This is a genomic window from Methylobacterium sp. GC_Met_3 (assembly GCF_026540775.1).
Lineage (GTDB): Bacteria > Pseudomonadota > Alphaproteobacteria > Rhizobiales > Beijerinckiaceae > Methylobacterium.
Map to the genome: position 1 here is coordinate 1 of NZ_JALNUL010000021.1, position 54,322 is coordinate 54,322.

The window sequence follows — 54,322 nt, forward strand, 5'->3', positions numbered from 1 at the left end:
GTAGGCCGCTGACCTAGGCTGCTAGCCCGCGGTGCCGCGCTCAAGCGAACCATGATCGCCCTGCCCGAACCGCAGTGGGCGTCCGTGAGCTTGAGGTGGATTGGCCGCCAAGTCCTTGCAGATGAAGCAGGGCAGCCGCCGTGCCACGCAACTCCATGGCACGGATGCGCTGACTGCGGGCCAGTACGCGCAAGGTCGGAACGTGCACGTCCCCGGGCCAGCGTACCGCCAGGTCCGCCAGGGCATTGGCATGGATCTCGCGCCCGACGGCCTCGTCCAGCAGGCGGCGCGTCAAACCGTGTGTCCCGTCGCGCATCCCGTTCCGCGTCGCTTCGTTGCCCGAGGGCTTGGGCCCGCCGGAGTGGAGATGTCGGCGCAACAACGGCCAGTCAATTCGATCACTCCTTGGCAGGCCTTGCCGTCGCCGCTTTGTCATCACATTGCGCGCCCGACGTATCCCGGCGCGGGTGGCCGGCATCATCCCCCCTACCGCCATAGACGAAGGAGAGCATGCGTGGAGCGAGCCGCGAACCTGACGGCGGACGACTTCCGCGCGCTCGCGGACGCGCTCCCGCAGATGGCCTGGGTCGCCGAGCCGAGCGGCGACATCATCTGGTACAACCGGCGCTGGTACGACTACACCGGCACCACCATCGAGCAGATGCGCGGGTGGGGCTGGCGCGACGTCCACCACCCGGACCACGTCGAGCGCGTCGTGGAGCGCATCAGCGAGGCGTTCCGAACCGGCGAGCCGTGGAAGGATACCTTCCCGCTCCGCGGCGCCGACGGCGAGTACCGCTGGTTCCTGTCGCTGGCGCAACCGCATCGCGGGCCGGACGGACGCATCCTGCGTTGGTTCGGGACCAACACGGACATCACCGAGCGCAAGGGCATGGAGCGCAGACTCGCGCGCCACGCCATTGACCTGCGCCGCTCGAACGAGGAACTGGAGCAGTTCGCCTACGTCGCCTCGCACGACCTGAAGGCGCCCCTGCGAGGGATCGAGAACCTCGTCGGATGGATCGAGGAGGACCTGGAAGGCTCGCTGACCGGCGACGTCCTCACGAACATGGAGCTGCTCAAGAGCCGGGTGCGCCGGCTCGACAGCCTGCTCGACGACCTCCTGGCCTACTCGCGGGCGGGCCGTGGCGAGTCTGCCGTCGACCGGATCGACACCAGGTCGCTCGTCGAGGAGCTCGCCGACCTGGTCAGCCCGCCCGAAGGGTTCACCATTACGGCGGATAACTCTCTGCCGACGCTCCAGGCCGCCCGGGCACCGCTGACCCAAGCCTTGCAGAACCTGATCGGCAACGCCATCAAGCACCACGACCGGCCGGCCGAGGGTCATATCTCGGTCGAGGCGAGGCCGGCGGGGACCGCCGTCGAGTTCGTGGTGACGGACGACGGGCCGGGCATCCCCGAGCAGTTCCGCGAGCGCGTCTTCGGCATGTTCCAGACGCTTAAGCCCCGCGACGAGGTCGAGGGCAGCGGCATGGGGCTCGCCATCGTGCGAAAGCTGGTCGACCGCCAGGGCGGCAAGGTCTGGCTCGCGGACGGGCCGGACGGTCGCGGGTTGGCGGTGCATTTCACGTGGCCGCTCGACAGCGGGAAGGGACAGGCGGATGGGCTCGACGGTTAACATCCTGCTGGTCGACGACGACGAGGTCGACGTCCAGGGGCTCAAGCGCGCCTTCAAGAAGAGCAAGATCGGCAACCCGATCACGGTGGCCCGAGACGGCATCGAAGCGCTGGAGACCCTGCGCGGCGAGAACGGCCGCGAGCGGTTGCCCAAGCCGCACCTGATCCTGCTCGACCTGAACATGCCGCGCATGAACGGCATCGAGTTCCTGGAGGCGGTGCGCGCCGACGAAGACCTGCGCTCGGCGGTGGTGTTCATGATCACCACGTCGAAGGCCGACGAGGACCGGATGCGCGCCTATGGGCACAACGTCGCCGGCTACATCGTCAAGCGCGATCCGGCCAACACCTTCATGGAGGCGGTGGCGCTGCTGGAGCACTACTGGAAGGTCGTCGAGTTCCCGGCATAGCCACCCCGGTGACGACCCCGACCCGCATCCTGCTGATCGACGACGACGCGGTAGACCGGGCCGCCGTCCGGCGGGCGCTCGCCAAGTCCGGCCTCGCGCACACCCTGGCCGAGGCGTCCGGGGGCGAAGAGGGCCTGCACCTCGCCGCGGCGGAAACCTTCGACTGCGTGCTGCTCGACTACCGGCTGCCGGGCATCGATACCTTCGCGCTGCTCAGGACCCTGCTGGCGGCCGAGGGGCAAGCGCGGGCGGTGCTGATGCTGACCGGCGAGGCCGACCCCGACCTCGCGACCCGGCTGATGCGGGCCGGCGCGCTGGATTACCTGGACAAGGCGGAGGTCACGCCTTCCGGCCTGGCCCGTGCGATCCGCTACGCGGAGGCCAGGCAGGCCTTCCAGGCGGAGCTCGCCGCGGCGCGCCGCGAGGCGGAGGCGAAGTCCCTCGAACTGGACACGTTGAACCGGCAGAAGTCGCTGCTGTTCTCCATCATCGCCCACGACCTGCGCAACCCGTTCCAGGCGCTGCTCGGCCTGTCCGAGGTGCTCGGCAAGGCCGTCGCGGCGCGCGACCCGACATCCATCGAGCGCCGGGCGAAGGGCATCCACGCGGCGGCGACGCAGGCCTACGCCCTGCTTGAAAGCCTGTTCTCCTGGGCGAGCCTGCAGATGGACACGATGGCGGTCACCCTGACCGACGTCGACCTCGCCGCCGTGGCCGCCGAGGTTGTGCACGGCGCCGCGGAAGCCGCCGCCGACAAGGGATTGAAGCTCGAAGCCTCCTGCGGCGGGATCGTCGTCCTCGCCCAGCGGGACATGCTCACCACGGTGCTGCGCAACCTCGTCGGCAACGCCGTCAAGTTCACGCTGCCCGGCGGGACCATCTCCGTCTCGGGCCACCGCGACGGGGACGAAGTCGAGATCTCGGTCATTGACACGGGAGTCGGCATGCCGCCCGGGAAGGTCGACGACCTGTTCCGGCTGGACCGGCGGACAACGACGAACGGCACGGCGGGGGAGCGTGGAAGCGGGCTCGGGCTGTTGCTGTGTCGCGACCTCGTCGAGCGACAGGGCGGCGTGCTCACCGTGACCAGCGCCATCGACCGCGGCACGACCTTCCGATTCCGGCTGCCGACACCCCTCCTGCCCGGACAGGTTCACGCCGACTGCGTTCCGGCATCCTGACCGCCCGGAAGGGGTCGCTCCTACGCTTACGCGATTGACGCCGTCGGCCCGCTTAAAAAAATCGAAGCTCGCCCCGGGGCTTCGGCGCGAGTTGTCAGGTATCGGACAGCTTTGCGCCAGGAAGTCCGCTACTGGACAACCCGACCGCCGCCTCTGCGACCATCCCCGTGAACATCCGCCCTTCGTCCACTATCGACGGCAACCTGCTGCTCGAAGCACTCGATGCTGACGACCGTGGCCTGCTCGCGCCTCACACGGAACGCCGCGAGGTCCGTCGCGGCGACGTGTTGTTTCGCGCCGGCGACGACGTCAGCCACGTCACCTTCCCCGCGCACCATTGCGTCGTCACCCTGGTCGTCCCGCTTATGGACGGGAAGTCGGTCGAGACGGCCACGATCGGCCGCGAGGGCGCCATGGGCGGCGTCGTCAGCCAGGGCTACCTGCCGGCTTTCGGTCAGGCGGTCGTTCAGGTCGGCGGCTCGGTCATCCGAATCGACGCCGCCCGCTTGTCCGAGGCAAAGCAGGCGTCGAAGAGCCTGCGCGACCTTTTCGTGCGCTACGCCGACTGCCTGCTCGCGCAGGTGCTGCAATCGGTCGCCTGCAACGCCGCCCATACCATCGAGCGGCGCTGTTTACGCTGGCTTCTGACCCTGCAGGACCGGATCGGCACGCCAGAACTCCCGGTGACCCACGAACTTCTCGCCGACATGCTTGGGGTGCGCCGCGCCTACCTGACCGAGGTGCTCGGGCGCATGCAACGGGACGGCCTGATCACCATCGGCCACGGGCGCATCACCCTCCCGGATCGGGCCCGCGCGGAGGCCGGCTCGTGCGAGTGCCACGCCGCGGTCCGGCGACACTTCGAGGAGGTGATGGGCGCCGTCTACGCACCCGGCGGACGCATCGTCGCCGTCGACGTCGGCGAGCCGGAAAGACTGAGGTCCCCATCGGCGCTTGTGAAGGACGCAAGCCCGTGAACCAAGTCATGCGGCCCGCCCGGATCGACGAGGACGCGCGGCTGAGCGCGCTCGCAGCGTTCGACGTCCTCGACACCCCGCCCGAGCGCGGCTTCGACGACATCGTCAACCTCGCGCGGCGCCTCTGCGCCGCGCCGGTGGCGCTGGTCAGCCTGGTCGACCGCGATCGCCAGTGGTTCAAGGCGCGTGTCGGCTTCCCAGCGTGCGAGACAGACCTCGACCGCTCGGTGTGCAAGTTCGTCCTGACGGAACCGGCCGTCCTGCAGATCCCGGACCTGACGAGGGACCCGCGCACCCACGCCAACCCGCTGGTGACGGGCGAGTCTCACCTGCGCTTCTACGCCGGCGCCCCGCTGCGTACGCCCGAGGGGCAGGTGCTCGGCAGCCTGTGCGTGATCGACCACGTTCCGCGCCCGGGCGGCCTCGCCGCGGAGCAGGTCGAGGACCTGGAGGCGCTCGCCCGAAAGGTCATAGACCAACTTCTTCTGCGCCGGTCTCTCTCGGACCGCGACCGCGCCGGTCGCCAGGGCGAGGCGGTCGCGGTGACCCTAGCTGGGGTCGCTGCGGCGGGCGGCGACCTCGAGGCGAGCTTTCGAGCCGTGCTCAACGGCGCGATGCGCGCCGTTCCCGCCGCCGAAGCCGGCGCCGTCGAGATCCGCGAGGGCGAGGACCTCGTCTACCGCGCCGTAACGGACGGCCTCGCGCCGCAACTCGGCCTGCGCCTTTCGATCCAGGGAAGCCTCGCAGGCGCCTGCTACCGGGACGACGTCCCGCTTCGCGTGCCGGACGTGCTGCGCGACCACCGGGTCGAGCGCGATCTCGCCGAGAAACTGCGACTGCGTTCCTGCCTGATGGTGCCGGTGCGCAGGGGCGGCGTCGTCGTCGGCGTCCTGAAGCTGCAGTCCAGCCGTCCCGACGCCTTCGCCGAGGATGACCTACAGGTTCTGGGCGTCTTTGCGGGCTCGGCCGCGTCCGGCCTCGCCGAGGCGGGCGAACGCGAGGCGACCCGGGCCGCCGCGCTCACCGAGTACCGGCGCCGCGCCGTGTTCGACAGCGCGCAGGACTACGCCATCATCCTGCTGGACCTCGACGGGCGGGTCACGGACTGGAACGCTGGCGCCACCCGCATCCTCGGGTGGCGCCCCGAGGAGATGTGCGGCCAGACCGCCGACGCCTTCTTCACCCCCGAGGACCGGCGCGACGGCATCCCGGCGCAGGAGATGCACTCGGCCTTGGAGAAGGGCACCGGCATCGACGAGCGCTGGCACCTGCGCCGGGACGGCGAGCGCTTCTGGGCCAACGGCGAGATGATGGTGCTGCGCGACGAGGCTGGCACGGCCATCGGCTTCGTGAAGATCCTGCGCGACCGGACGGAGCAGAAGGAAGCCGCCGCCCGCCTGCAGGAGAGCCAGGACCGCTACAGGCTTGCGGCCCAGGCGACCAACGACGCGATCCGGGATTGGAACCTCGTCAGCGACCACGTGCTCTGGAATGGGGCCCTCTCCGACGCCTACGGTCACGCGCCGGGGGCCATGGAGCCGACCGGCGCCTGGTGGATCGCGCAGGTCCATCCTGAGGACCGCGACCGCGTCGACGCCTCGATCCACGCGGTCATTGACGGCAACGGCACGACCTGGACGGAGGAGTATCGCTTCCGGCGCGCCGACGGCTCCTACGCGCACGTGCTCGACCGGGGTTACGTCATGCGCGGCGAGGACGAGCGCGCCTGCCGCCTGATCGGGGCGATGCTCGACCTGACCGAGCGCAAGCGGGGCGAAGACGCCCTGCGCGCGAGCGAGCGCCGCCTCGGGCTTGAGCGCGGCTTGTTGGAGGCAATCTTCCGCCAAGCCCCCGTCGGCATCTCCATCGCCGGGGTCGAGGCCGGCATGCCGTCGTCGCTGAACGCCAAGGCCGAGGAGATCCTGGGCCACGGACTCGGCACGGAGGGCGACGCCCGCTACGTCTCCTACGGCGCCCTGCACCCGGACGGTCGCCGGTATGTGCCGGCCGAGTACCCGACCCTTCGCGCCCTGCGGAGGGGCGAGACGGTGCGCTGCGAGGAGATGCGCTACCGCATTCCCGGGACGGGCGAGGTGCGTCTCCTGGAGGTGTCGAGCGGTCCCGTGCGCGACGGCGACGGCACGATCCAGGCCGCGGTGACGGTGCTGGTCGACGTGGATGACCAGCGTCGGGCCGACGCCGAGGCCCGCCGTCTCGCCGCCTTGGTCGAGCAGAGCCAGGACTTCATCGGACTGGCGGGCCCAGATGGGAGCGTCGACTTCGTCAACGAGGCTGGCCGGCGCCTCATCGGCCTGTCCGATCTCGCCGCGGCTAGGGTCATCCCCATCGTGGACTATTTCGTGCCGGAGGAGCGTGCGCGCGTCCTCGACGAGGTGCTGCCGGCGGTCGAGCGGGACGGCTTCTGGGAAGGCGAGCTGAACTTCCGGCACGTGGTGACCGGGGCGGCGGTCCCGGTCCTCTACAACCTCTTCCCCGTGCGGGGCGCCGACGGGCGCAGGCTCGGCTACGGCACCGTCACCCGCGACCTCACGGAGCAGAAGCGGGCGCGTCAGGCATTGCAGGCGAGCGAGGCGTCGCTTCGGGCGGTCCTCGACACCGTGCCGGTCGGTATCCTGTTCGCGGAGGCGCCGTCCGGTCGCATCGTCGGCGGCAACCGGCGGCTGGAGGAGATCTTCCGCCACCCTGTCCTGCCCTCGCCCGACGCCGAGAGCTACGGCGAGTGGGTCGCCTTCCATGAAGACGGCCGCCGGGTCGAGCCTCAGGAGTACCCGCTCAGCCGCATCATCCGCGAGGGTCTGGGACACGCCGAGCTGCGGTGCGAGTACCAGCGCGGCGACGGCAGCCGCGTCTGGATCGAGGTCGTCGGCGTCCCGATGCGCGACGAGGCCGGCTCGACGGTCGGCGCGGTCGTGGCGGTTTCGGACATCGACATCCGCCGGCGGGCCGAGGAACGGCAGGAACTGCTCAACCAGGAACTCTCGCACCGCATGAAGAACCTGCTGGCGATGGTGCAGGCCATCGCCGCCTCGACGCTGCGCGGCGCCACCGACATGGACGCGGCGCGCGAGGTCCTGGGCAGCCGCCTGGTCGCGCTCGGCAAGGCGCACGACGTGCTACTCGGCGGCGCCGCCGAGAGCGCATCCTTGGCGGCGGTGGTCCGCGAAGGTGTCGGGGTGCAGGAATCGGCGGGGCGGCGCGTCGCCTTCGAGGGGCCGGACGTCGAGATCGGCGGCAAGGCCGCGCTGTCCCTGGCCCTGACCCTGCACGAGCTGACCACGAACGCGGTCAAGTACGGCTCGCTCTCGGTGCCGGACGGAACGGTGGCGGTGACGGCGTCGCTGGTCGGGCCGGACGACGCGCCGCGCCTGCGCATCGCCTGGACCGAGCGGGGCGGTCCACCGGTCGTGCCGCCATCGCGAAAGGGGTTCGGGTCGCGGCTGATCGAGCGTGGGCTGACGGCGCAGGTCAACGCCGACCTCTCCCTCGACTACCGCCCGGAGGGAGTGGCGTGTTTCGTCGAGGCGTCTTTGGCCGACTTCCAGGCGGTCGCTTGACGCCGCGACGCAACGAAGGGTCGGGCGGACCGTTGCCGCTCGCCATGACCGATGCCCCGAACGCGAAGACCGCCCTAGTGGTCGAGGACGAGATGCTCTTCCGCCTGGAGGTCCGCGACCTCCTCGAAGCGGAGGGCTACGCCGTGGTCGAGGCCGGCAACGCCGCCCAGGCGCTGGAACGGCTCGACGAGGGGGTCGTGCTGGTGGTGACCGACGTGCGCATGCCGGGGTCGATGGACGGCTTGGCGCTCGCGCGCGAGGTCACGCGTCGCCGGACGGACGTGGCCGTTGTCGTCGTATCGGCGCAGATCACGCCGCGGCCCGGCGACCTGCCAGACCACGTGCCCTTCGTCGAACGCCCGTTCCTGGAAAAAGGCTTCCGCGCCGCCCTCGACAGGGCCGAGGCGGCCAGGACCACGCGCCGATGATGTCCACCGGTCAGCTTGCCCCCTGCCGGCACCGGGCACCGTCCAGACCAAAGGACGCACCCGACTTCCGGCCAAGCGCCCCGGAAGGCGTTGGTCCCAGTACGGATGCCGGGTAGAGACCGAGCCCATGGACATCGAGGATCTTCGGGGGGAGGTCGAGCGGCTGCGTCGGAGCGAGACCGCGCTTCTGGCGGAGGTCGCCCGCCTGCGTGCCGGCCGGACCCCGGACGCACCGTCGACCGCGGCGGAGGCCGGCGTCGGCACCGCCCGGTCCGACCTGCTGTTCACCGCGGCGGACAAGACCCGGATGGCGATGATCGTCACCGACCCGAACCTGCCCGACAACCCCATCGTCTTCGCCAACCGCGCCTTCCTGGAACTCTCCGGCTACGCGGCGGAGGAACTCGTCGGGCGCAACTGCCGCTTCCTCCAGGGGCCGGAGACCGATCCGGCTCACGTGGCGCGCATCCGGGACGCGGTCGCAGCCCGGCGCGACGTCGTCGTGGAGTTGCTGAACTACCGGCGCGATGGCAGCCCCTTCGTCAACGAGCTCTACGTCAGCCCAGTCTTCGGCCCGCACGGCGAGCTCCTGTTCTTCTTCGGCAGCCAGCTCGACCTGACGCGCTTCCGCGAGCAGGAGGGCAACGCCGTCCGGCGGGGCGCCTCGTTCCGCAGCCTGCTGGAGGACGGCGAGGCCGGGTTCTGCATCGTCGAGATGCGCTTCGACGCGCGGGGCCGGGCCGAGGACTACCGCTTCGTCGAGGTCAACGCCGCCTTCAAGCGCCAGTCCGGGCTCGCGGGCGCCGAGGGCCGCTGGATGCGCGAGATCGAACCCGAGCTTGAGCAGCACTGGTTCGATACTTACGGCGAGGTCGCACGCACCGGACGCGACGCGCGGTTCAGGGGCACGGCGTCACGGCTGGGTCGCATCTTCGACGTCCACGCGGTGCGCATCGGCAGCCAGGCGCAGAACCGGGTGGCGGTACTGTTCGAGGACGCCACAGCCAGGCAGGAAGGCGAGGAGCGGCGGGTATCGCGGGACCGCGACCACTTGGTCGAGCGCGACCTGGTCTGGCGGACGAGCCGAGACCTGCTCGTGGTCTGCGGCCTCGACGGGACGATCCGCGCGGTCAGTTCGGCCTGGACGGAGCTGCTCGGTTGGCCGGCGGGGAGCCTCGTCGGCACCCGCATCGAGGACTTGGTGCATTCGGACGACCTGGAGGCGGCGACGCAGGCGTTCGAGCCCCTGCGGGTTGGACGGTCCCTCTCCGATCTGGACGTCCGCTTCAGGACCGCGGACGGCGGCCATCGCTGGATCTCGTGGAACGCCATCCCGCAGGGGGACCGTTTCCATGCCACCGGCCGCGACGTGACGGAGCGTCGGACGCTGGAAGAGCAGCTGCGGCAATCGCAGAAGATGGAGGCGGTCGGGCAGCTCACCGGCGGCGTGGCGCATGATTTCAACAACCTGCTGACCGTCATCAAGTCCTCGACCGACCTGCTGAAGCGACCGAACCTCGCCGAGGAGCGGCGGGTCCGTTACGTCGACGCCATCTCCGACACGGTCGACCGCGCCGCCAGGTTGACCAGCCAGTTGCTGTCCTTCGCGCGCCGGCAGGCGTTGCGCCCCGCGGTGTTCGACGTCACCCAGTCGGTGGCGGCCATCGCCGACATGGTGGGCACGCTGACCGGCGCGCGCATCCGCGTCGAGACGGATACCGATGCCGGGATGGACGGGCTCGGCCACCGGCTGCCCTGCCACGTCGATGCCGATCCGAGCCAGTTCGACACGGCGCTCGTGAACCTCGTGGTGAACGCCCGCGACGCGATGAAGGGCGAGGGGCGGTTGCGCATCGCGGTCAGGCGCGCCGACCGCATCCCGGCCTTGCGCGCGCACCCGGCCGTGCCGGGCGATTTCGTGGCGGTGTCGGTCTCGGACACCGGCGCGGGCATCGAGGCGGACCTGCTGGAGCGCATCTTCGAGCCGTTCTTCACGACCAAGGGCGTCGGCCACGGCACCGGGCTCGGCCTCAGCCAGGTGTTCGGCTTTGCCAAGCAGTCGGGGGGCGACGTCGCGGTGGAGAGCGTCGTCGGCGTCGGGACCACCTTCACCCTGTTCCTTCCGCGCTCCGCCGACATCGAGGCGCGTGAGGTCGTGCGGGACGATCCGGGACCGCTCACCGAGGGACACGGCACGCCCGTCCTGGTCGTCGAGGACAACCTGGAGGTCGGCGCCTTCGCGACCCAGGCCCTGATGGAACTCGGGTACAACGCCGCCTGGGTGAAGGACGCGCAGTCCGCCCTCGCCGAGATCGAGGCGTCGGGCCAACGGTTCGAGGTCGTGTTCTCGGACGTGGTGATGCCGGGCATGAACGGGGTCGACCTCGCCCGTGAGATCCGGCGCCGATGGCCCTACCTCCCCGTCGTACTGACCTCGGGGTACAGTCACGTCCTGGCCTCGGAGGGCACCGACGGCTTCCCGCTGCTGGGCAAACCCTACTCGGTCGCCGACCTCAGCCGGGCCCTGCGCAAGGCCCTGAGGGAGCGGTCCGCCCTGACCTTCGGCTGAGCGGGAACCGAGCGGTGGAAAGCATGGGCCGGCAGCGCACCCGCGGCGGCCCGCGCGCGTTGACGTGCGTCGCCAGGTCGGCGGACAAGGGGGACAGCCATGCAGTCGGATACGCCACGCCCGGGTGAGGACCCGTTGCCGCCCATCGGGGATCCGCCGACCGAGCCGCCAGCGCCGCAGCCGCCCGGCCCGATCAGCGCGTCCTGACGGGACGCGTCTGCGGACCGCGACGCCATGGTTGCGACGCCGCGGCCCGATGAACGTGGTTCCCTGGCGGCCGGACATCCGGCAAGTCGTCGGACGCTTCGGCCCGTAGCCGTTTCCCGCCCCCGGGTGTAGCCGACGACCGGGCGCATCGTCCGACCGCCGGACTACGACCCTATGGCGACGGCGTCGTCACCTCCCGGGGAACCTTTCAGCGGTACTTCACCCCAGCCGAGCTCAAGGACATGGTTCGCGAAGCCCTTGGCGTCGAAGGGTTCGCCGTCGGGCTCGGCGTCGTCTTCGCATTCCGGGATGCGGCGGACGAACGGGAGTTCCTCTTCCGGAGGCAGGTGCGCCGATCCGAGCGGGCCGTCTCGTTCCGCCCGCCGCGCGAACGGTCGGTCCCGCTTCGGGAGCCGCTCGTCGAGCGAATCAAGCCAGCCCTCGAAACGCTATGGCGTTCCCTCCTCGACTACGGAATGGCGCCCGTCTCGGACGAGGTTCCGTCCGACGTCGCCAAGGTGCTCAGACAGTCCAACGTATCGCTGTCTCGAGCCATCGCTTGGTGCGAGGGCATCTACGACCGCGACGATTTCATCAAAGCAGCGAAAGCGCGGAAGGAGGATCTGCTTTAATACTTCGCCCTCGTCGCTTTCTCGAAATCCGTCGCCCTGAGCGACCTCGCTTCCGGCCTGCAGCGCGATGCCCGCGTTTTCTTCGGGGGCGTGGCCAAGGCTAAGGACGCAGCCTTGGCCTACCTGTTCACGCTTCGAGACGAGGTGCGCATCCGGGAAGCTTGCGGACAAGCGGTTGAGGCGGGCATCGCACATCGCGACGGTGACAGGGCGATACATTTCCGGCGGGACGACAAGGACGACCTGCCACTCCACCTGCGCGGCTTCGTCGGGTGTGCAAGCGTCCTGTACGGCGACCTAGATGACGTTGACGTCATACACATAGATACCGACAAGATGCTGGTCTCAATGTTCTACATCGAGAATTTTGACGCTAAGTTGCCAATCATTCTTAGGATGGCACGTGTCGACTTGAAGCGGCAGACTATAAGAGACCAAAACTTCGATGCCTCGGATCGGCGTGTATTTCTCGCTCGCTCCGCCTACGCGACGGACCCTGGCGACAGGGCGGATCGGACGATGATCGAGGCGCGTATTCGTAGTTTGATTAACCTCGGGCAGCACGTCTCATCAGTTAAGTACACTGAATTAGTTCAAGTCCTCAGCGAGGCAGCAAAGAGAATGTAGGGCACTTCACCAATCAAAGGTATCGATCGTCCTGACGTACGTCAAACGTAATCAATTACCGTACATTAGGGCGTATTTTACAAATTTATCCATCGCTTTCAAAGATAATATTGATCGGTTTTTCCGATATCTATTAGGACCGGCCGGAAGCTCGGCGAGTGTTAGGATGGCAAGACCTATGAGGCCACGGGGCGAGCAGGTTTTGCAACGGACAACCCCCAAGGGGATGGGGCTACGCGGGAGGGTTGTGCTGGAGTTCCCAGGCGAACCTTTCGCCTATCTCCAGCAGTTGGCGGCGCAGGTGCGGTACGGTCACGACGCTGCCTGCGGTGGCGTTGATGCGTGCCACGACCGCGTTGGCGAATGGGAGGCCCCAACTGCCGTACCGACCCAGGACCGTCTGAGCGGCCATGAGCGAACCGCGGATGCAGCCCTTTAGCTCGCCATCGAGCTCAGCCAGGATGGCCATACCGGGCTGCCCGAAGGCGGCCAGCAGCGCCTCGATGCCGGCCTGTGCGCCCTCGACGGTGGAGGGCCACGGGATCTCGGATGGGAATCCGTCGAAGTCGCTGCTCATACTTGCATACGTCAGCCTGAGCAGCCGCAGGGCGGCCGGCATGCGGCTGACGCTGCGATGGCTGATGATCTCGTCCATCAGATCGAAACACGGGACCATGTCCGGATAGTAGGACGGCTGGAACGTGGCGACCAGATCTGGCGCCGGCGACGTGACGGCGGGCATGGCGGGCTCCGGCATGGCTACGGTGGGCGGGGGCGCAGGGACGGGCGCGACGGCGTAGGGACGGCCTGGACGGTATCCAACGACATCGGCGAGGACCGCGGCCTCCCAGGCGGCAGGCGTAGGTGCCGTGCACAGGGCCGCGGCGATGCGCAGGACGCGCTGACGGGCCGGCGCGGGCGCGGCCCCGGAGAGGCGCTTGCGGTACGTGTCCGTGGCCGTGACGTCGGACCATGCTTGGCCGAGGTCGTACGTCGTCGCGGTGTCTATCAGGCCCGACACGAACGTCGCCGCGGCCTCCACGGCCGGGTCGCCACCACCGGACAGGAATGCGAGGTCGCCACTCTGCCGGCCGCGGACCTTCGCAATCCATTGCACCGTGTTCCGGTGCATGCGGTCCGAGTAGAGCGTCGTGACGGCCAGGAAGGCGTCGCTGGCCTGGCCGTGCCCGGTGACGTGCAGCACGCGGGCCATGTCCTCATCGCCACCGTGCGAGGCGATGAGGCGGCACGTGGCCTGTGCATCGAGGCCCTCCTCGGTCCCCCACGGACCCTGACGCATGTGCATCATCCCGCGAGAAAGATGCCGGACCCTTCCCTTGGCGACGGCGCTAGCGACTACGGCATCCGGATCGACCGGCATCCGGCACTGACGGGCGACGACGACATGGTCCGCGAGCACGGCCACGTGCAGCCCGATGCCAGCGGCCTCGATGGCGGCCGCGGCCTCCCGGAGCCGGCGCCGGTGCTGGCGCAGGGCCGCGGGATTCCGTGACGGAGCCCACAGTTTCTGTGCCAGGGCAGCCAGCGTGACGACGCTGACGCGCTTGCCCGGCATGCCCTCGTTCTCCAGGAAGTGCACGACGTCGCGCGCCGTCGGCGCGAGGGCGTCGATTGCGGCCTCGCGCTCGGGCTGCCCCCGGAGCCGCTGCAGGGCGCCGCGGACGGCTCCGAACGTGACGGCCACCGGGACGAGGGACAGGGTGCCGTCCGCATCCCGCTGCCGGGCGTAGCGTGTCCGCAGGCCCTCGATCCGGTCCCGCACCGCCTTCGTGCTCAGGTCCTCGCCTGACACGGCATCGCCGTGCACGATGCACCAGGCTGCAAAGTCGAGCTCGGACCTGGCAGCGTCGGTCGCACCCGGCTTCGTCGTCTCCGGAGCCACCGCGGTCATCTGCCCGTAGAACGCGACCAGCCGGTCCACGAGGCCCGTGTGGTCGTCGTCCGCGAGGGCGTGGCCAGGCATGGCACGGTGGGCCGCGACATCCGCCTCTATGCCCGTGCGCAGGGCCACACGGTCAACCGGGCCACGCTGGGTACGACGCAGGACCTTGGCCCGTTCCCGGGCAAGCGGGCGGACCGCATCACACAGCCGCTGGTTCGAGACGCTGAACCGCGAGACCCTAAGACGCTCGGTGCAGAACCGGATGACCGAAGCCTTCACGTCTCGGACCGTCCCCTCGGTCAGGTCCGAGACGCCGCCGCTCTCCCGGTACCGGGATACGGTCTCGTCGAGAAAATGGTTGAGGGCGATGGGGTCGACGGCGCGACGCGTGTCACGGACCTGACGCCGGGTGAAGGCGTAGGCGGCCGGGCGGATGGCGTCGAAGAGTTCGGGATTGGCTGACACGCCGGGGACAGATCCTGAGGGGCCGAATCCCCTGTCCGATTACGATAGCCCCCGGTGAACATAGGCACCAGACCATCTGCACGATTTCTCCTGTTAAAACTGTATTTTCGGACCCGTTTGGGATTGTCACGCACCATGGATCTCTGAGACCGAGGGGCGGTTCTCGAAACCCGGTCGGGTCGAACCGCGCCACCGACACATGTCCTTCCACGATCACGATAGGGCCCGGTGAACCCGGCACGAACCAACCCACGGCAAGTGCTGGATAAACGTCGGAACGGGTTGTCACGCCACGCTTGAGCTTTGCGCGTCGCAGCTAGATACATGGCCCGCGGAACAAAGAGCGATTCGCAGGGCCGGGGGTTTCCAGGATGAGTGGCGGGCAGGTTCGGGCATGTCGCGCGGACAGCTATCTCAACATGCGAGACGCGGCGGTCGACGCCGCCCACGACCTCATCCGGGCGCGGGGATACACTCCGGCCCAACTGACAACGCTTCTCAACAAGTCGTTCGCCGACAACGACGGTGCCGCCCCCAAGCACGTCGAACTCGTGGAGGCCGTCCGCGACCGGATCGAGGCCAAGGGCTACGCGCTGAGCGAGCTCGCGACCAAGATGCCGTCGGTGCGCCGCGACTTCGTGAAGCGGTTCATGTCGGGGCGCGAGCTCGTCAGCCTCGACCGGTCGATCAGCATCGCCGAGGCCGTAGGGCTCAAGGCGCGCATCGTTTGGGAGGTTGACGAAAGCATCGCGCCGCGCCGTCGTACGGACACGCCCCGTGCCGTCTACGAACGCTGCAGGCCAGATCCCGTGTCACCGCCTCCGACCCATCAGCGCCGCGGCATCTATCGGGCCCGGCGCGCCGTGCACTCGCTGAAGGCGAAGGTCCTGAACGGATGGGCCGAAGGCCTGAGCAGGCAGGCGTGTGCGGACCGCTGCGGCATCGAGCTCGGCTACGTCGACCGCATCATCAGCGTGGCCCGGCAGCAGGGCGACCCGCGGGCCCATCGGCGCCGGGCTCCGAACGCGAACTCGAACGTGCCGGCTGCAGAGCGGGGGTTGTCCGTTGCAGACGCTGGCCGCCCCCTCAGCGACACGGCATCGTCGGGCTGAGGGCCGGTCCCCCCGTCCAAACGCGCAAGCGTGTCCCCGCGTCCGGCGGTGCCGACCACTGACGGGGAACATCATGAAACTGGATCCGAGATACGTCGCGGCCGTCGTCGCGGCGGCGCCGCAGCAGGGCATCGAGCCCGCCGCGCTCCTCGCCGTCGTCGAGACGGAGACCAACGGCCGGCCGTTCGAATCCGCCGACCTCGACCCGAGCGACGGCATCGAGCCGGCGATGCTCTACGAGCGCCACGTGGCCTACCGGGGCTTCGCAGCCAAGGGTGCCGACATCCTGGCCGAGGCAAAGCGCCAGGGCCTTGTGGTGCCGAAGTGGCAGGGCCCGCGCAGCGCGCAGTACGCCGACCAGGGAACGTCCGCTGGCCGTCTTGCCCTGATCGCCCGCGCGGCTGCGCTCGATCCCGAGGTGGCGTACGCCTCCTGCTCGATGGGTTGGTTCCAGGTCCTGGGCGAGAACCACAAGCATGCCGGGTTCGACAGCGCTGTCGAGATGCACTCCGCCTTGACGCGCGGCGGCATCGAGGCCCACCTCGCTTGCGGCGTCGCCTTCATGCGGTCGACCGGGCTCATCCGGCACTTGGCCGCGCATGACTGGGCAGCTTTCGCCCGGGGCTACAACGGCAAGCAGTTCAAGAAGAACGGCTACGACACGAAGCTGGCCGCGGCCTACGCCGAGTGGACCACGAAGCTCCCGGCGGCACCGGCGCCGGCAGCGACGCTGGCCGACGCCTCGACCCTGAAACTCGGCGACCGCGGCCCCCGCGTCCGGGCCCTGCAGGAGTCCCTCGCGGCCTTCGGCACGCCGGTCAAGGCGGACAGCATCTACGGGCCGGCCACCAGGCGCGCCGTCGGCGCCGCACAGGTCGAGCTCGGCCTCACCGGCGACGGCGTAGCGACGTCGGACTTCGTGGCGAAGCTGGAGGCGGCGCCGGCGCTGGCCAAGGGCGAGCGCGAGGTGGCGCCGAAGTCCGAGGTCAAGGAAGTCAGTTCGCTGCGCGCGCCGGCGACAACCTCAAGAAGGTCGGTGGGGTCGGTCTCGCTACCGTCTCAGCCTACCAGGGCTATCTGACCCAGGCGCAGAGCGGCGTCGACCAGCTCAAAGCCGCACGTGACAGCGTCAAGGGTCTGGTCGGCGACGGCATGCAGGCGACCGCTACCGCCTGGTTCGTCGAGCACTGGCAGGCCGTGTTGCTCGCGGGCGGATTCGCGACAGCGATGGTGCTCGGCGGGTCGCTCGTCGAATCCGCCGTCCGCGCCTACCGGTCCGGGAGGCTCGTCGCCTGATGGGCACGTTCTGGGTCTGGCTCATCCTGACCGCAGGCCTGCCCGCGGTCGTGGCCCTCGTCGTCGTCGTGCTCGGCTTCGGCCCGGCGTTGGCGACCTTACTCGCCAACAGCAAGATCGCCCGCGGCGCCGGCATGCTGGCTGCGTTCGTGTGGGCCCTGCTCGTGGCCGCGGCGCGCATCCGCTCGTCGGCCCGCGACGAGGCCCTCGAATCCGTCCAGCGCGCCAACGCCGCCGCCCGGGAAGACCGGGAGCGGATCGAGAAAGACGTCTCCCAACTCGACGACAGGGAGCTGACCCGTGAACTTCAGAGGTGGTCTCGATGACAAGGCTTCACAGGGCGCTGCTCGCCGCGCCGATCCTGACATCAATGCCCATGGCCGGGCAGTGCTCCACGCTATCCGGGGGGCGGGAACGGGCGGAGCCTACTGCGACATCGCTACTCCGATGCTACCGTCCCAGTCTCAGATCGCGACAATGTCAGTCGCGGAAAAGAAGCAGGTCCTGACGCAGCTTCGCTACGGGCAGCGTCACTGCGGCTGGCGCCAGGGCCAGTGAACGTCGTCACGGTCAAGCCGAAACTCACCGTCTATACGCCCTCCCGGGCGATGGAATGGCAGGGCGCAGCCGTAAGCCTGGTGTTCGCGGTAATCCTTGTCCTCGGACCCGTGTTCGACACGGGCACGCAGTGGAATCGGTTTGCCGAGATCGGGACGGAGCGTGAGTGGGGCTTCGGCATCGGCTGCGTCGCTGCGCTGCGACTCCTCGCCCTGATGATCAATGGAAGGGACCGTCGGACGCCCGCCCTCAGGGCAGCTACGGCGCTCCTTGGAGCGGGCCTCTGGGCTTTCGTTGCGGCGCTCTTCATCGTACCGGGCGAGCCGTTGACGACCGGGGTTGGCGTCTACGCCGTGCTGTCCTGCAGCGACCTTGTGAGCGCGTGGCGAGCCGCGAAGGACGCGGCCATCGCCAAATGGATCTGGGGCAAGGCAATGGCGCAGAATCCGCCGGCGCCATCGTATTGGGAGCCGGCGCCCTGATGTCCGTTGCTGTTGATCTGGGTAATGCGTTTCTGGCAGGGGCCGATGCGACTTGGACGGCAGTCAGGCCGTACAAGGAGGCGGTGTTCGGCCTCATGACCATTATCGGGGGCGCCCTGGCCGCGTTTTTCGGCGCCTATAAGAAGCAGGGCCGGCGACCTGAGGAGGCCCTGGACGAGGCCGCAGCGACGCGGCGGATCACGACTGTCACTGTCACACAGCTTCACCTGGATGACCGAAAGATCGTCGGCGAGCTGCAGGAGGCCGTGGTCGACATGACGAGGGCGGTGAAGAAGCTCACGACCACCCTCATCGACGAGGCCGACGAGCGGGAGCGGCACGCCCGTCACCGGGGCGAGCCGGCGACCTGACAGCCCTCAGGGCTTGAACGCCGGCTCGGGCTCCTCGGCCGGCGCGAGGAGGACGGGCCCGCGCTGGCCCTTCATCCTGCGCTCTCGCTTATGCTCTCGGTCCTCTCGGCCGAGGACGTAGAGCGAGCCAGTCTGCGTCCGCGCGTACGATTCCGTCATCTCGACGATGCGGCTCGTCGTCATGATGGTGTCCCCGACCGTGCTGCCCCAGCACAAGCCGTTCAGGCGGAAACCTCCGCCCTGGTGCGGGCGCGTGATCCAGTCGGTCAACAGCGGAGCAGTGGCGGCCTCGTCGCCGTGCGTCTGCCGGAGATGGTCGCGGAGGGCGGTCATCTCAGCGACCTCCGCAGGTGTCTGGTCTCGCAATCTCATGTCGGTCCCCCCTGGATGTCCAAGGCTAGCCCCGGGGAACGCCAGGCACGAGACGGCTCGCCGTGACGTCATTCCGCGCAGAATCGCCATTTGTGACGTGGTTCTGCGCACCCGTGACGTCATTCCGCGCGATCAGTGGTCCAGATACCCAATGGGTTCGTCCGCGCCGTCCGGAGGGCCCATCGCTTGCTCGCAGGTTCCGGAGGCGCTCGACAGGGCCTCCTCGATGCGTGACACGGCCGTCTGTATTCGCCGGAGCTCATGCCTTGTCGCATGGGATTCGTTCGTGCGGAAATCAGCGGCGAGGTTCTCGATGCGCAGAGCAAGCGCCTCGGTCGCCTCAGCCGGGAAGTATTTCTTCCGCGATCTGCGAAGGTAAAAAAACCAGTGCTCTCTCTTCCTTGCCATCTCAGTCCCCTGTGTTGATGTCGCCGGTGCCGTTCGGGCAATTATTGTCCTCGCCCGGTGCGGCGAAGACGATGTGCTGATCGAGGATGCCGTCCCGCTGCTGTGACATCGTCCAGCCCAGGGTCGGGTAACCGGTCGCCGTCATCGTCCCGCCGAGCAACCCACCGCGGGATCGACCGCCCGATCCGGTGCCACGGTACGTCACGGCCTCCCGCCCGGTCGTGAGGCTGACGCGGCCGCACGTCACGGCCACGGTCCAGCCGCCACGCCGGTCCGGGACGGCATCGAGCCGGGCGAATCGCGCCTCGCCGCCGCGGGCCGGGGCGCGCCCCTCGTAGTGCCAGGGCTCGCTCGTGGTCGGGTACCTGTCGGCCAAGGCCGGCGCCGACGCGAGCAGGACTAAGGCGAGTGCCTTCATGACAGGATCCCCCACGCGGCGCCGTCGGCCGAGAAATGAACCAGGTGCGCGGTGGCGACGGGAGCGCCCTCCTCGTCGACAAAAGCGGGCCCGCTGAAGGGGCAGAACCGGATGCGGACCGCCGAGGGCCACTGGCGCGCCTCGGTGATCGTACCCCGGGCGTGCGCCATGACGCTTCGTTGCCCGAGGCGGATGACCCGCTGCCGGCCCGCCTCGCTGACTTGGAAAGTCACGTCCATCAGCGTGACGGCGTCGCGATGGGCGACGAGGCGGCCGCCCTGCCGAACGCTCCAGCAACGCCGCGTCAGGTTCCGGTAGACGTCAACGTGCGACACGGCGGGCCTCCTCAAGCGGGGCCAGCCGGCCGGCGGCGGTGACGGCGGCCTGAGCCAGAACGAGGCCCTCGGCCAGGGTCAGGCCGCGGTCGCGCACGAGGCGGCCGGTATGCCCGACATACTCCTCTAAGATCGGGCCGAGGCGAGCGTCGACGGTACCGGCTAGCCGGTATCCGCGGATGATGCCGGCGAGGTAGTCCCACACGGGGGCGAGAGTCGGATCGATCATGATGGCCTCCCCTCACATCCGTGTCGCGCGGGATTCGCGCATGCTGATCATGGTCTCGACGACGCGCTTGAGCAGGCGGACTGAACCACCCGTCCATACGGCCTGGACGAGCTCGATCTCATCGGGAGAGCAGTCCGGCACCCACACGTCGTCCGTGCCCCGTTCCGCCCGGATCTCGTCAAGCACGCCGCCGATCAAGGCCGGGAGATGCTCGGCCTTGGGCTCGGGCATCTGCACGATGCGGAACCGGTCGAGGAGCGCCTCACCCAACCCGGTTAGAGTATTGGCGGTGGCGATGTGCGAGATGCCCGATAAGTCGACCGCTGTCTCAATCATCGGGTCGAAGAAGCGCGCAGCATCCGGCAGATTCAGGAGGGGCAAGATCGCGTCCTGGAGCCGGCCGTTGTGCTGGGACGAGCCCGCCTTCTCAAGCTCGTCCCACACGAACAGGGCGGACGCCGTCGAGAGCCGCTTCAGGAGTTGCAAGGGCAGGCAGGCCCGGGCTGTGCTCCACTGCCGGCTTGTCCCGAGAGCGGCTGCGTCCGCGACACCCGCACAGGGATAGATCTGCACACCCAGTCCCAGGATCTCGCCCAAGCGGCGGGCGAAGCGCGTCTTCCCGCATCCCGCCGGGCCGACGATCAAAATAGGCTTCAGGTACACGTGGGGGCGGCCGACCAGATCGCGCAAAATGGTGTCGATGATCCGCTCGGCATGCGGGAACTCGGAGACCAGGGCATCCCGAGCCTCGGCAAGGTCGCCAACGGGCTGGAGAGGCCATCTCTTGCCCGCGAAGGGCGCCCACTCCGTTCTCGGTGTCGAGCCCGTCGAGCGACCGGCCCTGGCCCCGTCCTCCGCGCCGCCCGGCAGATGCTGTGTGGTCGCCAGGACGAGTAGGGACGGCCCCGAGAAGTCCGGCAACGCCGTCGGCTCGGTCTGGCTGGACGCCAAGTCGCGCAGGCGGGACGCCGCGAGCTTTTCACGGAGGAATCGCGCAGTCCTGCTGTCCTCCTCCAGGACCGCCGGCACCGCCCCCAGCAGGATCTGCTGACCTTCCTTCCTGGCGTCGGTGAGCGCGCCCAAGGCTCCCTGGCCCGCCCGCCAAGGCTCGCCAGGATCTCCCGACAGCCCCAGAAGCACCCGGGCGTAGGCGGCGACGTGCGGTCCGTCCATCTCATCTAGGTTTTCTGCCGCGCACTCACGGACGTCACGGCGGCCAACGGCGTCGCCGAGCTCCATGAGGCTCAGGGCGAGGATGCCGGTGAGCAACCGGTATTCCTGCAGCAGCTTAGCAAACTCGCCGTCCTGCTCGTCCCAGGGCAGGACGCACGACGAGAGCGACTCGGCGCGGCCGGTGCAGTGCTCGTGCAGTGCCCGCAGGCGCACCAGGGCGGTCTGCTCGTCGTACGACCGGCGGCCCGGCTTGCCGCGTTCGAATTCGGCAACGATGGAGCACGCGCAGGCCCACGCCCAGGCAAGCGAAGGGTCGTCCACGAGGCTGTTACGGAGCAGCTCGCGGGCGCTGCAGTACAGCCCGCCCAAGCGTTCGATCACGACGAAGCGGAGCGTGGCGACGACGGGTTCACCGGGCTCCGGGGCGGCGACGTCGCCGCGCAGCCAGGCGCTCAGGTCGTGGCAGTGCTGGGGTCCCAGCTTGGGGGTCGTGCGCATCGGACATCTCCGGTGCTCCCGGGCGGCCAATGCCGTCCCTTGAGCGGAAGTGCCCCTTATACGTCGGCAGGTCCTAACGGAACGTTGCGCTCAGTCTTCCTGCACAGGTCTCAGCGGTTTTTCCCGTCTCACGGCCCTTAGGACCGCTATCGCGTTGGCGGCCGCACGCTCGGCATCATCCAGGTCCTGGGCCACTCCGACGTGCTCGCCGTACTCGTCGGCGTAGCGGGCCAGGGCCGACAGGACCCAGCCCATACCTTCGGCGTCGGGGAATGCACCCGACATTGCCAGGGCCCGCAGGATCGCCGGGCCCAGCCCATTCTTGGCGATCCGATCAGGCTGGCACGTGCGCCGGTTGAGGCCGAAAGCCAGGGGGAGCGCATGCGTCCAGCCGCCTGGCCACAGGGCGCTCGCCACGGCGTCTACGGCAGGTGCCAGGGCCGCATTGACCTGTCCGACGTCTAGCGCCTCGGGCTCGCCGTCGCCGATCAGGTGCGGCTTGCGGGCTACGTCGTAGGCCAACGCGCGGTTGCCCACGCGCCCGACGACGGTCCACCCGGCCGGCGCCGGCCACACGTCCGGCAGCATGTATTCGAGGATGATCTCCATGCCGTACGCGGTAGCACGGCGAACCCGAAAACATGGTTAACGGCGGCCGCATGGTGCCTTGCCGAGGCGGGGCCTAGCGTAGCCGTGGTGTCGCGCAGACGGGACATCCAGGTCGTTTTGGCGGGGCATGTCGCATCCATGAGTCAGATCGATCTCGTCGAGCTCGGGGCCCGCGTTAAGGAAGCGCGCCGGGTGTCAGGTCTGACGCAGGCCGCAGTCGCCGAGATGGCCAGCGTATCCAGGACGCGCCTGATCGCCCTGGAGCTTGGGTACGCGCCCGACATGTCGATCTCAAACGTCCTTCGCCTGCTGAACGGCGTCGGGCTCGATCTTCGTTTGACGACCTTTAACGCGGGCCGGCCGACGCTCGACGACCTGCTCGCGGAGGATGAGGCCGAAGGCTACTCGCCCCGCATGTAGGCGTGCTGCTGCCTCTCCTGGTCGCTCCGTATCCTCCGATTCGAGGAGACGGGACCATGGATCAGAAGCGTTCGACTGAGGACCTCTCGGCCCCTTGGGAAGCCGGCATCGTCTATCCGGACGGCCGGGGCGCAGTGCTCATCACCCCACGTGGCGGCGTTCCCAAGGCTGAAGCCGAGGCCATTGCCCGGACTTACAAGGATGCTGCTCGCGACGAGGATGGCATTGTCGAGGTGCATAGCCTCAATGGCTATCCTTCACGGGCCATCATCTCCTTCACTCTCGGAATTAGCCAAGTTAACCTTCTTCGCCGCACAGGAAGTCGGTTCACACTGAGCTTCTTCGGCGGAGTGCTGCGCTCGTGTCGCGACGACGGGTTCCACACCGCGGCCCACATCCCACCGACCCCGCAGCAGACCTTCCGCCGAACGGAGAACGAGGCGGTCGGCTCCGATGCCGTGACGCCTCCTGAGGAGCGTGACCGGCTCAGCTTCAAGTTCCGCGTCGAGGATGAGGTCGACGCCTTGGTGCGCGGCCAACCACCGGCTGGCCGAAATGGTATCGGCGTGGCGGGCCAGGCATCCATGAACCCCCGCGAGATACCCACCGACGGATGGTCCATCGAAGACGAGGTGCGGGCTGAGCGAATCCGGACTGAACGCGCCATGGGCCGGGTCGTCATCTACGATGAGGTCGATAGCTTCGACACGGCAAAAGCGCTGCCCGAGATACCCGAACGGTTTCGAGGCAAGGCCAAGGTCGTCATGACACCTGCGGGCCCCGACCCGCTGCGGGAATCCCTCGTGACGCATGCTTACCAGGAGATGTTCGGTCCGCGCACGACCACGAGAAACAAGGGTGGCTTGGGAATTACCGAATTCACCCGGCGACCTGGGTTCACATATTCAACTAACGAGGAGGAACCATGACCCGGACGCAAACTCACACCGTTGCTGAGCTCGAACTTCCCGGCGCCGCCTACGACGAGATCCGGAAACTCCTCAAGTCCGCCGGGTACCAGCATGCGTTCGGCGAGGACGGCCTGATCGACATGACCGGTATCGGGGTAACCCGATGCGACGCCGGCGAACCCTTTAATGGCGACTTCGTCCACTCTCATTGGACCGATCTGTTCGACGGCCCCGAGGCATATCTCGCGTGGCGTGACGGGCAGCGCGCCGGTCCGAGCGAGCCCACAGATTCCTTCGGCGCCCATTTGACCGAGGGGGTCATAGGTCGGATCGGGGACCGCGAAATCGGCCCAGGCCATGTCGTCCTTTCCGAGGAGCGGTACCGCTGGCTGTTACTGAAGGCCGGGCTATCCGCCGAACAACAGCCCGAGGTGACCGCATGACCGACACGCCCCGCATGCTCGCCAACGACTGGGATTCCTTCGCCGCGGCGTGCAGCTCCAGGACACGCCGGACATCCAGAAGCGCGAGATGAAGCGCGCCTTCATGGCCGGCGCCCGGAGCTACAGCGGCCTGATCATGCGCCACGTCTCGGGCGGTGACGAGGTGACCGAGACCGACCTCGCGATGATGGAGGCCCTGGAGGTCGAGATGGCCGCCTTCCTGGCCGACGTCATGGCAGGCCGGGCTTAGGCGCCCTGTAACCCGTCACGGCTACGGTGCACCTAACCAGGAGTGCACCCATGCCAACCATCCGCCGACCGCCCACGCCTTCATGGCGTAAGCGGAAGTTCTTCGGGCACGCCTGCGAGACGCTGATCACTCGCAGCAATTTGGACCTCGAATGTGACCGCTGGTTCCACGAGTCGGACCTGACGGATGCAGCCCGCGAACTGTTTTTGAAACTTAGCCTGACGGCCTGGTTCGTCCGCCTCCCGGGCGAGCGGCAGCATTTCGCCACGCTCGTCGAGCTCACGGGGCACCACCCTTCGAGCCAGGCGATCCGCGATGCGGCTGGCTGCGTCCCGCTGACGGCAACGTCGGTTCGGGGCGACCATCAGCATATCGACACCGGTAGCTGGCACTACAGTTTCATCGCCGGCCATGCCCAGGCTTATCTCAACGGGAATCCCGAGTGGTGCTGGGATGGCCTCAAGCCGTATCTTGAGATGATGGCCATGCCGCCCGAGGATCGCGACGCCTTCAAGGACATCTGATCCACCCCGACCGGTGCGGTCCCAGGGGCATTTGTTGTATCAATGTTGTATCACGCGCCCCCTGGGGCGGTCATCCACAGGCTAAGTCCTTGTGGGATAATGGAGCGGGCGGCGGGAATCGAACCCGCATATTCAGCTTGGGAAGCTGACGTTCTACCACTGAACTACGCCCGCCCACATAAACGGCGTCTGGGGCGGCAAAAGCGGAGCAACCGCTCAGCCCGAACCCGAAGCGTTCATGCTTGGGCATGATCTAGCAGCCGGACCGCGACGGCGTCAAACGGATCATCCGCCGCGTGCGGTCCTGGGAATCAGGCGACCCGCGATACGCTACCGGCTGATTGTTTTTGCGTCTCGCGGGCGGAATCGTAGGCGCGGTTCCGCAATGCGGTCTCGCTGGGCAGCTGATCGATCACGGTGCCGGACGTGGTGTCCACCACCTGGAAGACGATGGCGCTGGTATCGAGATCCTTGATGTATCGCGCCTTGCCGTTCGTCGTGGTGATGTCGAGTTTCACCGCAGGCTCCAACGTCTTGGCGCTCACAGGCGGCTCGGACGGCTGCTGCGTCTCCGCAGGGGCGGCCGTGGCGCCGAGGGCATCGAGGCCCTGCGGTCCCGGCGGGGCCGCGAGCGGGCGGATCTCCATGGCTGATCTCCTGCTGTCCTGTGATCGGAGGATTCAGCTGCCACGCAGCCTAAGCGTTCCTTAACGCTGGCTGGTCATCCACCGGCCGCCAAGCGGTGATCCGGCATGCACTGAACATTCCGTTACCGCACCGACACAAATTCGTGGTCATTTCGGCTGATGCAGGGGCCGCAGCGTCCCACCCGCAAGTGCCCGCGGAAGGAAATCTGGATGCGCTGGGTCTGCGCCGTTCTGGTGATCACGGTGACGTCGCCACTCGCCGCGGCGGACTTGGGCAGTACGGCGGCATCCCGGGCCCGTTTCATCGCGCGGCATTGGTGCGCGATCGCGGAGCGCCTCGAGATCATGCATCAGCGTGGCCTGGTCGAAGAGTCGCGGGACCGCTTCATCATCGTCGCGTTGCGCGGCGCGCCTCAGCGCTACGTGCAGTGCATCTACCACGATCGCGACACACGGATGTTCTGCGAGGCCTCGTCCGGCGCCTACGGTCCAACCGGCGAAGGGCGGCTGCGGCTCGACCCGGCCGAGCGCGCGGCTCTGAACGCGCTCGGCTATGTCCAGGCGAGCCCGCGCAAGAACTTCGCCCGCGAGGTCGAAATCGGGGACCCGCCGGATGTCACCATCGCGGCGGATCTGATGCTCGCGGCTTTGCACGACGGCTACGGTGCCGGCCCGGGATCCGTCATCGAGATCCAGGCTCCCTCCGGCGACGATCCGATCGCTGCCTGTGGCACGCCCGCATCCTGAACGGACCGGGCGTGCCGTCGCCTCACTCGGCGGCGTCGACGTAGAGGTTCCCGCCTTCGGCCAGGAATTCCTGCGACTTCGCCTTCATGCCGGCTTCGGCCTCGGCCTTGGTCATCACGGGCGCCGCACCCACGACCTCGCCGGCCTCCTCCATCGCCAGCACCTCGGCGCGCAGGTCCTGCGTGATCTTCATCGAGCAGAATTTCGGCCCGCACATCGAGCAAAAATGCGCGACCTTGTGGGCGTCCTTGGGCAGGGTCTCGTCGTGGTAGCGGCGGGCCGTATCCGGATCGAGGCCCAGGTTGAACTGGTCCTCCCAGCGGAAGTCGAACCGGGCGCGGCTCAGCGCATCGTCGCGCAGCTGCGCGGCCGGGTGGCCCTTGGCGAGGTCGGCGGCGTGGGCAGCGATCTTGTAGGTGATCACGCCGGTCTTCACGTCGTCCCGGTCGGGCAGGCCGAGATGCTCCTTCGGGGTGACGTAGCAGAGCATCGCGGTGCCGAACCAGCCGATCATCGCGGCGCCGATGCCGGAGGTGATGTGGTCGTAACCGGGGGCGATGTCGGTGGTCAGCGGGCCGAGGGTATAGAACGGCGCCTCGCCGCACTCCCTCAGCTGCTTCTCCATGTTGACCTTGATCTTGTGCATCGGCACGTGGCCGGGGCCCTCGATCATCACTTGGCAGCCCTTGTCCCAGGCGACCTTGGTCAGTTCGCCCAGGGTCTCGAGCTCGCCGAACTGCGCGGCATCGTTGGCGTCGGCGATCGAGCCGGGGCGCAATCCATCGCCCAGCGAAAACGACACGTCGTAGGCCCGCATGATGTCGCAGATCTCGTCGAACCGCTCGTAGAGGAACGATTCGCGGTGCCCGGCGAGGCACCAGCGGGCCATGATCGAGCCACCGCGCGAGACGATGCCGGTGACGCGTCGGGCGGTCAGCGGCACGTGGGCGAGGCGCACGCCGGCATGGATGGTGAAGTAGTCGATGCCCTGCTCGGCCTGCTCGATCAGGGTGTCCTTGAACACCTCCCAGTCGAGCTTGAGCGGATCGCCGCCGACCTTCTCCAGTGCCTGGTAGATCGGCACCGTGCCGATCGGAACCGGGCTGTTCCGGATGATCCACGAGCGGATGTTGTGGATGTTGCGCCCGGTCGACAGGTCCATGACCGTGTCGGCGCCCCAGCGGATCGACCAGACCAGCTTCTCGACCTCTTCGGCGGCCGACGAGGTCACAGCCGAGTTGCCGATATTGGCGTTGATCTTGACCAGGAAATTCCGGCCGATCGCCATCGGCTCCAATTCGGTGTGGTTGATGTTGGCCGGGATGATCGCGCGGCCCCGGGCGATCTCGTCGCGGACGAATTCGGGGGTGATGAAGGGCGGCACCGAAGCGCCGAAGCTCTGGCCGTCGGCGAGCGTGGCCTCAGCGCCCTCCAGCATCTGCTCGCGGCAGGCGTTCTCGCGGTGGGCGACGTAGATCATTTCCTCGGTGATGATTCCGGCGCGGGCGAACTCGTACTGCGTCACCTTTTGGCCGGGCGCCGCCTTGCGGATGGTCCGCTCGGCGGGGCAGGGGGCCACGAGCTTGTCGCCGGCAAAACCGTTATCCTCCGGCTTGACCGCCCGGGGCTCGACCGCCGCGTAGCCGCGGGCCGCGATCCAGGGCTCGCGCACGCCGGTCAGGCCGGCGCTGAGGTCAATGCGTACGTCGGTTTCTGTGTAGGGGCCCGACGGGTCGTAGACCCGCACCGGTGCTTCCTTCGGGTCGGAGAGGGCGATCTCACGATAGGGCACACGGATGTCCGAGCGGCCGGCCGGGCTCGCATAGACCTTGCGCGATCCGGTGACCGGACCGGTGGTCACGGCCTCGGGGTTGCCTGTCACGTCCTTGGGGCGAACGGGTGCGTTCATCGTGGGCCTCTCCTCGCTTCGGAGCGGTCCGGTCCACGCGATGGGTGAGATGAGAGAGCCGGCCGCGAGGCGCGCAGCCGCAGGTTCCCGTCCCTCCGCCGGTATGAGCCGGATCAGGTTCAAGGGTCAGGGCCGGATGCCCAATCTCAGCCCCCTGCGGGGCTCCCCTCGGAACGATTCAAGACTCACGGTTGCCGGTGCCTTTGTCAATGCTGCATAAAACGTCCGAACGACATCCGCTCCGGATGGTCTGGCAGCGTTCCAAGCGGCCCCGATTGCAAGGGCGACCCGGGCGGGCCTAGGGGAGGGCACTCACGCCAAACGCTGCTCACCGCCGTTTCGAATGCGCCTTCTCGCCGCTCTCGTGCTTACCGTACTGCTGCTCTCCGGCTTGGCGCTTGCCGCGCTCGCCCTTGGGCAACGCCGCTTTCTCTATCCGGGCGCCTATCATCCACCGCCCCTCGCGCCGGTGCCGCCGGAGGTCGCGCCGATCACGATCGCCACCAGCGACAGGGAAACCCTGCACGCTCTTTGGCGCGCGCCGCGGCCAGGTTGCGGCATCGTGGTCAGCTTTCACGGCAACGGTGGTCGCCCGGAACCGCATGCAGCGCGCTTCTCTGCAGACCCCTGGCGGGCGGGCGGCTGGGGCCTGCTGACCCCGGCCTATCGCGGTTATCCGGGTTCGACCGGCCATCCCAGCGAAGACGGCCTGATCCGCGACGGTCTGGCCGCCGTGGCGGAGGCGGCGGCGCGGGCGCCGGGTGCGCCGATCCTGCTGCACGGCCATTCCCTCGGGGCAGCCATCGCGGTCGCGGTCGCCGAGCGTTATTCCGCGATCGGGCTCTACCTTGAGGCGCCGTTCGACTCGATGACCCACACGGTGCGGCTGCATGCCCCGCTGGCACCATCCTGGCTCCTGCGCGACACCTACCGCTCGGATCTGCGCATCCGTTCCGGGACGGCGCCGGTCCTGATCGTCCAGGGCCGCGACGATCCGGTGGTGCCGGCCAAGCTTGCTTTGGCGCTCGCTGCCGCGGCCGGACCCCGGGCGCGGATCGAGCTGGTACCGGGCGATCACGTCTCCATCCTGGGCCTCCGGGATCGCGAGGCAGAAGCTACGTTCGGCGCGCGTGTCGGCGGGGGCTGCGCGGCGGCCGAGACGGCGGGGTAGTGGGCGGATGAAGGAGGGCGTGCGTGGTCGGACGGCGGTCCCGGCGCTGGAATGCCGATGATCCCGCGCAGCCGGGCGACGCCGCGCGGGTCGATCCGGTCTGCCCGCTCTGCGAGAGGCCGATCCCACCGCGCGCCCGCTCCAGCCTCCACCATCTGACGCCCAAGCTGAAGGGTGGAACCCATCGTGGCACCGTCCGGCTGCACCAGATCTGCCACTCGGCGATCCACGCCCGCTACAGCGAAGCAGAGATCGCCAACCGGCTCGCCGAGGTCGATGCGCTGCGTACCGATCCGGAGATCGCCCGGTTTCTCGCCTGGGTCCGCGGCAAGCCCGACGATTTTCATGCCGCCACGCGCATGACCCGCGACCGGCGGACCTCGCGCCGCAAGATCTGAGCGGCGAATATTTACGAAGTCTTGGCTACGTCGGCAGATCGATTGTGCCTCGAATCTTGCCGTCAACCACATGGGGTCCAGGATCATCCCTGTATCGGGGATGCGATGATGGCCGGAGCAGCAGACGCACGGGATCGACTGGCCTGGGTCGATATCGCCAAGGGGATCTGCATCCTCCTGGTCGTGATGATGCATGCCGTGACGGGCACCGGCGACGCCATGGGCGGGGAGGGATTCCTCCACCCGGTGGTCGCCTTCGCGAAACCGTTCCGGATCCCGGACTTCTTCCTGCTGTCGGGCCTGTTCATGGGGCGGGTGATCGACCGCGACTGGCGCCTGTTCTCCGACCGGCGGGTGGTCCACTTCGCCTATTTCTACCTGCTGTGGCTGGTGATCCAGTCGGCGGCCCGGTACGGAAAGATCGTCGGCGATGGCGGCCCCGCGGACTTCGCGGCCCATTTCGCGCACGCCCTGATCGAGCCCTATTCCAGCCTGTGGTTCATCTACCTGCTGGCTGTGTTCTCGGTGGTCACCAAGGTGCTGCGCCGCCTGCCGGGCGGCGTGTTGCTGGCTGCGGCCGCGCTGTTGCAGATCGCCGATATCCGCAGCGACTCGACGTTGATCGAGGAGTTCTGCGCACGTTACGTCTACTTCGTCGCCGGATACCTGTTCGCCGACCGGATCTTCACCCTGGCCGATACGGCACGGCGCCATGTCGGGCCGGCGCTCGGCGGACTTGCCATCTGGGCCGCCCTGGAGGCCTGGTTGGCCATGACACCCGCGAGCGATCCCGCCCATCCGACGCTGGCGAGCCTGCCCCTGGTGAGCCTCGCCCTCGGCGCCGCCGGAGCCTTGGCGATCGTGGTGGCGGCCGCCCTGATCGGCTGGGCGGGCGGCCCCGTGGCGGAAGCGATCCGCGCCTGCGGCCGGCGCTCGATCGTCATCTACCTCGCATTCTCGCTGCCGATGGCCGCGACCCGGGAGATCCTCGTGCGCACCGGGATCATCGCGGATATCGGTGCCGTGAGCCTGATCGTGATGGTGGCCGCGGTTCTGCTGCCGCTCGCTCTGGAACGGCTCGTGCGCGGCACGCCCCTGAAGATCCTGTTCGTCCGGCCCGCATGGTTCCACTTGGCGCCGGCCCGCAGGTCGGCGCGTCCGGCCCTGCAGGCGACCTGACGAGCCGCTTCAGCCCTCGAAGGCGATGCCGATCCGCCGGCTTCGCCGCCACGCGACCGTAACCGGACGCGGATCGCCATCAGCGGTCAGGCGCAGCGGGAAACGATCCGGTACCGGCTGATCGTTCTCCACCTCGATCTGAGCGCCCGTTTCGGTCGCGTCCCAGACCAGGCAACTGACCTCGCCGTGTGCGAGGAGCAAGGAGCCGAACGTGAAGGCGTTCCTGCGGAACGTGCCGCGCCGGTCCTCCGTCATAAGACACTCCCTCGGCCGCACCCGCCCGCCGAACCGGGCCTGAATGTCCGGAACCATGGCGGATCGCCGTTAACAGGCTGAATATGGCGGGAAGACGCGGCTATCGGGACAAGATCAATCATCGTCCCGGTAGTCCCGGTACTGTCGCGGTGCAGGCCGGTCGTAATCCTCGTCGTAAGGACGCCGCGCCGGTGGGCGGTCATCATCGCGGTCGTAGCCGCGATCGTCGCGGTAATCGTCGCGGCGCCGGTCATAGCCCTCGTCCCGGGGGCGGTCGTTCGATCCGCCCGCATTGATGCGCGGCGCGTACCAGCAGCTCTTCGGCTGGCCCGGGGCAGGATCCCCGAAGGTCTGGGCGTTGCAGGCGATCACACCGCCCTGCGGGAACGGCCGACCGTTGGTGCGGCCGGGGACGCCGAAATAGACGTTGGTTGGATAGGGCATCTGGCAAACACCCCCCTCCTGCGCGCAGGCGATCAGGTTCACCGTGTCGAGCTGGTAGGCTTGGGCCGCCGTGAGCGCGAGCAGGCCCATCCCCAGCGAGCCGGCCGCGATGGCCGAGGCAATCCGAATCTTCACGTCCACGATTCCCCCGTGATGCGTCATGCCGGGGCCGATTAATCCGGATGGCGGCTTCCGGCCAGCGGCCGTGCTCGCTATGGCGTCGGCTCACGATATCGATTGCGTGAGGACGGGTCGCATAGGTCGGCGCCGGATCGCGACGCATCGGGAGGACTGAGTGAAAGATTCGCCCGCGCACGAGCTTCTGCTGCTCAGCGCCTTGCAGGAGTGCCGGATCGCGCTGGCGGCCGCGCGCCAGGACGAGGCGGCCAGAATGGTCGTCCGCGGCGAACTCGAGGCCGCGCTTCGGCGCGAGGAGGCCCTGAAGACCGAGATCGTCCTCGAACGCGAGCGTACCGAAGCCGTCCGCCTGGTGCTTCAGGCGCTGCTTGTGAGTCTCCGGCGCTTCGGCCTGCGCCGACGCCTGTTCCTGGCGCGCGTCGCTCGGCTCGGCCGGGAGACGCCGGATTTCGGTCCGCAATCGGCCCGCCACCCGGTGCTGCTCGCCGAGGCGCGGCGGGTGATGGGTGTGGGGCAACCTCCCGACCCGGCGCCCGGCGCGTAGAGGTTGACGCGGTCTTAACGGATTGGCGAGCCTTCTCGTCCAGCGTCACCGCGATGCGGTCACAAACGGATTCGACAAGGCGGGCGCGCGGCTGCCGCGTCCTGTCCTGTATCGGGGCGGACGCCGCAGCCTGAGACGCGCGGCAACCGTGCGGCGTCACCGTAGATGGGCGCGCCGGTCCGGATCAATCGAAGACGGGATGCATGGCCAAGGGGCAAGGCAACGGTCCAGGCAAGGGGCGCGGCAGGGTTGAGCCGAACTTCGATGTGCCGGAGGGGCGCACGCGGGATCGCGGCGACCTCGACCTGCGCCTGTCCCGTGACGATCGTTCTGGATCAGGAGAGGGCGTGGCGAATCGAGCGAGTGGGCCGGCACGCAAGCCGGCCAAGGCGTCGGCACGTTCGGCGAGCGCGGGCCGGAAGCGGCGTCGGCGTTCGTGGCTCGGCCGGATCGTCTACGGCACGGTGGTGCTCGGCCTTTGGGCCGTCATCGGGCTTGCCGGGCTCATCGCCTACCATGCCTCCCAGCTTCCGCCGATCGACCAGCTCGCGGTCCCGAAGCGCCCGCCCAATATCGCGATCCTGGCGAGCGACGGCACGCTGCTCGCCAACCGCGGCGAGACCGGCGGCCGGGTGGTCTCGATCAAGGAATTGCCGCCCTATCTGCCCCGGGCGTTCGTGGCGATCGAGGACCGGCGCTTCTACCAGCATTTCGGCGTCGATCCGGTCGGCATCCTGCGGGCGGTCGGCCAGAACGTGACGCGGCGCGGCGTCGCGCAGGGCGGCTCGACGCTCACCCAACAGCTCGCCAAGAACCTCTTCCTGACGCCCGAGCGCTCCGCCTCGCGCAAGATCCAGGAGGCGATCCTCGCGCTCTGGCTGGAGCACAAGTACACGAAGGACGAGATCCTCGAACTCTACCTGAACCGCGTCTATTTCGGCGCCGGCGCCTACGGCGTCGAGGCGGCGGCGCAGCGCTACTTCGGCAAGCCCGCCAAGGAGGTATCGCTCGCCCAGGCCGCCATGCTCGGCGGCCTCGTCCAGGCGCCGTCGCGGCTCGCCCCGAACCGCAACCTGCCGGCCGCGCAGGCCCGCGCCGCGCAGGTGCTTGCCGCCATGCAGGATCTCGGCTTCGCGACCGCGCAGGACGTGAAGGTGGCGCTCGCCCAGCCGGCCAAGCCCGCCAACGCCCGCGGCGGCGGCTCCGCCAACTACGTCGCCGACCTCGTGATGGACGTGCTCGACGATTACGTGGGCAAGTTCGAAACCGACATCACGGTCCAGACGACGGTCGATACCACCCTCCAGGCCACCGCCGAGCGGACCCTGACCGAGGAGCTGAACGCCAAGGGCGCGCGCTTTAACGTCGGCCAGGGCGCACTCGTCTCGATGCGCCCCGATGGGGCGATCCGCGCGCTGATCGGCGGGCGTGATTACGCGCAAAGCCAGTTCAACCGCGCCACCACGGCCAAGCGCCAGCCCGGCTCCTCGTTCAAGCCATTCGTGTACCTGACCGCCGTCGAGCACGGCGCCACCCCCGACACGGTGCGCGACGATGCGCCGATCCGCATCGGCACCTGGGCGCCGGAGAACTATTCGCACCGTTACGAAGGACCGGTCACCCTGCGCACGGCGCTCGCCCACTCCCTCAACACCGTGGCGGTGCGTCTCGGCCAAGAGGTCGGCCCGAAGGCGGTGGTGCAGACCGCCCAGCGCCTCGGCATCACCTCACCGCTCCAGGCCAACGGTTCGATCGCGCTCGGCACCTCCGAGGTGACGCTGCTGGAGATGGTCGGTGCCTACGGGGCCTTCGCCAATGGCGGCACCGGCGTGATCCCCTACGTGGTTACGGCCGTGAAGGGGCTGGACGGCAAGGTGCTCTACAAGCGCGCCGAGAGCGGGCTCGGCCGGGTGATCAGCGCCGATGCCGACGGCATGATGAACGCCATGATGCACGAGACCTTCGTCAGCGGCACCGCCAAGAAGGCTGATATCCCGGGCTGGGACCTCGCGGGCAAGACCGGCACCACCCAGGATTACCGGGATGCGTGGTTCATCGGCTACTCGGGCAGCCTCGTGACCGGAATCTGGCTCGGCAACGACGACGGCGAATTGACCAAGAAGGTGACGGGCGGCAACCTGCCGGCGGAAGTCTGGAAGAGCTACATGACCCAGGCGCTGAAGGGTCAGAACCCGGTCCCGCTGCCGAATATCAACCGCTGGCGCAGGGCGCCGGAGACGACAGCCTCCGTAGCCAGCGCCGGCCAGGAGGCGCCGGGCGGGATTCTCGGCCAGATCTTCGGCGATCCGCAAGCACCTGCACCGCGGCCGGCCGCCGCAGCCCGGCGGGCCCCGAAGGACGATCGCAACTTCATCGAGAAGTTGTTCGGCATCGGCGACTAAGCGCGCAAGCGTCGGCGGGACAGGCCAGACCGTCGGTGCTCAGAGCATCGGCAGCATCCGGGGACGCGGGCCGCGCGGGAAATGCGCATCGATCATGGCGATCTCGGCGGAGCCGAGATGCAGCTCAGCCGCGCCGGCATTCTCCACCGCGCGGCTCGGGCGCCCGGTCTTCGGGATCGTGAAGGTCAGGGGCATCCGGGTCAGGAAGGCGAGGGCGACCGCGTGCGGGGTCGTACCATGCGCCTCGGCGATCCCTGCCAGGGCCCGGCCGCCGGCACTGGCCGGATCCGGGAACTCGCCGCTGCCGAAGGGCGAGTAACCGACCATCGCGACCCCGTGCTTCTCGCACCAGGGCAGAACGGCGTGTTCGATCGCCCGCTCATTGAGATGGTAGAGGACTTGGTTGCAGGCGATGCGGTCCGGCCCCGCAATTGCCAGGGCGCGATCGAGATCCTCGACGTCGAAGTTGCTGACGCCCCACGACAGGATTTTCCCGGCCCGGCGCAGGTCCTCGAACCCAGCGATGGTTTCCTCCAAAGGGTGCTGGCCGGGCCAGTGCAGCAGGTAGCTGTCGAGCCGGTCGGTCCGCAGTTTCCGCAGCGATTCCTCGCAGGCGCGCACGACACCGCGGCGGGTCGCGTTTCCAGGCACAACCTTCGAGACGAGGAAGACCTCTTCACGGCAATCGGTGATTGCCTCCGCGACGATCGCCTCCGCGTCGCCGTACATCTCGGCCGTGTCGATATGGATCATGCCGGCATCGATCCCGGCCCGCAGCGCGGCGATCGCATCGCCGCGGTCCGACCGGTCGATGTGCCACGTACCCTGGCCGATCACCGAGACCGGGACGCGGGCTGCACCGAAGCTCCTGGCCTGCATGGCGTCGTTCCCTTCCCTGTCTCGGCGCTTTTCCGACAGCGACCCCAACGATGGGCACCGGCGTCGCGACCCTGCCGTTCCACGCCTTACTCGCGCCATCATGGATTGTTGAGCAAGGCAGGGCGCATAAAGGCGGCGGTGCACTTCAGGCCATGGCCTGCTGTCATGCTGCGCGGTCTCGCCGTGCCCGCGCTATACGGTCGAACCCGTGAAACCCGGTCCGGTGCGCGGTCGCTCGGTTGGCCATGCTGGAGTTGCGCCGATGCTGCCCGCTCACCGCATGTTCTGGGTGCTGATCCTGCTGGCGGCTGCGGGCGCCGGGCTTTTGTACAACATCATTTTCGCGGCGGGCGCGTCCCCGCTCGCGGGATTCACCTACGGCCTGTGCATGGGCGCGACGGTGCTGGCCTTCGACCGCGGCCTGATCCTGGCCGGCCTGCAGGCGCGGATCCGCCGGTTTCCGGCTTGGCTCTACGTGGTTGCGGCCGAACTCGCCTACGTGCTGATGATCATGGCCGGCAACGCGCTCGGCGGCCTGCTGGTCTGGGCGTTTGCGCTGACGACCGACGACCTCACCTCGGCCACGCGCATGACCGCCCGGGTGCTCGCCTATGCCCTGGCCGTGTCCGGCCTCCTCGTCTTCGTGATCCGGATGCGCGACCTGATCGGCGGCGAAGTGTTCGTGAACTTCATGATCGGCCGCTATCACAAGCCGGTGGCGGAGGAGCGGGTGTTCCTGTTCCTCGACGTAGTCGGCTCGACGGCCTTCGCGGAGGCGCATGGCGATCTCCGGGCCCAGGAATATCTCGGCGCCGTCTTCGCGACGCTGGCCGAGCCTGTGCGCCGCAACGGCGGCTCCGTCGATGATTATGTCGGGGATCTGGCCATCATCACCTGGCCGATTGCCCGGGGCCTGAAGGATGCGCGCTGCGTGACGTGCCTGTTCGACGTCCTCGACCGGATCGAGGCGGATGCTGCGGCCTGGACGGCCCGGTTCGGAACGGTGCCGCGGCTCCGGGCGGCCCTGCACGGCGGCTCGGTCGTCACGGCCGAAGTCGGGGTCGATCGGCACAAGATCGCGTATTTCGGCGATGCCGTGAACGTCACCTCGCGGATCGAAGCCCTATGCCGTCCGCTCGGGGTCGGCATTCTGATCTCGCAGGATCTCCTGGACCGGTTGACGCGGCTACCGGATGGCGTTCGCGCCCGCTCCCTGGGCGCCCACGCGTTGCGGGGTCGCGGCGCGCCGCTCGCGGTCGCCACGCTCGAACGCGGTCACGGCGATATGCTGCCCGTCACCGATCTGGAACCCCGTCGCGTGGCGGCAGCCCGCTGATGCCCCGCATCGAAACGCCTCGAGCCGTTATCCTGACGACCGCGAAGCTAGGGCTGCGCTTCGGCTTGCCGTTGCTCGGCCTGCTGGTTTTCGGACACGCCATCCTGATCTCGGTGGGCGGCGATATCGAGCGCTGGCAATTCGCCCTCGGGGTTCTACTGATCGTAGCGGGCTTCACGTCGAAGCTCGTGCCGCGGCCGTGAGCGCCGATACGGCGGGGCCGCCGATCTTCCTCGATGCCGATGCCTGCCCGGTCAAGGACGAGACCTACCGGGTGGCAGCCCGCTACGGGCTCACCGTCCACGTGGTTGCCAACAGCATTCTGAACCTGCCGCACGAACCCTGGATCGTGCGCGTCGTGGTCGGCTCTGCCCTCGACGCCGCCGATGACTGGATCGCCGAGCGTGCCGGTCCTGGAAGCATCGTCCTTACCGCCGACGTGCCGCTCGCCGCGCGGTGCGTCAAAGCCGGCGCGACCGTGCTGGCCTTCACCGGCAAGCCGTTCAGCGAGTCGTCGATCGGCATGGCGCTCGCGACCCGCGACCTGATGCAGTCCCTGCGCGAGGCCGGAACGATCACCGGCGGTCCGAAGCCGTACTCGCGGGCCGACAGGTCGGCTTTCCTGTCGGCTCTTGATCGCGCGGTGAACCGGATCCTGCGTGAGCGCCCCCGCGACGCGTGAGGCGCGGACGCCAACACGCCAAGCTCAAATCCTGCGTCAGTCCTGACCGGCGGGAATAAGCGCCTTGAGCGCCGCGTTGATGCGGTCCTGCCAGCCCGGCCCGTCCTTCTGGAAATGGGCGAGCACCGTACTGTCGAGGCGAAGGCTCACCACCTCGCGCGTACCGGGCGGCGTTACGGTCCGGGGTGCCGCCTGCTGTGGAGCAGGAGCCTCCGGCTTCGGAGACGTTGCGGCTCTGAAGGCCGCCTCGGCTGCCGCGCGCGGATCGGTGAAGCGGCGGCGATTGCGATCTTCGGCCATCGGCCTCTAACCCTTTGCGGCGGTCTTTTTCGGCGCAGCCTTCTTGGCAGCGCCCTTGCCAGCACCTTTGGCAGCGACTTTCGCGGCGGCCTTGGCTTCCTTCTCGGCCGCCTTGGTCTGAGCGTCCGCTTCTTCCTTGGCCAGCCGCAAGGCCCGCAACTTGAGGGTCTTCTCATCCACAGCTTTGATCGCCGCGTGATGCTCCGCCATCGCCTGCGCACCCTCGCGGGCCATCCGCTCGGCGCGTTCGGCCCGCTCGATGCGATTGTCGGCTCGCGTCTTCGCCTCCGCTTCCGCGTCGCGCGTTGCATTCTCCTCGTCGAGGTCGAACTCGGTCTCGTCGCTCATCCTGTCCCTTTCGCCCCAGCGCAGCGTATCCGACCCTGCGCAACCTGCGCGGGACGGCGACTGGGCAGGTCCGGCCTGTTGGAGGGGGGGCAAGGCCGAATCTTCACACCCGTGTCCCGTCGCCGAAGGCACACGGACGCGTGTTCAAGGTGGCTTTAGCATGCCCGTCGGGTCGATGGCGAATCTGCAACGCTCGTCGGGTATGCCAGCGCACAATATTCGCCAGGATCACCGGAAGCTCACACCAGTCCAGATTCCGGCGTTCTTATCCACGCGTTGTGAGGCCGGGCTTATCTCACTCGAAAGTTGAGCGGGATGGAGACGGACAGGCTCGGCTGCGTCACGCCTGCCGGTGCGGCCGGAAGGCTGCCGCGGACGGCCGAGAGCGCGGCGCTGTCGATCTGCCCGACTCCGCTGGAGCGTGCGAGGCCGGCGGCCGTGACTTGGCCCGAGCGCATCACGGTAAAGCGGACCACTGCCGTTCCACCTCCGGTGCCGTTGGCGGCGCCCGCATTCATGCGGCCGTGGATCGCCGCGCTGATCGCGCCCGTCCATTGGCGCAGGGCGCTCGGATCGCTACCCGCTGCAGCGCGGCCCGCCGCGTTCTGGCGCGACGCCGAGGCGGAGTTGCGCGCTTCGGCGCCCTCCTGAGCCTTCGCCTGACGGGCTTTGGCCTCCCGCGCGGCCTTCGCCTTGGCTTCGCGAATTTCCTCCAGACGTTCCTGCCGCGCCTCCTCGCGCTTCTGCTCGCGGAGCTTCTCCTCCCGGACCTTGCGCAGCTTCGCTTCCCGCTCGGCCTTGAGCTTGGCGGGATCGGGCTCGGGCTTCGGCGGCTCCTCGGTCTTGGCGATCTCGGCGGGCGGGGGCGTAAGCGGCTGGGCCTCCTCCGAATTCGACGTGATCACCTGGCTCGGCGTCTCGACTGCCTGGGCCTGCGGCGGAGGCTCGACCACCGGGGTCTCGTCCGGCTTTACTTCGGCCATCTCGGTCGGGGGCGGCGGCTGGACCGCCTCGTCGGGCGGCAGGTCGACGGGCTTCGTCTCCGGCGGCGCGGCTTGGCTCATCTGCTGCTCGGACGGCGCCTCCGTCGGCGCCTCCGTCATGATCGGCGCCAGATCCACGGTGATCTGTTGCTCGCCGGGTGGCGTCGGCGGCGCAAGCCGCAGGACCATCGCGGCCACCAGCACGAGGGCATGCAGCCCCAGCGCGACCAGGAAGGCCGCGACCAGCCCGGATGGGCGGCGTTGCCCGAATCCCTCGGGCGCATCCGTCGGTACAAACGTGTTCATCGGCTCAGCGGGCGGTCCCGGCAGGGGCGGCGGCGGCCGGCGCAGACGGGGGCGCCGATGCGCCGCCGGGCGACTGCGCGATCAGTGAGACCTTGGTGAACCCGGCCTGCCCCACCAATCCCATGACCTCCATGACCTTGCCGTAAGGGACGTCCCGGTCGCCGCGCACGAGGATGACCTGATCCTTGTCGGCCGCCGCCATCTCACGCAGGCGCGGCACCAGGCTCTCCATCGTGAAGATCTCCTTGGCGATCGAGGGCTTGCCGTCCTTGTCGACCGTGACCTCCTGGGGCTTCTTCGACTGCGCCACCTTCGGGGCCGCGGTCTTGGGCAACTGCACCGGCACGCCCGTCGTCATCAACGGCGCGGCGACCATGAAGATGATCAGCAGCACGAGCATCACGTCGACCATCGGGGTCACGTTGATCTCGGACATCGGCATGTCTTCGAGATCATCGTCGTCGCTCGCGCGAATGGATCCCATCGCCATCGGGCGTCTCCGGTTCGGTGCGTCGGTCCGCGCGTCGGCGGTCCTTTTGAAGCGGCTTAAGGCCTCTCACGAAGCTCCCGATTGCCGGGAGCCCTCCCTCTGCGCGCGGCGGGGCAGCGGGCGTTCTGTGGGAGGCGCCTACTCAGCGGCGGCGCGGTGCGGTGTGCCGGCGCGGTCGCGCGCCAGACGGTTGCCGAGCAGCGAGATATAGGACGAGAAGGTGCTCTGAATTGCACTCACGTCGCCCGACAGTTTGTTGAACGCCATGACGGCCGGGATGGCGACGACGAGGCCGATCGCGGTGGCGAACAGCGCCTCCGCGATGCCCGGCGCCACCACGGCCAGCGACGTGTCCTGGCTGCGCGCGATCGACGAGAACGAGTTCATGATGCCCCAGACGGTGCCGAACAGCCCGACGAACGGCGCGGTCGACCCGGAGGTCGCCAGCAGGGACAGGCCGGTACGCAGGCGCTTCACCTCCATCGTGAGCGCGCCCTTCATCGCCCGCTCGATCCGCTCGCGGCGCTCCGCCCGGGTCTCGGAGGTATCCTGATCGCGCCATGCATCGATGCCGGCCCGCGCGACGTGGCCGGCGATGCCGCTGAGTTCGCCGTCGAGCTTGCCGCCGGATTGGACCAGCGTGGCGAATGCCTTGGCCTGACGCCGGGCGGCGGCGAGGCGGATGATCTTCTCGAACACCACCGTCCAGCACGCGATCGAGGCGATCACTAAGAGGATCATCACGCCCTTCACGATCGGATCGGCCTGAAGGAACAGGCCGAGGAACGAGAAGTCGTGGGCGGCCTCGATCGGCGCTTGTGTCGGGTCCATCGCGGGCTCCTCGCGTTCTGGTCTCACGCGGCCTTGCGCCGCCGTCCTATCGGGGTGCGGCGAATGCCGCTGACCGCCCGGCGATACCTGCCGCCGGACGGTCTCACCGCTTCGTCCGCCGTGCGGCCGAGATCAGCGGTCGAACGGGATGCCGGCCTTCGAGTCCGTCTCGGTCCGTTCGAGACACGCTTCGCGGCCGGCGTCGCCTCCCTCGCAGGATAGAACGTCGTTCAGCAGGACGCGCCCTACTTTGTTGCAGGCGATCCCGGGAAAATCGAAAATCTTCACGAGGGTCTTCCGGGGTGGGAGCGGCCCGAGTTCCACCGCTACACGCTTCTGTGCGACCCCGTCCGTATCGAAGGCGAAGAGATCGACTTTGTAGGATTTGAGATTAGCCCCCTTGGTGTTGTCGATCACCATGGTGATGCGGCACGCCTCGGCGGCCGTCTCGACCTTGTTGAGCTGCAGCTTCAGCGGCCCGGCCTTCTCGGACGCATCCTGCGCCAGGGCCGAGACCACGAGGAGCGCCGAGAGCGCGACGCAGGCCGCCGTGTCGAGGGCGATACGCCCGATCCGCCGGCGGTACAGGGGAACGCTCAAGGCAAGCACCGAACCGTCATCCTCTTCCTCGTCCTGGGGCCTGCGCCCGCCGCTCCCGCCCGATCCCGGAGGGGATTCAGTGAAGTACAACGCCACCGCGACGGGATGCCGGTGCCAAGCGCTCGGCTGCCGCATCGAGCGGATCGACGGCCGCCCGGACCGCCGCCACGAGCCGCGGCGCCGCGTCCCGCCCGGTGATCTCCGCCGCTGCCTCCTCGAGATCCGCCCAGAGCCGTTTCCGGCCCCGGTTGATCAAGTTGACCAGCGCGCATTCATGACCGGTCACGCGGCAGCAACTCGCCGGCATGAACGACCAATCCTCCTCCCGCTCGACCCGTAGCGCACGGATGATCGCCACCACGCAGGCCACGAACCGGCACCCTTCCGCCGGCCCAAGCAATTGCTCGGCCCCGTCGAACGCAGCATTCCAGCAGGCCACATCGCTGGTCATGTAGCCGGCTGCAACGAACCGAGCCACCGACAAGGCCAGAATCTCGGCCTCGTCGCCGCACACGTCGACCACGCGCTGCAGCGCCGCACGGTCCGACAGAGTCTGGGGCGCGTCCATGGGCGCTTTGCCTCGGGTCACAGCGGAAATCCGAGCGATCGCCCGATGTGATCGACCGGTCGCCATCCGCGGCAGTAAGCCACCCGCGCGGCCTTGATCAAGGCCCAGCTCAAAAATCAGAGCAGTTCCAAACTGTTAGTGGGAAGCGTGACGGTTCGAAAACTTGGCAATATTTCCTAACTATCATTGCCGAATATGCCCATCACGGCTGCGCAGTCCGGTGATGGACGAAACCAGAGGCGTCCCTTGATGGCCGGCACCACCGTGGCCATATCGCTCTACTGCCGGCGGCGTCTCGTCCGGCGGAGCGCTGCCCGGGCGGGCTCCCTGTCGACGAGGTGCTCAGGCATCGCGGGGCGGCGGCAAGCCCCGGGGACGGAGGCCTCGCTTTCTGGATGACGGCCGCGATGACGCGCACTTCGCCTTTCGGGCATCCGTTCCTGCTTGGGTTCGACGAGATCGAACAGGCCCTCGACCGGGTCTCCAAGGCCACAAACGATGGTTATCCGCCCTACAACATCGAGCGCCTGCCCCGGACGGAGAGCGAGCCCGAGAGGCTCCGCATCACGCTCGCGGTTGCGGGCTTCACCCGCGAGCAGCTCGACGTGATGCTGGAGGACAGCCAGCTCGTGGTGCGCGGCCGGCAGGTCGACGAGCGCGAGCGGCATTTCCTTCACCGCGGCATCGCGGCGCGGCAGTTCCAGCGTACCTTCCTCCTCGCTGACGGCATGGAGGTCCTGGGCGCGGATCTCGCCAACGGCCTGCTGTCGATCGACCTCGTCCGCCCGGAGCCGGATCGGATCGTGCGCAAGATCGATATTGGCGCGCGCGGGTAAGATTGATCGGATGGCGGCAATCCCCACATGAGCTTGGTGCTGCCGGTGCCTTCGGGATCGGCCGCGGACGCTCTGCCACCCAGGAGGGCTTTGATGACCGTTCTCAATCCGTCGCCCCTGACCCCCGCCGATCTCGATCCCGCCGACTTCCAGCCGGCCGATCTCGCGGCGCTCGGTGAGGGGCACATCGCCTATGTTCGGCCGATCCGGTCCGACGAGGTGCGCCGCTTCTTCCCGCAGGCCCCTGAACTGACGCCCGGACTCGATCTGTTCGCGCTGCTCTCGGCGAGCGGTGCGCCGATCATGCTCGCCGATTCCCGTGCGGTCGTTCTGGCCAATGCTGTCGCGCAGGACTTGCAGCCGGTCAGTCTGCACTGAACCAAACGGGCTCCGGCCCGTCAGGCCATCTCGGCCACCGCCGCCACCAGCCGTGCGATATCCTGCGGTCGTGACAGGCGGTGGTCACCATCCGCGATCAGCGTCATCACCGTGCCCTCAGCCGGCAGACGTCCGAGGATCTTGAGGGCGTGGGCATATGGCACATCCGTGTCGCGCATCCCCTGCAGGATATGGATCGGGCAAGCCGGATCGACGGGGCCTTCCAGCATGCAGTTCCGGCGGCCATCCTCGATCAGCTTCAGGGTGAGCGGGTCCGGTTCGGGCGCGTAGTCGCTAGGCCTGCGCAGGACGCCGTCGCGCATCAGCATGGCGCGCCCTGCCTCGGTGAGGCGTTCCCAGATCAAATCCTCGGTGAAGTCCAGGGCCGGGGCGATGAGCACGAGGCCCGCATTTGGCGCGCCACGCGCTGCCCGGTCGCGGGCCGCAAGGCAGGCGATCCAGCCGCCCATCGAGGAGCCGACCAGGATCGGGGGCTCGCCGATATGGGCACCCAACACGGCCTGCGCGTCCTCCAGCCACGAACTGATCGTGCAATCCGCAAATGTGCCGCTCGATTCGCCGTGGGCCGCGTAATCGAACCGGACGAAGGCGCGCCCGGCTTGAGCGGCCCATTGATCGAGGGCGGTTGCCTTCGTGGCCTTCATGTCCGAGCGGAAACCGCCCAGCCACACCACCGGCGGCCCCGAGCCGGGTCGCACGCGCACCGCGATGCGACGCTGCGTGTCGTCGGTGCCGACCGTGAGGAAGCTCGGCTCCATATCGGTCATCCTGATCTCCGATATCCCCATCCACGCGCGTAGAAACGCCGTCCTTGATACGGTTCGCTTCAACATCCGTTTACCGGACCGTAAAGCGCGACGGTGATGCTGAAGCAATGGCAGCGAGCATTTGGCAGATACCGGCGGGCGGCATGCGCGTCCTCGCCGAGGGACCGCGGACGGGGGCCGAGTCGCGCGGCTTGACGGGCTTTCCCAGCGAGGTGGGTGTCCTGGCGGGGGCGCGGATCCTCCAGATCATCCCCGAACTCGAAGCCGGCGGCGCCGAGCGCACGACGGTCGATGTCGCGGGCGCCCTGGCGTCCGTCGGAGCGCGTGCCCTCGTGGCGACCGAAGGCGGGCGTCTGGTCGGCGAGTTGCAGGCAAAGGGCGGCCACTGGCTCCGATTCCCGGCGGCCTCGAAGAACCCGGCGGCGATGGCGGTCAACGTCGTGCGGCTCATGATGCTCTGCCGCCGCGAGGGCGTGCAACTCATCCATGCCCGCTCGCGCGCACCGGCCTGGGTGGCGCTCGCTGCCGCGCGCCGGCTCGGCCTGCCGTTCGTTACGACCTATCACGGCAGCTATTCCGGCCGGACCAGCGTGAAGGTGCTCTACAATTCCGTCATGGCCCGTGGCGACGTGGTGATCGCCAACTCGCGCTACACGGCCGATCTCATCACGCGGATGCATGCCGAGCAGGCCGGCGACCGGGTGCGGGTGATCCACCGGGGTACCGACCTCGCCGTGTTCAACCCTGTGGCGGTCGGTGCCGGTCGGGTCGAGGCCCTGCGGCGGGCCTGGAACGTCGCGCCCCACGAGCGGGTGATTCTCCTCGCGGCCCGCCTCACAGCCTGGAAGGGGCATCGCGTGCTGATCGAGGCGGCCGCGCAGATGCGCGACCGGGGCGTGCCCGATATTGCCGTCGTGCTGGCGGGGGATGCTCAGGGCCGAACCTCCTACGAGCGCGAACTCGACGCGCTGATTGCGGCCAGGAATCTCGGTGCCGTCGTGCGCCGGGTCGGGCATTGTACCGACATGCCGGCCGCCTTCCGGGCCGCCTCCGTGGTGGCCGTGCCGTCGATCGAGCCCGAGGCGTTCGGCCGGTCGGCTGTCGAAGCGCAGGCGCTCGGGACACCGGTGGTCGTCTCGGATCTCGGGGCTGTCCCCGAGACCGTTCTGGCACCGCCGGATGTCCCGGCCGGACAGCACACCGGCTGGCGCGTCCCGCCAGGCGATGCCGCCGCTCTCGCATCGGCGCTGACGGACGCCCTCTCGCTCGGCGCGAGTGCCCGCGACGCCATGGCGCGCAGGGCGCGTACCCATGTGGAGACGCACTTCTCCCTGGATCGCATGGTGGGAGACACCCTCGCGGTCTATGCCGAATTGCGTGGCGGAACCCGTTGATCGGAGCCCGGTTCGGGACGTGGATGACGCGCGACATCGGTTGTTTATTTTCGGTTGGCGCTTCGGTCAGCCGTTGACTCTGGCCGCGCTTCCCACAACGTAGTATGTCCGGAAGAGACCGGAGCGGCCGGCGGCCAGGTAATCCCTCAGGGGATTGTCGGGTCCGCCATTTCGTCGTTGCAGCAGGAGACCAAAGCCATTCGTAGACCGATGAGAGCCATGCCGGCCCCGCAGAAGGACGGGCCGCGCGCCAACCGTGACATTCGCGGTGTGCGAGAGGTGCAGCTGATCGACGATACCGGCCAGAACCGCGGTGTCGTTGCCTTCTTCGACGCGCTGACTCTTGCCGAGGAAGCCGGCCTCGATCTCGTGGAGATCGCGCCGAATTCCGTGCCGCCCGTCTGCAAGCTGCTCGATTACGGGCGCTTCCGCTTCAACGAGCAGAAGAAGCAGAATGAGGCCCGCAAGCGGCAGAAGACGGTCGAGGTCAAGGAGATCAAGCTCCGCCCCGGCATCGACAAGCACGACTACGACACCAAGATGAAGTCGGTTCACCGCTTCTTCGAGGAGGGCGACAAGGTCAAGGTGACCCTGCGCTTCCGTGGTCGTGAGATGGCTCACCAGGATATCGGCCTGCGCCTCTTGGAGCGCGTGAAGCACGAGACCGCCGAGATCGCCAAGGTCGAGAGCGAGCCGATGCTCGAAGGCCGGCAGATGATCATGATTCTGGCGCCGCGCTGAGCGTCGCCGCGTCCGCGTTTCGAACGTGGACCAACGGCGCTGGGACATTCACCTCCCAGCGCCGGTCCTGACCGTCGGTCTTCGTAACCCCTCAAGTGCTTCCGTGCGACGCCGCGACGGCCTATGGGCTGCGTATGGCCCTCTCTTCCGACGAAATCGAACGCTACGCCCGCCATCTCGTCCTGGCTGAGGTCGGAGGCCCGGGACAGGCGCGGCTCAAGGCTGCCCGGGTGCTCGTCATCGGCGCTGGGGGGCTTGGCGCACCGCTGATCCAATACCTCGCGGCGGCCGGGATCGGTACGATCGGCATCGTAGACGACGATACGGTCTCCCTGTCGAACCTGCAGCGGCAGGTGATCCACGGCACGCCGGACCTCGGCCGGCCGAAGATCGAGAGCGCTGCCGATGCCGTGGCGCGCCTCAACCCGCACGTCGCGGTGGTCTGCCATCCGCTCCGCATCGATCCGGACAACGCGGTCGAGCTGATCGCCGGCTATGACCTCGTGGCGGACGGGTCCGACAACTTCGCCACGCGCTATGCGGTCTCCGATGCCTGCTTCCACGCAGAGCGTCCGCTGGTGACGGCGGCGCTCGGCCGCTTCGACGGCACGCTCACCACCATCCGGGCGCACGAAACCGGCCCGGACGGGATCTCGAACCCCACCTATCGCTGTCTGTTCCCGAACCCGCCGCCGCCCGGCAGCATACCGGCCTGCGCGGAAGCTGGCGTCCTGGGAGCGCTGGCGGGCGTGATGGGCTCGCTGATGGCGATGGAAGTCATCCGCGCGGTGACCGATTTCGGCGAGCCCCTGGTCGGCCGTCTCCTCATGGTCGATGCCCGCGCCATGCGGTTCGAAACCCTGCGCTATGGCTGGGATCCGGAGAATCCGCTCAACGGCACGGGTGCCTCAGCTGAATAGCGCGCCCGGCGGCATCCAGGGCCCTTCGGCCTGCTCCTTGCCGAGGCAGCATTTCTTGAACTTCTTGCCCGATCCGCACGGGCAGGGATCATTGCGGCCGACATCCTTGAACGGGTTGCGCTGCGGTTCGCCCGCTCCTTCGACGGTCCAGTCGAGGGCTTCGACCGCGTTGTCGAGGTAGCCGTATTGATAAGGGCCCAGCCGGTCCCGGTCATCAGGCTTCGTCTCGGCCTTGCGCAAAGCCTCCTTGAACCAGTCGGCGTCGCTGATCTCATCGGTGATCCGGCCGTCCGAACGGGCCGCCGCAACCCGGGGGGCTAGGTCGCGGAAGCCGAGATGCGCAATCGTCTCTTCCCAGCCGGTCCAGGCCGGAGCTTCCTCGACGGCAGCCTGCGCGTCGTCGAAGCGGACGAGAAGGTCGTGCATCGCCGCGCGATCGATCCGGCCTTCCAGGGTCAGGAAAGTGCAGGCGCTGAACAGAGCCATGCGGGCAAAATCATCGACGGTGCTGTCGAGAATGAGTCGGAAAAGGGGGGCGGAATCGTCGTCGAACAGGCTTGCTAGAACCTTCGCGAGGGTTGCGGTGAGGGCATCGCCCAGCACGGCATCGAGGCTTTCCTCGTCCTGCCGCAGGAGGCGCAGCAGCGGCGCGAGGGCGCGCGTATCCCGCGCCTGGGCCATGACGTGCAGGCCCCAGAACAGCAGGTTGGTCTCCTCCGGTGTCAGTTCGCGCGCATCCGCTGCCCTTTCAAGCAGCGGCAGCGTCGCCTCGGCGATCGCGGCCGGATGCTGCATGGCTTCGCGCAACGCCGCGGTCGGCCGATGTTCGGCCGCCGCCAGATCCGCGATGAGAAGGGCGATCCGATCCATCCGGCTTCCCTCAGCCGCGAAGCGTCGCGCCGGTCCGGCGCGAGACCTCGGCGACGATCTTGGCGCTCACCGCCTCGATCTCGGCATCCGTCAGGGTCCGTTCCACCGGCTGCAGCCGCACCGCGATCGCCACCGATTTCGCGCCCTCGGGAACGCCGGGACCCTCGTAGAGATCGAATACGTCGACCGCCGTGACCAGCTTGCGCTCGGCGTTCTGAGCCGCCTTGACGATGTCGCCGGCCGGAACGTCGCGGCCGACCACGAAGGCGAAGTCGCGCGACAGGGGCTGGAATTCGGCGAGCGTGAGCGCCGGCTTGGCCTTGGTCGGCTTCAGCTTGGGCAGCGGCAGCGCGTCGAGCACGATCTCGAAGGCGACGAAGCTGCCCTTGAGATCGAGGGCCTGAAGCGTCCGCGGATGAACCTCGCCGAACCAGCCGATCTCGGTCTTGGGACCGAACCGCAGCGTCCCCGAGCGGCCGGGATGAAGCCAGGACGGTCCGCCGGCCGTCACCTGAAGCCCACCCGTCGGCACGGCGAGGCTGCCGAGCAGCGCCAGCGCGTCGGCCTTGGCGTCGAACGCATCCACGGTCTCGGTCGCACCGTCCCAGTGGCGTCCGGATCCCGACAGAGTCGCGCTGCCCCGGCGGATCGCAGCCGCGCGGATCGTCTGGCCCTCCGGCTCGTCGGAGGCGAAGCACTGGCCGACCTCGAACAGGGCAGCATCCGGGTAGCCGCGGTCGGCGTTGCGCTGCGCCGCGCGCAGCAGGCCCGGCACGAGGCTCGGGCGCATGTCCGACAGGTCGGAGGCGATGGGGTTGGCGAGCGCGAGATCGGCGCCGCCGCCGCCGAACAGGACGGCGTCGTCATGCGACACGAAGGACCACGTCACCGCCTCCATCAGGCCGCGGCTGGCCAGGGCGCGCTTGGCGGTCCGCGTGCGCTTCTGCATCACCGTGAGCAGCGCGCCACCGATGCCGGCCAGGCGCGGCAGGGGCGTCGCCACGATTCGGTCGAGGCCGGCGATACGCACGACTTCCTCCACGAGATCGGCCTTGCCCTCCACGTCGGGCCGCCAGGACGGGGTGCGGACCTGCACCCGGTCGCCGGTGCCGGAGACGTGGAAGCCGAGCGTCTCCAGGATTCGCTGCATCTCACCGGGCTGCACGTCGAGGCCAGCGAGGCGATGGACCTCGGACCAGGGGAAGTCGATGATGCGCTCGGATTTTGGCGGTTCGCCGGCGATCTGTGCTTCGCTCGGCGTGCCGCCGCAGAGGTCGACCACGAGGCGGGTTGCGAGATCGAGTCCCGGGAGCGCGAAGGCCGGATCGACGCCGCGCTCGAAGCGGTAGCGGGCATCGGTGATGATGCCGAGGCGCCGGCCCGATTGCGCGATGTTGGTCGGATCCCACAGCGCCGATTCGATCAGCACGTCCGTGGTGGTTTCATCGCATCCGGATGTTTGGCCACCCATGATGCCGGCGATGGATTCGACGCCGTTCCCGTCGGCGATCACCACGGTATCGCCGGAGAGCGCGTGGGTTCGGCCGTCGAGGGCGAGCAGGCTCTCGCCGTCCTGCGCCCGGCGGATGGTGAGCCCACCCGAGACCTTGGCGGCGTCGAACACGTGCAACGGCCGGCCACGGTCGAAGGTGACGTAGTTGGTGATGTCGACCAGCGCGTTGATCGGGCGCAACCCGATGGCCCGCAGCCGGGCCTGCATCCAGGCCGGTGCGGGGCCGTTCTTGACGCCGCGCACCAGCCGCAGGGCGAAGAGCGGGCAGAGATGCCGATCCGCCGCATCGAAGGCGACTTCGATCCCGACCGGGCAGGGACCTTCGCCACGCACGGCCAGCACGGTCTCATGCTTGAGCGTGCCGATGCCGGCGGCCGCGAGATCGCGGGCGATCCCATGGACCGAGGTGCAATCCGGGCGGTTGGGCGTCAGATTGATCTCGATGACCGGATCGTCGAGCCCAGCATAGAGCGCGTAGGGCTGCCCGATCGGAGCCTCGGCCGGGAGTTCGAGGATGCCGTCATGGTCCTCGCCGAGGCCGAGTTCGGCGCCCGAGCAGAGCATGCCGTGGCTCTCGACGCCGCGGATCGTGCCGACCGACAGGGTGATGTTCTTGCCCGGCACGTAGGTGCCCGGCGGCGCGAAGACCGAGATGAGGCCGGCGCGGGCGTTCGGTGCCCCGCAGACGACCTGCACGGGCGCGCCGGCCCCGGTCTCGACGGTGCAGACCCGCAGCCGGTCGGCATTCGGATGCTGCTCCGCCGTCAGGATCTTGGCGACGATGTAGGGTTTGAGCGCGGCGGCCTTGTCCTCGACGCCCTCCACCTCCAGGCCGATCCGCGTCAGCGTCTCGGCGATGGTGTCGAGGGAGGCCTCGGTGTCGAGGTGGTCCTTGAGCCAGGAGAGGGTGAATTTCATGATGGACCTTCGAGAGCCTAGCGTCGGCTCGATCGTGTAGTGAGCAGAATCGCGAGCTTCCGGCGGATGTCTGCCGGAAGGCCATCGAGAAGACTCACCGTCTCTTCGGCAGCCGCGATCAGGGTTCGGGTTTCAGTGCGGGTCAGCAACTTCTGTTCGCCGCCGAGCCTGCCTGGTTGACTATAATCGGCATCCTCTCGCCAACGACGAAGAGCGATGAACACATCTGCAACGACAGAAATGTCTTGGTGCAGCGCACGCGTCTTGGACGACGCCAACACATCCCGGGCCCTGTTGTGTTCGAGGTTCCTGTAGACGAGCTCAATCTCGTCCGCCGAAGCGGTCCACAGACGGAGGCCATCACAGCAGATCTGACAGAGACAATGGAAGACGGCATAGTACGCGCTGCTGAGGGCGCGCCGGAAGGCCGCCTGCTCGACGATGCGCCGCCCTCGAACGCTTGTCAGATGAACCGCAATCTCGAGCAGGCCGCCACTGAGAGGATTTCGCGTCCGCCGCGTCACGGATCGAAATCCTCGGGGGCTGCACCGGGGATTTCGTCGTCGGGATAAGCGTAGCGTAGAAAGGGAAAGCGGTCCTCGCCGAGTGCTCGCAGCCGGGCGTGTAGCCCGGAGAGCGCAGCAACGACCGCACGACCATCGGCCGGCTGCGATCCGGGCCGGAAGTGCGCCAACACGCGAACGGCTGCGACACCCTCCGGATCGATATCGTCGGCGACTTCGGCGCGCTCGAAGCCATGGGCACCGAGCGTCGCCTGCAGCACCTCGTTGGCGACGCCGGCAATTTGAGCGTGAGTCAGCACAGTGCCCTCCGACGCTATCCCGTCAGCCCACCCACCAAGCTCGGCACATCCAGCGGCCGGAACCCATAGTGGTCCAGCCAGCGGACATCCGCCTCGAAGAACGGGCGCAGGTCCGGCATGCCGTATTTGAGCATGGCGATGCGGTCGATGCCGACCCCGAAGGCGAAGCCCTGGACGACGTCCGGATCGAGCCCGCAATTGCGCAGCACGTTCGAGTGGACCATCCCGCAGCCAAGGATTTCCAGCCAGTCGTCGCCCTCGCCGAAGCGGATCTCGCCGCCCTTGCGCGAGCACTGGATGTCCACTTCCGCGGACGGCTCGGTGAACGGGAAGAAGGACGGCCGGAAACGCATCTTCACGCCCTCGACCTCGAAGAACGCCGCGCAGAACTCCTCCAGCACCCACTTCAGGTTGGCGATGTTGGCGCTTGAGTCGATCACCAGCCCCTCGACCTGATGGAACATCGGCGTGTGGGTCTGGTCCGAATCGTGCCGGTAGGTCCGGCCCGGAATGATCACGCGGATCGGCGGCGTCTGCGCCCGCATCGTGCGGATCTGGACCGGCGAGGTGTGGGTGCGCAACACCTTGCGCTTCCCGTCGCGGTCGGGCGCCAGGAAGAACGTGTCGTGCATCTCCCGGGCCGGGTGGCCGGGCGGGAAGTTAAGGGCGGTGAAGTTCAGCTCGTCCGTCTCGATGTCCGGCCCCTCGGCCACCGCGAAGCCCATATCGGCGAAGATCGCGGTGATCTCGTCGATGACTTGCGAGATCGGATGGATCCGGCCACGCACCTCCGGCGCCTCGCGGACCGGCAGGGTCACGTCGATCCGCTCGGAGGCGAGGCGGGCCTCCAGGGCGGCCTCGGCGAGTTCGGTTTTGCGCGCGGTGACAGCGCCCTGCACCCGGTCGCGCAGGCCGTTGATCAGGGGCCCGCGCTCCTTGCGCTCCTCCGGGGTCATGCTGCCCAGGGTCTTCAGCTGGTCCGAGACGCTGCCCTTCTTGCCGAGCGCGGCCACGCGCACCGCGTCGAGGGCCGCCTCGTCGGAGGCCGTCGACACCTGGGCCAGGAGGTCGCGTTCGAGGGTATCGAGATCGGTCATCGCAGTCATCGAACTGGGTTGGGGAGCCGCCGTCGCGGGTGCTGTCGCGCGTTGTGTGCTCGGGCGCAAGCGCCGGGCGGGACCTCGAAAACGACGAAGGCGCGGCCCCCGAGGGAACCGCGCCTTCCGTGCGTCTCGCCGTGGGCCTGGATCAGGCGGCCTTGGCGGTGGTCTGGGGCAGCGCGGCCTTGGCCTTCTCGACGACGGCGGCAAAGCTCGCCGGCTCGTGGATCGCCAGTTCCGACAGCGCCTTGCGGTCGACGATGATGCCCGACTTCGCCAGGCCGTCGATGAAGCGCGAATAGGTCAGGCCATGCTCGCGGACCGCCGCGTTGAGGCGCTGGATCCAGAGAGCGCGGAACGTGCGCTTCTTGTTCTTACGGTCGCGGTAGGCATACTGCATGCCCTTCTCGACCGCCTGCTTGGCGATGCGGATCGTATTCTTGCGCCGGCCGTAATAGCCCTTGGCAGCCTTCAGAACTTTCTTGTGCTTCGCGTGACTGGTCACGCCGCGTTTGACGCGGGCCATCGGTTATCTCCTGGATTCGACGAAAGACAGTGGCAACGGGTGTTAAGGACTTACCGCGCGTTCGGCAGGAAGTACTTCTTCACGTTGGCGGCATCACCCTCGAACATCGTCGTGGTGCCGCGCAGGTTGCGGATCTGCTTGGTCGTCCGCTTGATCATCCCGTGGCGCTTGCCGGCCTGGGCGTACATCACCTTGCCGGTGCCGGTGATCTTGAAGCGCTTCTTCGCGCCGGATTTGGTCTTCAGCTTGGGCATTTGGCTCTCCGTTGCGCGAACATTCCCCGGAGCCGACCCGTGAAGGTCGGATGAGGATCGCGCGTTGATGCTTCTGGTGGAGCAGCACGAGCCGCCACGGCAGCCCTATCGGCCGGGCGGTTCGACGCGGTGCGGCTTATGACAGAAAGCCGACGCGGCGGCAACGTTCGGGCTGCAGGGCATTTCGTGTGAGATTGCCGGCCCGGGATCCGTGATGACGGAACGGTCCGGCCCCGAGGCTGTTTCGGAGCAGCCTGAAAGCGGTGGTGATTCGGAGGAATTCGGGGACAGCGAGCGCACTGCACAAAACGGTGCGCGACACCGGGAGCGCCAGGAACCATAACCTTAGCCGTCAGTTTCATTCATGTCCCGCTCAGGCCGGCAGGGTTAGACCCCCCGTCAAATTCGGCCACCCAGGAGACACTCCGTGCGCATTGCCCAGATCGCTCCGTTATCGGAGGCCGTTCCTCCGAAGTTCTACGGCGGCACCGAGCGCGTCGTCAGCTGGATTACGGAGGAACTGGTCCGCCAGGGCCACGAAGTCACGCTGTTCGCCAGCGGTGACTCCGACACGTCTGCCAAACTCGCGTCCTGCACCCCAGAGGGCCTGCGCCTGCTGGGCTACCGCGATCACACCGCCAGCCACCTGGCGATGCTGCATCAGGTGCACCGCCGCGCCCACGAATTCGATATCCTGCACTTCCACATCGACCTGCTGCAGTACCCGATGTTCGAGGACTTGAATCACAAGTGCCTCACAACGATGCACGGTCGTTTGGACGTGCCGGATTTCATGCCGGTCTACCGCACCTTCACGGGCATGCCGCTGGTCTCGATCTCCGATAATCAGCGCCTGCCGATGCCGCCGACCTCCAACTGGCTGGCGACGATCCATCACGGCCTGCCGGCCCAGAACTGCCCGTATACCCCCGAGACCAAGGGCGGCTATCTCGCGTTCCTCGGCCGGATCTCGCCCGAGAAGCGGCCCGACCGCGCCATTGAGATGGCGATCCGCTCCGGTACGCCGCTCAAGATCGCCGCGAAGGTCGACAAGGCCGATCAGGATTACTGGAACGAGAAGAT

At 68.2% G+C, this 54,322-nt stretch carries 62 protein-coding genes, 1 tRNA gene and 1 riboswitch (1 of these 64 cut by a window edge); of the genes, 35 read left to right on the forward strand and 28 right to left on the reverse strand.

The features are described 5' to 3' along the window. The first annotated feature begins 514 nt into the window (after positions 1–514). The 9 genes from OXS27_RS20790 to OXS27_RS20830 all read left to right on the forward strand — a co-directional run bounded on the left by OXS27_RS20790 (position 515) and on the right by OXS27_RS20830 (position 12,244). Positions 515–1,639 carry an ATP-binding protein gene (locus OXS27_RS20790; RefSeq protein WP_267358494.1) on the forward strand — a complete coding sequence of 375 codons (1,125 nt, stop codon included), beginning with the start codon at positions 515–517 and terminating at the stop codon, positions 1,637–1,639. Beyond that, a complete protein-coding gene (locus OXS27_RS20795; protein WP_267358495.1) occupies positions 1,623–2,048 on the forward strand; it encodes a response regulator in 426 nt (141 codons plus the stop codon). The genes OXS27_RS20790 and OXS27_RS20795 overlap by 17 nt, the downstream gene beginning before the upstream one ends. Before the next feature lie 8 nt (positions 2,049–2,056). Beyond that, complete coding sequence (locus tag OXS27_RS20800; protein ID WP_267358496.1) at positions 2,057–3,229, forward strand: hybrid sensor histidine kinase/response regulator; 1,173 nt, start codon at positions 2,057–2,059, stop codon at positions 3,227–3,229. Positions 3,230–3,396: 167 nt separating this feature from the next. After that, positions 3,397–4,206 (forward strand): Crp/Fnr family transcriptional regulator, encoded by an 810-nt coding sequence (locus OXS27_RS20805; RefSeq protein ID WP_267358497.1) that lies wholly within the window; start codon positions 3,397–3,399, stop codon positions 4,204–4,206. An 8-nt stretch (positions 4,207–4,214) separates the two neighbouring features. After that, positions 4,215–7,781, forward strand: a complete 3,567-nt coding sequence (locus OXS27_RS20810; RefSeq protein ID WP_267358557.1) for a PAS domain S-box protein — start codon at positions 4,215–4,217, stop codon at positions 7,779–7,781. Positions 7,782–7,825: 44 nt separating this feature from the next. Next, positions 7,826–8,209 carry a response regulator gene (locus OXS27_RS20815; protein WP_267358498.1) on the forward strand — a complete coding sequence of 128 codons (384 nt, stop codon included), beginning with the start codon at positions 7,826–7,828 and terminating at the stop codon, positions 8,207–8,209. 127 nt (positions 8,210–8,336) lie between these two features. Beyond that, a complete protein-coding gene (locus OXS27_RS20820; protein WP_267358499.1) occupies positions 8,337–10,778 on the forward strand; it encodes a PAS domain S-box protein in 2,442 nt (813 codons plus the stop codon). 449 nt (positions 10,779–11,227) lie between these two features. Beyond that, positions 11,228–11,617 carry a hypothetical protein gene (locus OXS27_RS20825; RefSeq protein ID WP_267358500.1) on the forward strand — a complete coding sequence of 130 codons (390 nt, stop codon included), beginning with the start codon at positions 11,228–11,230 and terminating at the stop codon, positions 11,615–11,617. A gap of 114 nt (positions 11,618–11,731) precedes the next feature. Next, positions 11,732–12,244, forward strand: a complete 513-nt coding sequence (locus OXS27_RS20830; protein WP_267358501.1) for a hypothetical protein — start codon at positions 11,732–11,734, stop codon at positions 12,242–12,244. Positions 12,245–12,476: 232 nt separating this feature from the next. Here OXS27_RS20830 and OXS27_RS20835 read toward each other — a convergent pair whose 3' ends face one another. Further along, positions 12,477–14,612 carry a hypothetical protein gene (locus OXS27_RS20835; protein ID WP_267358502.1) on the reverse strand — a complete coding sequence of 712 codons (2,136 nt, stop codon included), beginning with the start codon at positions 14,610–14,612 and terminating at the stop codon, positions 12,477–12,479. Positions 14,613–15,031: 419 nt separating this feature from the next. Between OXS27_RS20835 and OXS27_RS20840 the strand changes: the two genes are divergently transcribed. The 6 genes from OXS27_RS20840 to OXS27_RS20865 all read left to right on the forward strand — a co-directional run bounded on the left by OXS27_RS20840 (position 15,032) and on the right by OXS27_RS20865 (position 18,431). Continuing rightward, the gene (locus OXS27_RS20840) at positions 15,032–15,724 is read left to right on the forward strand and encodes a hypothetical protein (RefSeq protein ID WP_267358503.1); all 693 of its coding nucleotides are present in this window, start codon (positions 15,032–15,034) and stop codon (positions 15,722–15,724) included. Positions 15,725–15,797: 73 nt separating this feature from the next. Further along, the gene (locus OXS27_RS20845) at positions 15,798–16,805 is read left to right on the forward strand and encodes an N-acetylmuramidase domain-containing protein (protein ID WP_267358504.1); all 1,008 of its coding nucleotides are present in this window, start codon (positions 15,798–15,800) and stop codon (positions 16,803–16,805) included. A 71-nt stretch (positions 16,806–16,876) separates the two neighbouring features. Further along, on the forward strand, positions 16,877–17,020 hold the full coding sequence (locus OXS27_RS20850; protein ID WP_267358505.1) for a hypothetical protein: 144 nt from the start codon (positions 16,877–16,879) through the stop codon (positions 17,018–17,020). After that, complete coding sequence (locus OXS27_RS20855; protein ID WP_267358506.1) at positions 17,020–17,346, forward strand: hypothetical protein; 327 nt, start codon at positions 17,020–17,022, stop codon at positions 17,344–17,346. Before OXS27_RS20850 ends, OXS27_RS20855 begins: the two co-directional genes overlap by 1 nt. Before the next feature lie 228 nt (positions 17,347–17,574). Next, positions 17,575–18,060, forward strand: coding sequence for a hypothetical protein (locus tag OXS27_RS20860; protein ID WP_267358507.1), 486 nt, complete (start codon positions 17,575–17,577; stop codon positions 18,058–18,060). Continuing rightward, positions 18,060–18,431, forward strand: a complete 372-nt coding sequence (locus OXS27_RS20865; RefSeq protein WP_267358508.1) for a hypothetical protein — start codon at positions 18,060–18,062, stop codon at positions 18,429–18,431. The genes OXS27_RS20860 and OXS27_RS20865 overlap by 1 nt, the downstream gene beginning before the upstream one ends. 6 nt (positions 18,432–18,437) lie before the next feature. Here the strand turns inward: OXS27_RS20865 and OXS27_RS20870 are convergent, their stop codons facing one another. From OXS27_RS20870 to OXS27_RS20895, 6 genes are all read right to left on the reverse strand, one after another. Next, complete coding sequence (locus tag OXS27_RS20870; protein WP_267358509.1) at positions 18,438–18,764, reverse strand: hypothetical protein; 327 nt, start codon at positions 18,762–18,764, stop codon at positions 18,438–18,440. A gap of 448 nt (positions 18,765–19,212) precedes the next feature. Further along, a complete protein-coding gene (locus tag OXS27_RS20875; protein WP_267358510.1) occupies positions 19,213–19,629 on the reverse strand; it encodes a hypothetical protein in 417 nt (138 codons plus the stop codon). Then, complete coding sequence (locus OXS27_RS20880) at positions 19,626–19,964, reverse strand: hypothetical protein (RefSeq protein WP_267358511.1); 339 nt, start codon at positions 19,962–19,964, stop codon at positions 19,626–19,628. The genes OXS27_RS20875 and OXS27_RS20880 overlap by 4 nt, the downstream gene beginning before the upstream one ends. Continuing rightward, positions 19,951–20,193 (reverse strand): hypothetical protein, encoded by a 243-nt coding sequence (locus tag OXS27_RS20885; protein ID WP_267358512.1) that lies wholly within the window; start codon positions 20,191–20,193, stop codon positions 19,951–19,953. The genes OXS27_RS20880 and OXS27_RS20885 overlap by 14 nt, the downstream gene beginning before the upstream one ends. A 12-nt stretch (positions 20,194–20,205) precedes the next feature. Then, positions 20,206–21,894 (reverse strand): AAA family ATPase, encoded by a 1,689-nt coding sequence (locus OXS27_RS20890; protein WP_267358513.1) that lies wholly within the window; start codon positions 21,892–21,894, stop codon positions 20,206–20,208. A gap of 60 nt (positions 21,895–21,954) precedes the next feature. After that, complete coding sequence (locus OXS27_RS20895) at positions 21,955–22,473, reverse strand: hypothetical protein (protein ID WP_267358514.1); 519 nt, start codon at positions 22,471–22,473, stop codon at positions 21,955–21,957. 138 nt (positions 22,474–22,611) lie between these two features. Here OXS27_RS20895 and OXS27_RS20900 point away from each other — a divergent pair, with 138 nt between their 5' ends. From OXS27_RS20900 to OXS27_RS20920, 5 genes are read left to right on the forward strand one after another with little or no spacing between them, the layout of a single operon-like run. Further along, a complete protein-coding gene (locus OXS27_RS20900; RefSeq protein WP_267358515.1) occupies positions 22,612–22,893 on the forward strand; it encodes a helix-turn-helix transcriptional regulator in 282 nt (93 codons plus the stop codon). Positions 22,894–22,949: 56 nt separating this feature from the next. Next, the gene (locus OXS27_RS20905; RefSeq protein ID WP_267358516.1) at positions 22,950–23,822 is read left to right on the forward strand and encodes a hypothetical protein; all 873 of its coding nucleotides are present in this window, start codon (positions 22,950–22,952) and stop codon (positions 23,820–23,822) included. Continuing rightward, entirely contained in the window at positions 23,819–24,247 is a 429-nt protein-coding gene (locus tag OXS27_RS20910) for a hypothetical protein (protein WP_267358517.1), read from the forward strand. Before OXS27_RS20905 ends, OXS27_RS20910 begins: the two co-directional genes overlap by 4 nt. Positions 24,248–24,296: 49 nt before the next feature. After that, on the forward strand, positions 24,297–24,497 hold the full coding sequence (locus tag OXS27_RS20915) for a hypothetical protein (protein ID WP_267358518.1): 201 nt from the start codon (positions 24,297–24,299) through the stop codon (positions 24,495–24,497). A 50-nt stretch (positions 24,498–24,547) separates the two neighbouring features. Then, positions 24,548–25,021, forward strand: a complete 474-nt coding sequence (locus tag OXS27_RS20920; protein ID WP_267358519.1) for a hypothetical protein — start codon at positions 24,548–24,550, stop codon at positions 25,019–25,021. A gap of 100 nt (positions 25,022–25,121) precedes the next feature. Here the strand turns inward: OXS27_RS20920 and OXS27_RS20925 are convergent. Both OXS27_RS20925 and OXS27_RS20930 read right to left on the reverse strand, forming a co-directional pair. Next, positions 25,122–25,195: transfer RNA gene (locus OXS27_RS20925), tRNA-Gly, on the reverse strand. 137 nt (positions 25,196–25,332) lie between these two features. After that, positions 25,333–25,668, reverse strand: a complete 336-nt coding sequence (locus OXS27_RS20930) for a flagellar protein FlaG (RefSeq protein ID WP_267358520.1) — start codon at positions 25,666–25,668, stop codon at positions 25,333–25,335. Between the two features lie 210 nt (positions 25,669–25,878). Between OXS27_RS20930 and OXS27_RS20935 the strand changes: the two genes are divergently transcribed. Further along, on the forward strand, positions 25,879–26,415 hold the full coding sequence (locus OXS27_RS20935; RefSeq protein WP_267358521.1) for a hypothetical protein: 537 nt from the start codon (positions 25,879–25,881) through the stop codon (positions 26,413–26,415). 22 nt (positions 26,416–26,437) lie between these two features. Here OXS27_RS20935 and thiC read toward each other — a convergent pair whose 3' ends face one another. Continuing rightward, positions 26,438–28,324 carry a phosphomethylpyrimidine synthase ThiC gene (gene thiC, locus OXS27_RS20940; protein ID WP_267358522.1) on the reverse strand — a complete coding sequence of 629 codons (1,887 nt, stop codon included), beginning with the start codon at positions 28,322–28,324 and terminating at the stop codon, positions 26,438–26,440. A gap of 73 nt (positions 28,325–28,397) precedes the next feature. Beyond that, a riboswitch (TPP riboswitch) is annotated at positions 28,398–28,503 on the reverse strand. Between the two features lie 164 nt (positions 28,504–28,667). Here thiC and OXS27_RS20945 point away from each other — a divergent pair. From OXS27_RS20945 to OXS27_RS20955, 3 genes are all read left to right on the forward strand, one after another. Continuing rightward, a complete protein-coding gene (locus OXS27_RS20945; protein ID WP_267358523.1) occupies positions 28,668–29,495 on the forward strand; it encodes an alpha/beta hydrolase in 828 nt (275 codons plus the stop codon). A 23-nt stretch (positions 29,496–29,518) separates the two neighbouring features. Then, entirely contained in the window at positions 29,519–29,893 is a 375-nt protein-coding gene (locus tag OXS27_RS20950; RefSeq protein WP_267358524.1) for a restriction endonuclease, read from the forward strand. 108 nt (positions 29,894–30,001) lie between these two features. Next, the gene (locus OXS27_RS20955) at positions 30,002–31,072 is read left to right on the forward strand and encodes an acyltransferase family protein (RefSeq protein ID WP_267358525.1); all 1,071 of its coding nucleotides are present in this window, start codon (positions 30,002–30,004) and stop codon (positions 31,070–31,072) included. Between the two features lie 9 nt (positions 31,073–31,081). Here the strand turns inward: OXS27_RS20955 and OXS27_RS20960 are convergent, their stop codons facing one another. Both OXS27_RS20960 and OXS27_RS20965 read right to left on the reverse strand, forming a co-directional pair. Further along, positions 31,082–31,327 carry a pilus assembly protein PilZ gene (locus tag OXS27_RS20960; protein WP_243924951.1) on the reverse strand — a complete coding sequence of 82 codons (246 nt, stop codon included), beginning with the start codon at positions 31,325–31,327 and terminating at the stop codon, positions 31,082–31,084. Between the two features lie 114 nt (positions 31,328–31,441). Beyond that, on the reverse strand, positions 31,442–31,906 hold the full coding sequence (locus tag OXS27_RS20965) for a hypothetical protein (protein WP_267358526.1): 465 nt from the start codon (positions 31,904–31,906) through the stop codon (positions 31,442–31,444). Positions 31,907–32,066: 160 nt separating this feature from the next. Between OXS27_RS20965 and OXS27_RS20970 the strand changes: the two genes are divergently transcribed. Beyond that, positions 32,067–32,453 carry an ATP-dependent helicase gene (locus OXS27_RS20970; RefSeq protein ID WP_243924949.1) on the forward strand — a complete coding sequence of 129 codons (387 nt, stop codon included), beginning with the start codon at positions 32,067–32,069 and terminating at the stop codon, positions 32,451–32,453. A gap of 203 nt (positions 32,454–32,656) precedes the next feature. After that, complete coding sequence (locus OXS27_RS20975) at positions 32,657–34,855, forward strand: transglycosylase domain-containing protein (RefSeq protein WP_267358527.1); 2,199 nt, start codon at positions 32,657–32,659, stop codon at positions 34,853–34,855. 39 nt (positions 34,856–34,894) lie between these two features. Here OXS27_RS20975 and OXS27_RS20980 read toward each other — a convergent pair whose 3' ends face one another. Further along, positions 34,895–35,734: an aldo/keto reductase gene (locus OXS27_RS20980; RefSeq protein ID WP_267358528.1), complete on the reverse strand. Its 840-nt coding sequence runs from the start codon at positions 35,732–35,734 to the stop codon at positions 34,895–34,897. Positions 35,735–35,996: 262 nt separating this feature from the next. On the opposite strand from OXS27_RS20980, the gene OXS27_RS20985 reads away from it, so the two are divergent. From OXS27_RS20985 to OXS27_RS20995, 3 genes are read left to right on the forward strand one after another with little or no spacing between them, the layout of a single operon-like run. Further along, entirely contained in the window at positions 35,997–37,070 is a 1,074-nt protein-coding gene (locus tag OXS27_RS20985; RefSeq protein WP_243924946.1) for an adenylate/guanylate cyclase domain-containing protein, read from the forward strand. After that, entirely contained in the window at positions 37,070–37,273 is a 204-nt protein-coding gene (locus OXS27_RS20990) for a hypothetical protein (RefSeq protein WP_267358529.1), read from the forward strand. The genes OXS27_RS20985 and OXS27_RS20990 overlap by 1 nt, the downstream gene beginning before the upstream one ends. Further along, positions 37,270–37,752, forward strand: coding sequence for a YaiI/YqxD family protein (locus OXS27_RS20995; RefSeq protein WP_267358530.1), 483 nt, complete (start codon positions 37,270–37,272; stop codon positions 37,750–37,752). The genes OXS27_RS20990 and OXS27_RS20995 overlap by 4 nt, the downstream gene beginning before the upstream one ends. A gap of 36 nt (positions 37,753–37,788) precedes the next feature. Here OXS27_RS20995 and OXS27_RS21000 read toward each other — a convergent pair whose 3' ends face one another. The 7 genes from OXS27_RS21000 to OXS27_RS21030 all read right to left on the reverse strand — a co-directional run bounded on the left by OXS27_RS21000 (position 37,789) and on the right by OXS27_RS21030 (position 42,178). Beyond that, complete coding sequence (locus OXS27_RS21000) at positions 37,789–38,052, reverse strand: BrnA antitoxin family protein (RefSeq protein WP_243924943.1); 264 nt, start codon at positions 38,050–38,052, stop codon at positions 37,789–37,791. A gap of 6 nt (positions 38,053–38,058) precedes the next feature. Continuing rightward, positions 38,059–38,400, reverse strand: coding sequence for a hypothetical protein (locus tag OXS27_RS21005; RefSeq protein ID WP_243924942.1), 342 nt, complete (start codon positions 38,398–38,400; stop codon positions 38,059–38,061). 290 nt (positions 38,401–38,690) lie between these two features. Continuing rightward, a complete protein-coding gene (locus OXS27_RS21010; protein ID WP_267358531.1) occupies positions 38,691–39,689 on the reverse strand; it encodes a TonB family protein in 999 nt (332 codons plus the stop codon). A 4-nt stretch (positions 39,690–39,693) separates the two neighbouring features. Continuing rightward, positions 39,694–40,179: an ExbD/TolR family protein gene (locus tag OXS27_RS21015; protein ID WP_267358532.1), complete on the reverse strand. Its 486-nt coding sequence runs from the start codon at positions 40,177–40,179 to the stop codon at positions 39,694–39,696. A gap of 138 nt (positions 40,180–40,317) precedes the next feature. Next, complete coding sequence (locus tag OXS27_RS21020; RefSeq protein WP_243924939.1) at positions 40,318–41,010, reverse strand: MotA/TolQ/ExbB proton channel family protein; 693 nt, start codon at positions 41,008–41,010, stop codon at positions 40,318–40,320. 132 nt (positions 41,011–41,142) lie between these two features. After that, entirely contained in the window at positions 41,143–41,619 is a 477-nt protein-coding gene (locus OXS27_RS21025; protein WP_243924938.1) for a Tat pathway signal protein, read from the reverse strand. Positions 41,620–41,686: 67 nt separating this feature from the next. Continuing rightward, entirely contained in the window at positions 41,687–42,178 is a 492-nt protein-coding gene (locus OXS27_RS21030; RefSeq protein WP_243924937.1) for a hypothetical protein, read from the reverse strand. Positions 42,179–42,585: 407 nt separating this feature from the next. On the opposite strand from OXS27_RS21030, the gene OXS27_RS21035 reads away from it, so the two are divergent. Both OXS27_RS21035 and OXS27_RS21040 read left to right on the forward strand, forming a co-directional pair. Further along, complete coding sequence (locus OXS27_RS21035; RefSeq protein WP_243924936.1) at positions 42,586–43,014, forward strand: Hsp20 family protein; 429 nt, start codon at positions 42,586–42,588, stop codon at positions 43,012–43,014. 93 nt (positions 43,015–43,107) lie between these two features. Beyond that, positions 43,108–43,392, forward strand: a complete 285-nt coding sequence (locus OXS27_RS21040; RefSeq protein ID WP_243924935.1) for a DUF1150 domain-containing protein — start codon at positions 43,108–43,110, stop codon at positions 43,390–43,392. 20 nt (positions 43,393–43,412) lie between these two features. On the opposite strand, the gene OXS27_RS21045 is transcribed toward OXS27_RS21040, so the two are convergent. Further along, positions 43,413–44,180, reverse strand: a complete 768-nt coding sequence (locus OXS27_RS21045) for an alpha/beta hydrolase (RefSeq protein ID WP_267358533.1) — start codon at positions 44,178–44,180, stop codon at positions 43,413–43,415. A 107-nt stretch (positions 44,181–44,287) separates the two neighbouring features. Here OXS27_RS21045 and OXS27_RS21050 point away from each other — a divergent pair, with 107 nt between their 5' ends. The 3 genes from OXS27_RS21050 to moeB all read left to right on the forward strand — a co-directional run bounded on the left by OXS27_RS21050 (position 44,288) and on the right by moeB (position 47,235). After that, positions 44,288–45,574 (forward strand): glycosyltransferase family 4 protein, encoded by a 1,287-nt coding sequence (locus OXS27_RS21050; protein WP_267358534.1) that lies wholly within the window; start codon positions 44,288–44,290, stop codon positions 45,572–45,574. 219 nt (positions 45,575–45,793) lie between these two features. Continuing rightward, the gene (gene infC, locus OXS27_RS21055) at positions 45,794–46,315 is read left to right on the forward strand and encodes a translation initiation factor IF-3 (protein WP_243924932.1); all 522 of its coding nucleotides are present in this window, start codon (positions 45,794–45,796) and stop codon (positions 46,313–46,315) included. Between the two features lie 134 nt (positions 46,316–46,449). Next, the gene (moeB, locus tag OXS27_RS21060; RefSeq protein ID WP_267358535.1) at positions 46,450–47,235 is read left to right on the forward strand and encodes a molybdopterin-synthase adenylyltransferase MoeB; all 786 of its coding nucleotides are present in this window, start codon (positions 46,450–46,452) and stop codon (positions 47,233–47,235) included. Here the strand turns inward: moeB and OXS27_RS21065 are convergent. The 7 genes from OXS27_RS21065 to rpmI all read right to left on the reverse strand — a co-directional run bounded on the left by OXS27_RS21065 (position 47,224) and on the right by rpmI (position 53,239). Next, positions 47,224–48,105 carry a DUF1186 domain-containing protein gene (locus tag OXS27_RS21065; protein WP_267358536.1) on the reverse strand — a complete coding sequence of 294 codons (882 nt, stop codon included), beginning with the start codon at positions 48,103–48,105 and terminating at the stop codon, positions 47,224–47,226. The genes moeB and OXS27_RS21065 overlap by 12 nt on opposite strands. Before the next feature lie 10 nt (positions 48,106–48,115). Then, positions 48,116–50,536 carry a phenylalanine--tRNA ligase subunit beta gene (gene pheT / locus OXS27_RS21070; protein ID WP_267358537.1) on the reverse strand — a complete coding sequence of 807 codons (2,421 nt, stop codon included), beginning with the start codon at positions 50,534–50,536 and terminating at the stop codon, positions 48,116–48,118. A 17-nt stretch (positions 50,537–50,553) separates the two neighbouring features. Continuing rightward, entirely contained in the window at positions 50,554–51,060 is a 507-nt protein-coding gene (locus tag OXS27_RS21075; protein ID WP_243924928.1) for a hypothetical protein, read from the reverse strand. Continuing rightward, positions 51,057–51,359 carry a hypothetical protein gene (locus tag OXS27_RS21080; protein ID WP_243924927.1) on the reverse strand — a complete coding sequence of 101 codons (303 nt, stop codon included), beginning with the start codon at positions 51,357–51,359 and terminating at the stop codon, positions 51,057–51,059. Before OXS27_RS21080 ends, OXS27_RS21075 begins: the two co-directional genes overlap by 4 nt. A gap of 14 nt (positions 51,360–51,373) precedes the next feature. Next, entirely contained in the window at positions 51,374–52,456 is a 1,083-nt protein-coding gene (gene pheS / locus OXS27_RS21085; protein WP_267358538.1) for a phenylalanine--tRNA ligase subunit alpha, read from the reverse strand. A 151-nt stretch (positions 52,457–52,607) separates the two neighbouring features. Beyond that, complete coding sequence (gene rplT / locus OXS27_RS21090; RefSeq protein ID WP_160534568.1) at positions 52,608–52,985, reverse strand: 50S ribosomal protein L20; 378 nt, start codon at positions 52,983–52,985, stop codon at positions 52,608–52,610. 50 nt (positions 52,986–53,035) lie between these two features. Beyond that, positions 53,036–53,239: a 50S ribosomal protein L35 gene (gene rpmI / locus OXS27_RS21095; RefSeq protein WP_243924925.1), complete on the reverse strand. Its 204-nt coding sequence runs from the start codon at positions 53,237–53,239 to the stop codon at positions 53,036–53,038. Between the two features lie 427 nt (positions 53,240–53,666). On the opposite strand from rpmI, the gene OXS27_RS21100 reads away from it, so the two are divergent. Then, a protein-coding gene (locus tag OXS27_RS21100; RefSeq protein ID WP_267358539.1) for a glycosyltransferase family 4 protein crosses the window boundary here: on the forward strand, positions 53,667–54,322 show its 5' portion. 475 nt of this gene lie beyond the right edge of the window; only the first 656 of its 1,131 coding nucleotides appear in the window; its start codon is at positions 53,667–53,669; its stop codon lies off the right edge, out of view.

Excerpts from the sequence above, each read along its gene's own strand:
- moeB (WP_267358535.1), top strand. The coding sequence starts at position 46,450 with ATGGCCCTCTCTTCCGACGAAATCGAACGCTACGCCCGCCATCTCGTC.
- OXS27_RS21045 (WP_267358533.1), bottom strand. The coding sequence starts at position 44,180 with ATGACCGATATGGAGCCGAGCTTCCTCACGGTCGGCACCGACGACACG.
- OXS27_RS21010 (WP_267358531.1), bottom strand. The coding sequence starts at position 39,689 with ATGAACACGTTTGTACCGACGGATGCGCCCGAGGGATTCGGGCAACGC.
- OXS27_RS20865 (WP_267358508.1), top strand. The coding sequence starts at position 18,060 with ATGTCCGTTGCTGTTGATCTGGGTAATGCGTTTCTGGCAGGGGCCGAT.
- OXS27_RS20975 (WP_267358527.1), top strand. The coding sequence starts at position 32,657 with ATGGCCAAGGGGCAAGGCAACGGTCCAGGCAAGGGGCGCGGCAGGGTT.
- OXS27_RS20935 (WP_267358521.1), top strand. The coding sequence starts at position 25,879 with ATGCGCTGGGTCTGCGCCGTTCTGGTGATCACGGTGACGTCGCCACTC.
- OXS27_RS20820 (WP_267358499.1), top strand. The coding sequence starts at position 8,337 with ATGGACATCGAGGATCTTCGGGGGGAGGTCGAGCGGCTGCGTCGGAGC.
- OXS27_RS21065 (WP_267358536.1), bottom strand. The coding sequence starts at position 48,105 with ATGGATCGGATCGCCCTTCTCATCGCGGATCTGGCGGCGGCCGAACAT.
- OXS27_RS20810 (WP_267358557.1), top strand. The coding sequence starts at position 4,215 with ATGCGGCCCGCCCGGATCGACGAGGACGCGCGGCTGAGCGCGCTCGCA.
- rplT (WP_160534568.1), bottom strand. The coding sequence starts at position 52,985 with ATGGCCCGCGTCAAACGCGGCGTGACCAGTCACGCGAAGCACAAGAAA.
- OXS27_RS20980 (WP_267358528.1), bottom strand. The coding sequence starts at position 35,734 with ATGCAGGCCAGGAGCTTCGGTGCAGCCCGCGTCCCGGTCTCGGTGATC.
- OXS27_RS20795 (WP_267358495.1), top strand. The coding sequence starts at position 1,623 with ATGGGCTCGACGGTTAACATCCTGCTGGTCGACGACGACGAGGTCGAC.
- OXS27_RS21020 (WP_243924939.1), bottom strand. The coding sequence starts at position 41,010 with ATGGACCCGACACAAGCGCCGATCGAGGCCGCCCACGACTTCTCGTTC.
- OXS27_RS21030 (WP_243924937.1), bottom strand. The coding sequence starts at position 42,178 with ATGGACGCGCCCCAGACTCTGTCGGACCGTGCGGCGCTGCAGCGCGTG.
- OXS27_RS20990 (WP_267358529.1), top strand. The coding sequence starts at position 37,070 with ATGCCCCGCATCGAAACGCCTCGAGCCGTTATCCTGACGACCGCGAAG.
- OXS27_RS21050 (WP_267358534.1), top strand. The coding sequence starts at position 44,288 with ATGGCAGCGAGCATTTGGCAGATACCGGCGGGCGGCATGCGCGTCCTC.
- OXS27_RS20985 (WP_243924946.1), top strand. The coding sequence starts at position 35,997 with ATGCTGCCCGCTCACCGCATGTTCTGGGTGCTGATCCTGCTGGCGGCT.
- thiC (WP_267358522.1), bottom strand. The coding sequence starts at position 28,324 with ATGAACGCACCCGTTCGCCCCAAGGACGTGACAGGCAACCCCGAGGCC.
- OXS27_RS21040 (WP_243924935.1), top strand. The coding sequence starts at position 43,108 with ATGACCGTTCTCAATCCGTCGCCCCTGACCCCCGCCGATCTCGATCCC.
- OXS27_RS20900 (WP_267358515.1), top strand. The coding sequence starts at position 22,612 with ATGAGTCAGATCGATCTCGTCGAGCTCGGGGCCCGCGTTAAGGAAGCG.
- OXS27_RS20840 (WP_267358503.1), top strand. The coding sequence starts at position 15,032 with ATGCGAGACGCGGCGGTCGACGCCGCCCACGACCTCATCCGGGCGCGG.
- OXS27_RS20850 (WP_267358505.1), top strand. The coding sequence starts at position 16,877 with ATGCAGGCGACCGCTACCGCCTGGTTCGTCGAGCACTGGCAGGCCGTG.
- OXS27_RS20845 (WP_267358504.1), top strand. The coding sequence starts at position 15,798 with ATGAAACTGGATCCGAGATACGTCGCGGCCGTCGTCGCGGCGGCGCCG.
- OXS27_RS20825 (WP_267358500.1), top strand. The coding sequence starts at position 11,228 with ATGGTTCGCGAAGCCCTTGGCGTCGAAGGGTTCGCCGTCGGGCTCGGC.
- OXS27_RS20895 (WP_267358514.1), bottom strand. The coding sequence starts at position 22,473 with ATGGAGATCATCCTCGAATACATGCTGCCGGACGTGTGGCCGGCGCCG.
- pheS (WP_267358538.1), bottom strand. The coding sequence starts at position 52,456 with ATGACCGATCTCGATACCCTCGAACGCGACCTCCTGGCCCAGGTGTCG.
- OXS27_RS20920 (WP_267358519.1), top strand. The coding sequence starts at position 24,548 with ATGCCAACCATCCGCCGACCGCCCACGCCTTCATGGCGTAAGCGGAAG.
- OXS27_RS20855 (WP_267358506.1), top strand. The coding sequence starts at position 17,020 with ATGGGCACGTTCTGGGTCTGGCTCATCCTGACCGCAGGCCTGCCCGCG.
- pheT (WP_267358537.1), bottom strand. The coding sequence starts at position 50,536 with ATGAAATTCACCCTCTCCTGGCTCAAGGACCACCTCGACACCGAGGCC.
- OXS27_RS20870 (WP_267358509.1), bottom strand. The coding sequence starts at position 18,764 with ATGACCGCCCTCCGCGACCATCTCCGGCAGACGCACGGCGACGAGGCC.
- OXS27_RS20955 (WP_267358525.1), top strand. The coding sequence starts at position 30,002 with ATGGCCGGAGCAGCAGACGCACGGGATCGACTGGCCTGGGTCGATATC.
- OXS27_RS21015 (WP_267358532.1), bottom strand. The coding sequence starts at position 40,179 with ATGGCGATGGGATCCATTCGCGCGAGCGACGACGATGATCTCGAAGAC.
- OXS27_RS20930 (WP_267358520.1), bottom strand. The coding sequence starts at position 25,668 with ATGGAGATCCGCCCGCTCGCGGCCCCGCCGGGACCGCAGGGCCTCGAT.
- OXS27_RS21005 (WP_243924942.1), bottom strand. The coding sequence starts at position 38,400 with ATGAGCGACGAGACCGAGTTCGACCTCGACGAGGAGAATGCAACGCGC.
- OXS27_RS21035 (WP_243924936.1), top strand. The coding sequence starts at position 42,586 with ATGACGCGCACTTCGCCTTTCGGGCATCCGTTCCTGCTTGGGTTCGAC.
- infC (WP_243924932.1), top strand. The coding sequence starts at position 45,794 with ATGCCGGCCCCGCAGAAGGACGGGCCGCGCGCCAACCGTGACATTCGC.
- OXS27_RS20875 (WP_267358510.1), bottom strand. The coding sequence starts at position 19,629 with ATGAAGGCACTCGCCTTAGTCCTGCTCGCGTCGGCGCCGGCCTTGGCC.
- OXS27_RS20945 (WP_267358523.1), top strand. The coding sequence starts at position 28,668 with ATGCGCCTTCTCGCCGCTCTCGTGCTTACCGTACTGCTGCTCTCCGGC.
- OXS27_RS20885 (WP_267358512.1), bottom strand. The coding sequence starts at position 20,193 with ATGATCGATCCGACTCTCGCCCCCGTGTGGGACTACCTCGCCGGCATC.
- OXS27_RS20815 (WP_267358498.1), top strand. The coding sequence starts at position 7,826 with ATGACCGATGCCCCGAACGCGAAGACCGCCCTAGTGGTCGAGGACGAG.
- OXS27_RS20960 (WP_243924951.1), bottom strand. The coding sequence starts at position 31,327 with ATGACGGAGGACCGGCGCGGCACGTTCCGCAGGAACGCCTTCACGTTC.
- OXS27_RS21000 (WP_243924943.1), bottom strand. The coding sequence starts at position 38,052 with ATGGCCGAAGATCGCAATCGCCGCCGCTTCACCGATCCGCGCGCGGCA.
- rpmI (WP_243924925.1), bottom strand. The coding sequence starts at position 53,239 with ATGCCCAAGCTGAAGACCAAATCCGGCGCGAAGAAGCGCTTCAAGATC.
- OXS27_RS20910 (WP_267358517.1), top strand. The coding sequence starts at position 23,819 with ATGACCCGGACGCAAACTCACACCGTTGCTGAGCTCGAACTTCCCGGC.
- OXS27_RS20905 (WP_267358516.1), top strand. The coding sequence starts at position 22,950 with ATGGATCAGAAGCGTTCGACTGAGGACCTCTCGGCCCCTTGGGAAGCC.